General features: G+C 68.0%; 38 protein-coding genes and 20 pseudogenes. 31 read left to right on the top strand and 27 right to left on the bottom strand.

Going from position 1 to position 50,144, the window contains the following annotated elements:
* The 7 genes and pseudogenes from ACOJVU_RS02530 to ACOJVU_RS02560 all read right to left on the bottom strand — a co-directional run.
* Positions 1-197, bottom strand: a pseudogene (locus tag ACOJVU_RS02530) (hypothetical protein); the annotation flags it as partial.
* 143 nt (positions 198-340) lie between these two features.
* A complete protein-coding gene (locus ACOJVU_RS02535) occupies positions 341-1,060 on the bottom strand; it encodes a pyrimidine reductase family protein (protein WP_421528342.1) in 720 nt (239 codons plus the stop codon).
* A gap of 3 nt (positions 1,061-1,063) precedes the next feature.
* Positions 1,064-1,330, bottom strand: a complete 267-nt coding sequence (locus ACOJVU_RS02540) for a hypothetical protein (RefSeq protein WP_421528343.1) — start codon at positions 1,328-1,330, stop codon at positions 1,064-1,066.
* Between the two features lie 157 nt (positions 1,331-1,487).
* A complete protein-coding gene (locus ACOJVU_RS02545; protein ID WP_421528344.1) occupies positions 1,488-2,612 on the bottom strand; it encodes an FAD-dependent oxidoreductase in 1,125 nt (374 codons plus the stop codon).
* Positions 2,609-3,493 (bottom strand): DUF1295 domain-containing protein, encoded by an 885-nt coding sequence (locus ACOJVU_RS02550; RefSeq protein ID WP_421528345.1) that lies wholly within the window; start codon positions 3,491-3,493, stop codon positions 2,609-2,611. Before ACOJVU_RS02550 ends, ACOJVU_RS02545 begins: the two co-directional genes overlap by 4 nt.
* A gap of 135 nt (positions 3,494-3,628) precedes the next feature.
* Positions 3,629-4,462 carry a mycofactocin-coupled SDR family oxidoreductase gene (locus tag ACOJVU_RS02555; protein WP_421528346.1) on the bottom strand — a complete coding sequence of 278 codons (834 nt, stop codon included), beginning with the start codon at positions 4,460-4,462 and terminating at the stop codon, positions 3,629-3,631.
* Between the two features lie 2 nt (positions 4,463-4,464).
* Positions 4,465-4,998, bottom strand: a pseudogene (locus ACOJVU_RS02560) (hypothetical protein).
* A gap of 87 nt (positions 4,999-5,085) precedes the next feature.
* On the opposite strand from ACOJVU_RS02560, the gene ACOJVU_RS02565 reads away from it, so the two are divergent.
* The 4 genes and pseudogenes from ACOJVU_RS02565 to ACOJVU_RS02580 form a co-directional block, all read left to right on the top strand.
* Positions 5,086-5,529 carry a nuclear transport factor 2 family protein gene (locus ACOJVU_RS02565; RefSeq protein ID WP_421528347.1) on the top strand — a complete coding sequence of 148 codons (444 nt, stop codon included), beginning with the start codon at positions 5,086-5,088 and terminating at the stop codon, positions 5,527-5,529.
* 4 nt (positions 5,530-5,533) lie between these two features.
* Positions 5,534-6,037 (top strand): sulfotransferase, encoded by a 504-nt coding sequence (locus ACOJVU_RS02570; protein WP_421528348.1) that lies wholly within the window; start codon positions 5,534-5,536, stop codon positions 6,035-6,037.
* Positions 6,038-6,043: 6 nt separating this feature from the next.
* Positions 6,044-6,749: pseudogene (locus ACOJVU_RS02575) on the top strand (hypothetical protein); the annotation flags it as partial.
* Positions 6,749-6,931, top strand: a pseudogene (locus ACOJVU_RS02580) (PadR family transcriptional regulator); the annotation flags it as partial. The pseudogenes ACOJVU_RS02575 and ACOJVU_RS02580, both read left to right, overlap by 1 nt.
* Here the strand turns inward: ACOJVU_RS02580 and ACOJVU_RS02585 are convergent.
* A pseudogene (locus tag ACOJVU_RS02585) lies at positions 6,930-7,849 on the bottom strand (FAD-binding protein); the annotation flags it as partial. The pseudogenes ACOJVU_RS02580 and ACOJVU_RS02585 overlap by 2 nt on opposite strands.
* On the opposite strand from ACOJVU_RS02585, the pseudogene ACOJVU_RS02590 reads away from it, so the two are divergent.
* The 3 genes and pseudogenes from ACOJVU_RS02590 to ACOJVU_RS02600 all read left to right on the top strand — a co-directional run.
* Positions 7,841-8,364 (top strand): annotated as a pseudogene (locus ACOJVU_RS02590) (3-ketosteroid-9-alpha-hydroxylase); the annotation flags it as partial. The pseudogenes ACOJVU_RS02585 and ACOJVU_RS02590 overlap by 9 nt on opposite strands.
* Before the next feature lie 44 nt (positions 8,365-8,408).
* Entirely contained in the window at positions 8,409-8,648 is a 240-nt protein-coding gene (locus tag ACOJVU_RS02595; protein WP_421528375.1) for a ferredoxin, read from the top strand.
* A 48-nt stretch (positions 8,649-8,696) separates the two neighbouring features.
* Positions 8,697-8,939: a hypothetical protein gene (locus ACOJVU_RS02600; protein WP_421528349.1), complete on the top strand. Its 243-nt coding sequence runs from the start codon at positions 8,697-8,699 to the stop codon at positions 8,937-8,939.
* Between the two features lie 40 nt (positions 8,940-8,979).
* Here ACOJVU_RS02600 and ACOJVU_RS02605 read toward each other — a convergent pair whose 3' ends face one another.
* From ACOJVU_RS02605 to ACOJVU_RS02615, 3 genes are read right to left on the bottom strand one after another with little or no spacing between them, the layout of a single operon-like run.
* Positions 8,980-10,005 carry an acyl-CoA dehydrogenase family protein gene (locus ACOJVU_RS02605; RefSeq protein ID WP_421528350.1) on the bottom strand — a complete coding sequence of 342 codons (1,026 nt, stop codon included), beginning with the start codon at positions 10,003-10,005 and terminating at the stop codon, positions 8,980-8,982.
* On the bottom strand, positions 10,002-11,138 hold the full coding sequence (locus ACOJVU_RS02610; RefSeq protein ID WP_421528376.1) for an acyl-CoA dehydrogenase family protein: 1,137 nt from the start codon (positions 11,136-11,138) through the stop codon (positions 10,002-10,004). Before ACOJVU_RS02610 ends, ACOJVU_RS02605 begins: the two co-directional genes overlap by 4 nt.
* On the bottom strand, positions 11,138-11,914 hold the full coding sequence (locus ACOJVU_RS02615) for a crotonase/enoyl-CoA hydratase family protein (RefSeq protein ID WP_421528351.1): 777 nt from the start codon (positions 11,912-11,914) through the stop codon (positions 11,138-11,140). Before ACOJVU_RS02615 ends, ACOJVU_RS02610 begins: the two co-directional genes overlap by 1 nt.
* A gap of 254 nt (positions 11,915-12,168) precedes the next feature.
* Here ACOJVU_RS02615 and ACOJVU_RS02620 point away from each other — a divergent pair.
* A pseudogene (locus ACOJVU_RS02620) lies at positions 12,169-12,753 on the top strand (substrate-binding domain-containing protein); the annotation flags it as partial.
* Here ACOJVU_RS02620 and ACOJVU_RS02625 read toward each other — a convergent pair.
* From ACOJVU_RS02625 to ACOJVU_RS02660, 8 genes and pseudogenes are all read right to left on the bottom strand, one after another.
* Positions 12,743-12,859: pseudogene (locus ACOJVU_RS02625) on the bottom strand (alpha/beta hydrolase); the annotation flags it as partial. The pseudogenes ACOJVU_RS02620 and ACOJVU_RS02625 overlap by 11 nt on opposite strands.
* Positions 12,856-13,149, bottom strand: a pseudogene (locus ACOJVU_RS02630) (IclR family transcriptional regulator); the annotation flags it as partial. The pseudogenes ACOJVU_RS02630 and ACOJVU_RS02625, both read right to left, overlap by 4 nt.
* Positions 13,142-14,479, bottom strand: a pseudogene (locus ACOJVU_RS02635) (FAD-dependent oxidoreductase); the annotation flags it as partial. The pseudogenes ACOJVU_RS02630 and ACOJVU_RS02635, both read right to left, overlap by 8 nt.
* Positions 14,476-15,384 carry a biphenyl-2,3-diol 1,2-dioxygenase gene (bphC, locus tag ACOJVU_RS02640; RefSeq protein WP_421528352.1) on the bottom strand — a complete coding sequence of 303 codons (909 nt, stop codon included), beginning with the start codon at positions 15,382-15,384 and terminating at the stop codon, positions 14,476-14,478. The gene bphC and the pseudogene ACOJVU_RS02635, both read right to left, overlap by 4 nt.
* A gap of 13 nt (positions 15,385-15,397) precedes the next feature.
* Entirely contained in the window at positions 15,398-16,582 is a 1,185-nt protein-coding gene (locus ACOJVU_RS02645) for an acyl-CoA dehydrogenase family protein (RefSeq protein WP_421528353.1), read from the bottom strand.
* Positions 16,583-17,050: 468 nt separating this feature from the next.
* Positions 17,051-17,235, bottom strand: a pseudogene (locus tag ACOJVU_RS02650) (cyclohexanone monooxygenase); the annotation flags it as partial.
* 55 nt (positions 17,236-17,290) lie between these two features.
* The gene (locus tag ACOJVU_RS02655; protein ID WP_421528377.1) at positions 17,291-18,154 is read right to left on the bottom strand and encodes an alpha/beta fold hydrolase; all 864 of its coding nucleotides are present in this window, start codon (positions 18,152-18,154) and stop codon (positions 17,291-17,293) included.
* A 165-nt stretch (positions 18,155-18,319) separates the two neighbouring features.
* Positions 18,320-18,499, bottom strand: a complete 180-nt coding sequence (locus ACOJVU_RS02660; protein ID WP_421528354.1) for a hypothetical protein — start codon at positions 18,497-18,499, stop codon at positions 18,320-18,322.
* Between the two features lie 1,146 nt (positions 18,500-19,645).
* Between ACOJVU_RS02660 and ACOJVU_RS02665 the strand changes: the two genes are divergently transcribed.
* Positions 19,646-20,716: an alpha/beta hydrolase gene (locus ACOJVU_RS02665; protein WP_421528355.1), complete on the top strand. Its 1,071-nt coding sequence runs from the start codon at positions 19,646-19,648 to the stop codon at positions 20,714-20,716.
* A gap of 229 nt (positions 20,717-20,945) precedes the next feature.
* Positions 20,946-23,615 carry an FHA domain-containing protein gene (locus tag ACOJVU_RS02670; protein ID WP_421528356.1) on the top strand — a complete coding sequence of 890 codons (2,670 nt, stop codon included), beginning with the start codon at positions 20,946-20,948 and terminating at the stop codon, positions 23,613-23,615.
* Between the two features lie 55 nt (positions 23,616-23,670).
* Here the strand turns inward: ACOJVU_RS02670 and ACOJVU_RS02675 are convergent, their stop codons facing one another.
* Positions 23,671-23,835 carry a hypothetical protein gene (locus ACOJVU_RS02675; protein ID WP_421528357.1) on the bottom strand — a complete coding sequence of 55 codons (165 nt, stop codon included), beginning with the start codon at positions 23,833-23,835 and terminating at the stop codon, positions 23,671-23,673.
* Positions 23,836-24,194: 359 nt separating this feature from the next.
* Between ACOJVU_RS02675 and ACOJVU_RS02680 the strand changes: the two are divergent.
* From ACOJVU_RS02680 to ACOJVU_RS02700, 5 genes and pseudogenes are all read left to right on the top strand, one after another.
* Positions 24,195-24,916, top strand: a pseudogene (locus ACOJVU_RS02680) (acyl-CoA dehydrogenase family protein); the annotation flags it as partial.
* Positions 24,917-24,966: 50 nt separating this feature from the next.
* Positions 24,967-26,168 (top strand): annotated as a pseudogene (locus ACOJVU_RS02685) (thiolase family protein).
* A gap of 53 nt (positions 26,169-26,221) precedes the next feature.
* Complete coding sequence (locus ACOJVU_RS02690) at positions 26,222-26,635, top strand: Zn-ribbon domain-containing OB-fold protein (protein WP_421528358.1); 414 nt, start codon at positions 26,222-26,224, stop codon at positions 26,633-26,635.
* Positions 26,632-27,615, top strand: a complete 984-nt coding sequence (locus ACOJVU_RS02695; RefSeq protein WP_421528359.1) for an alpha/beta hydrolase — start codon at positions 26,632-26,634, stop codon at positions 27,613-27,615. Before ACOJVU_RS02690 ends, ACOJVU_RS02695 begins: the two co-directional genes overlap by 4 nt.
* Positions 27,616-27,690: 75 nt before the next feature.
* Positions 27,691-28,218, top strand: a pseudogene (locus ACOJVU_RS02700) (AMP-binding enzyme); the annotation flags it as partial.
* Here the strand turns inward: ACOJVU_RS02700 and ACOJVU_RS02705 are convergent.
* Complete coding sequence (locus ACOJVU_RS02705) at positions 28,199-29,074, bottom strand: DMT family transporter (protein ID WP_421528360.1); 876 nt, start codon at positions 29,072-29,074, stop codon at positions 28,199-28,201. The pseudogene ACOJVU_RS02700 and the gene ACOJVU_RS02705 overlap by 20 nt on opposite strands.
* A 166-nt stretch (positions 29,075-29,240) precedes the next feature.
* Here ACOJVU_RS02705 and ACOJVU_RS02710 point away from each other — a divergent pair, with 166 nt between their 5' ends.
* The 9 genes and pseudogenes from ACOJVU_RS02710 to ACOJVU_RS02750 all read left to right on the top strand — a co-directional run.
* Positions 29,241-30,851, top strand: a complete 1,611-nt coding sequence (locus tag ACOJVU_RS02710; protein WP_421528361.1) for an AMP-binding protein — start codon at positions 29,241-29,243, stop codon at positions 30,849-30,851.
* Complete coding sequence (locus ACOJVU_RS02715) at positions 30,835-31,611, top strand: class II aldolase/adducin family protein (protein ID WP_421528362.1); 777 nt, start codon at positions 30,835-30,837, stop codon at positions 31,609-31,611. The genes ACOJVU_RS02710 and ACOJVU_RS02715 overlap by 17 nt, the downstream gene beginning before the upstream one ends.
* A 104-nt stretch (positions 31,612-31,715) precedes the next feature.
* A complete protein-coding gene (locus ACOJVU_RS02720; RefSeq protein ID WP_421528363.1) occupies positions 31,716-32,984 on the top strand; it encodes an amidohydrolase family protein in 1,269 nt (422 codons plus the stop codon).
* 117 nt (positions 32,985-33,101) lie between these two features.
* A complete protein-coding gene (locus ACOJVU_RS02725; RefSeq protein WP_421528364.1) occupies positions 33,102-34,700 on the top strand; it encodes an arylsulfatase in 1,599 nt (532 codons plus the stop codon).
* Between the two features lie 50 nt (positions 34,701-34,750).
* Positions 34,751-35,986: an FAD-dependent oxidoreductase gene (locus ACOJVU_RS02730; protein ID WP_421528365.1), complete on the top strand. Its 1,236-nt coding sequence runs from the start codon at positions 34,751-34,753 to the stop codon at positions 35,984-35,986.
* On the top strand, positions 35,979-36,977 hold the full coding sequence (locus ACOJVU_RS02735) for a Gfo/Idh/MocA family protein (RefSeq protein WP_421528366.1): 999 nt from the start codon (positions 35,979-35,981) through the stop codon (positions 36,975-36,977). The genes ACOJVU_RS02730 and ACOJVU_RS02735 overlap by 8 nt, the downstream gene beginning before the upstream one ends.
* A 355-nt stretch (positions 36,978-37,332) precedes the next feature.
* Complete coding sequence (locus tag ACOJVU_RS02740; protein WP_421528367.1) at positions 37,333-38,040, top strand: TetR/AcrR family transcriptional regulator; 708 nt, start codon at positions 37,333-37,335, stop codon at positions 38,038-38,040.
* Between the two features lie 206 nt (positions 38,041-38,246).
* A pseudogene (locus ACOJVU_RS02745) lies at positions 38,247-38,441 on the top strand (cytochrome P450); the annotation flags it as partial.
* Positions 38,441-38,572 (top strand): annotated as a pseudogene (locus ACOJVU_RS02750) (enoyl-CoA hydratase/isomerase family protein); the annotation flags it as partial. The pseudogenes ACOJVU_RS02745 and ACOJVU_RS02750, both read left to right, overlap by 1 nt.
* 116 nt (positions 38,573-38,688) lie before the next feature.
* On the opposite strand, the gene ACOJVU_RS02755 reads toward ACOJVU_RS02750, so the two are convergent.
* The 4 genes and pseudogenes from ACOJVU_RS02755 to ACOJVU_RS02770 all read right to left on the bottom strand — a co-directional run.
* The gene (locus tag ACOJVU_RS02755; protein ID WP_421528368.1) at positions 38,689-40,125 is read right to left on the bottom strand and encodes a PE family protein; all 1,437 of its coding nucleotides are present in this window, start codon (positions 40,123-40,125) and stop codon (positions 38,689-38,691) included.
* Positions 40,126-40,609: 484 nt separating this feature from the next.
* On the bottom strand, positions 40,610-41,230 hold the full coding sequence (locus ACOJVU_RS02760; RefSeq protein WP_421528369.1) for a hypothetical protein: 621 nt from the start codon (positions 41,228-41,230) through the stop codon (positions 40,610-40,612).
* A gap of 116 nt (positions 41,231-41,346) precedes the next feature.
* Positions 41,347-42,153, bottom strand: coding sequence for a SigB/SigF/SigG family RNA polymerase sigma factor (locus tag ACOJVU_RS02765; RefSeq protein ID WP_421528378.1), 807 nt, complete (start codon positions 42,151-42,153; stop codon positions 41,347-41,349).
* Between the two features lie 695 nt (positions 42,154-42,848).
* A pseudogene (locus tag ACOJVU_RS02770) lies at positions 42,849-43,496 on the bottom strand (TetR/AcrR family transcriptional regulator); the annotation flags it as partial.
* Positions 43,497-43,633: 137 nt separating this feature from the next.
* Between ACOJVU_RS02770 and ACOJVU_RS02775 the strand changes: the two are divergent.
* Positions 43,634-44,392 (top strand): annotated as a pseudogene (locus ACOJVU_RS02775) (amidohydrolase family protein); the annotation flags it as partial.
* Positions 44,393-44,422: 30 nt separating this feature from the next.
* On the opposite strand, the pseudogene ACOJVU_RS02780 reads toward ACOJVU_RS02775, so the two are convergent.
* A pseudogene (locus ACOJVU_RS02780) lies at positions 44,423-44,983 on the bottom strand (TetR/AcrR family transcriptional regulator).
* On the opposite strand from ACOJVU_RS02780, the gene ACOJVU_RS02785 reads away from it, so the two are divergent.
* From ACOJVU_RS02785 to ACOJVU_RS02810, 6 genes and pseudogenes are all read left to right on the top strand, one after another.
* Positions 44,982-45,527, top strand: coding sequence for a class I SAM-dependent methyltransferase (locus tag ACOJVU_RS02785; RefSeq protein ID WP_421528370.1), 546 nt, complete (start codon positions 44,982-44,984; stop codon positions 45,525-45,527). The pseudogene ACOJVU_RS02780 and the gene ACOJVU_RS02785 overlap by 2 nt on opposite strands.
* A 155-nt stretch (positions 45,528-45,682) precedes the next feature.
* The gene (locus ACOJVU_RS02790) at positions 45,683-45,952 is read left to right on the top strand and encodes a metal-sensitive transcriptional regulator (protein WP_421528371.1); all 270 of its coding nucleotides are present in this window, start codon (positions 45,683-45,685) and stop codon (positions 45,950-45,952) included.
* A 42-nt stretch (positions 45,953-45,994) separates the two neighbouring features.
* Positions 45,995-46,417: a DUF302 domain-containing protein gene (locus tag ACOJVU_RS02795; RefSeq protein ID WP_421528372.1), complete on the top strand. Its 423-nt coding sequence runs from the start codon at positions 45,995-45,997 to the stop codon at positions 46,415-46,417.
* A gap of 79 nt (positions 46,418-46,496) precedes the next feature.
* Complete coding sequence (locus ACOJVU_RS02800; protein WP_421528373.1) at positions 46,497-46,856, top strand: carboxymuconolactone decarboxylase family protein; 360 nt, start codon at positions 46,497-46,499, stop codon at positions 46,854-46,856.
* A gap of 155 nt (positions 46,857-47,011) precedes the next feature.
* Positions 47,012-48,376, top strand: a complete 1,365-nt coding sequence (locus ACOJVU_RS02805; protein ID WP_421528374.1) for a wax ester/triacylglycerol synthase domain-containing protein — start codon at positions 47,012-47,014, stop codon at positions 48,374-48,376.
* 808 nt (positions 48,377-49,184) lie between these two features.
* Positions 49,185-49,470 (top strand): annotated as a pseudogene (locus tag ACOJVU_RS02810) (cytochrome P450); the annotation flags it as partial.
* 70 nt (positions 49,471-49,540) lie between these two features.
* On the opposite strand, the gene ACOJVU_RS02815 reads toward ACOJVU_RS02810, so the two are convergent.
* Positions 49,541-49,993, bottom strand: a complete 453-nt coding sequence (locus ACOJVU_RS02815; protein ID WP_421528379.1) for a DUF6941 family protein — start codon at positions 49,991-49,993, stop codon at positions 49,541-49,543.
* Positions 49,994-50,144 lie beyond the last annotated feature (151 nt).

Here is a 50,144-nt window from a genome sequence, read left to right on the forward strand (position 1 = left end):
TCGCGCCTGACGCGCACGAGATAGGTTTTCCTGTCGTCCGCGGGATCGTCGCTGGAATCGGCGACGGCGACGGGATGCCGGAACGCGTAGGCGATCCCATGCACGGCATCGTGGTTCAGGGCCCACCGGAGCTCGTCGGGCCGCAGCCGGTTCACCGCCAGGTTTCGGTAGTCGCTGTCGTCGTGTGCACTGCTCACCTGGCCGATGGCCCTCCTCTACGAACTCGGAGAATGTGAACGGCGATGGACTCAAGACGATGCCGCGCAGGTGAGGCGATGCACGTTCCGCCCGGACCTTCCCATCATAGGAAGCGGCCTCGCCCGCTGCATGCCGAGCGAGCTCAGCGCCGGTACTTCAGGTAGAGGTAGTCCTTGCACACCAAAGCGTGTTCGAGCCGCATCGTGACGGGCGCGCGCAGCCGTGACGGCGGCCGCCGGCCCACCGGCTGGCTCGCGGCGAGGTTGGGGGCCAGGGTCACACAGATCTCGGCGAGCACGTCCGCCTCCACCAGTTCGTCGAGCAGCGTGGGTCCGCCCTCGCACAGGATGCGAGGCATTCCGCGTTCGCGCAGCAGCTCCAGGGCCCGCGGCACGTCCACCGAGTCCTCGCCGGCCACCAACACCCGCCGGCGCCGGTCGTCGCGGAACCGGGCCGCCGTGGGTGCGCAGGTGAGCAGGATCGGCGGACGGTCGGGCTCGTCGAACAGCCGGGACGGCAGGTCGCCGCTGCGGCTGATCACGGCGATCGGTGGCGGCTCGGGCCGGCCTTCGGAGAGCCGGCGGGCGCGCTGCGCCTCGGTGAGCCGCACCGGGCCGTAGTTCTCGGCACGCGCGGTGCCGGCACCGACCAGCACCACGTCGGCGAAGCTGCGCAGGGCCTTCAGCAACTGCTGATCGGTCCGACACGACAGCGGGCCGGCGCGACCGCCGAAGGCGGCGGCGCCGTCGGCGCTGAAGATCATGTTGGCGCGCAAGCCGTCTGGGGGATCGGCGTAGAAAGCGGCCAGTTCGGTGATGCCGCCGACGGAGCCCACCCGCGGGCCCATGAGGGGAGAGCCCATCGTTCAGGCCTCGTGGCCCGGCTGCAGATCCCGGACGTCACCCCAGCACACCCAGCTTTCCAGGTCGTGTGGCGCGCAGCCGTCCACCCGGAACGTGTGGTTGCGCGTGGACAGGTTCACCAGAAAGCGCGGCGGGTGGATGCTGGTCTGCCCGGCGAAGCCCACCAGGCAGTCGGCCGTCACACCGTCGGCTGCCGTGGTGACGACGAACATCGGATAGGTCAGCCGCGCCACCAGCTTCTCGAACGCATCGACCCCAGGATCGCTCACCCGGTGCTTCGCCCTCTCCGATCCGACCGGACTCGCATTGACGCGATCGTAGCCGTGCCGCACCGGTGGCTGCCGAGCAGACGCAAAGGCGCCGCGACACGCCGCGGACAGGGGAGACCTGTGCGTCTGCTCGCCGGGAGGTGGTGCGCTGCGTCGCCTAGCGGAGCGGGTCGTTCGCGCGGACCCCGCGGTACATGCCCCATCGGACCAATCCCGGCATCACCACCCGTTCCACCGACCACGGGGGTAATCGGAAGGCTTGTCCACTCGGCAGGAACACCTCCAGCCCGTCGGGCTGGATTCCCAGCAGCGAGCCCCACCGCCGGCTCGGCGCGCGGTAGCCGCGCAGTCGCCGGCCTGCGAATTCGGCGCGGACGTTATGGGCCACCAGCGCGTCGCCCCGGTTGCGGGCCGAGCTACGCAGCGGGTCGGTGGCCGCCACGTCGCCGACGGCGAACACACCCCGCTGACCGGCCGCACGAAGTTCCGGCGTCACGCGCACGAACCCGTGCTCGTCGAGCAGTTCGGGCGGCAGCCAGCCGGTGTTGGGCCGCACCCGCCCGATCGCCCACAGCACCGCGGCGGCGCAAGCCGGAGGTTGCCCGGTGCTCCACCGGACCGGCTCGGCGGTGATCTCGTCGCCGGCGAAGCCGTCGGGAACCTCGGCGCGGTGTCCGGGATGCAGGCCGACGCCGAGTTCGGTCAGCCGGCCCAGGATGCGTCGCCAGGTCCGAGGGTGATAGGCGGGTAGGGCCCGCTCGCCGGGAAAGTAGAGGTCGATGCGCTTGCCGGGCCACGTGGTCGCCATGTTGGCGGCGCTGCTGACCGCGGCGACGCCGCCGCCGACGACGATGACCGACCCCGCGGCCGCCAGCCGAGCGTGCGCGCCACGCAGGTCCGCCCCGATCTCGGCGGCCGACTGCAGCGTGGCCCGGCGCCAGAACCCGTTGGTCACCCCGGTGGCGATGACCAGCGCGTCGTACTCGACGGCGATCGGCGTGCCATCGACGCGTCGGCCCATGACCGTGCGGGTCGCCAGGTCCACTCCGGTCAGCGCGGCCTGAAGCGTGCGCACCGATTGCAGGCGACGGAACCGGTCGAACGGGATCCAGTAGTCGCGGGCCCAGTCCGCGGGGCGGGAGAGCCGGACACCGAGTTCCTGACCGCTGACCAGGCCGGGTTTGACCGAGATCCCGGTGACGTCGGCGTGGCGGGAAAGGCGGATCGCGGCCAGCACACCGACGTCGCCCAGACCGGCGATCACGACGCGCCGGCGGTTCATGTCGCTGCGCGGTGCGGCGGCATCGGCATGAACCGCGACACCCGGTCGATGACGCGCTGGTAATCCGGCCGGCGTTGCAGGCTGCGCTGTTCCATCATCGGGATGCTCGCGCCCAGGAACATCGCCAGCATCGCCAGCGCACCGGCGAACAGCCACCACGCGTCGGTCGGCGCGGTCGCCACCCCGAACAACGCCAGGGCGACCCAGAAGCCGAACTCGCCGAAGTAGTTCGGATGCCGCGACCACCCCCACAGCCCGCTGTCCATCACATCGCCGGGCCGGCGGCTGCGCACGAACCGGTGCAGCTGCGCATCGGCGACGGACTCGAAGGCCACCGACGCCACACCGACCGCGAACGCGACCGCCGTGAGCCATCCGAGGTCACCGCTTCGACGCGTCACGCAGACGTAGACCGGCAGCATGCCCGCGAAGACCTGCAGGGTCGGGATGAGGTGTATGGCGACCAGATCGACGACGAATTCCCCTCTTCCGGCCCGCTGCCGGAACATCTGGTAGCGCCAGTCCTCATGGTGCAGTCCCGGGAATCCGTAGACCCAGTTGGCGGTCAGGCGCACGGCCCACACCAGGACGAGCGCCGCGACGAGCCAGCACCGCAGGTGATCCGTTCCCGCCCGGCTCCACCAGTAGAACGTCAGCAGCGGCGGGACGACGCTCCAGTAGGCGTCGTAGCAGCTCGAGTTGCGGCACCCGCGGCTGAAGGCGAACACCACCGCCGTGGCCAGGACGTCGGCCACGAGCGTGTCCGACCACAGCCGGCCCGTCGTCGGACCCCAGGCCAGCCAGGCGGCGGCGACCGCGAGCGCAACGACGTAGGCGAGACCGACGACGGCCAGCGACCGCGACTTCGTCGTCGCACTCATCGAAGCGACCAAACAGGCTCGCCGACAGCACAATTCATGCGCGCCCTCCTCGGCGCGACGCCGGGATGCCCGTACCGGCGGCCGCGGTCGGCAAACTGTAACACGTTCTAGTGAGCCGTCCGGCGGCGTCGGCCGCTACATGACGACGTGGCCGGCGTCGACGGGTATCGACACGCCCGTGACGTAGCGCGCCCGGGGGCCGACCAGCCACAGCACCGCGTCGGTGACGTCCTGCGGTTCGACCAGCGACGCGTCGGGCAGCAGGGTCTGGGACAGCGCGGGGTTGGGATTCTCCGTCATCTGTTTGACGACGAAATCGTTGAGGATCATCGGGGTCGCGACGCCGCCCGGATGTACCGAGTTGACCCGGATCTTGTGGGGTGCATAAGCATTGGCCGCTGAGCGCATGAGCCCGACGACACCGTGCTTGGACGCGGCGTAGGCGAACATGGCGGCGCTGCCGTCCCCGCCCCGGCCGGTCAGGCCCTGCGACGAGCTGACCAGGACGACCGACCCGCCGCGGCCCTTGCGGACGATCGACGGCACCGCGGCCACCAGCGTGTTCCACACGCCCTTGAGGTTGGTGTCGACGATCGCGTCGAAGACCGGTTCGGCGGGCGTCCGGGCGTCGCCGATCGCCACCACGCCGGCGTTGGCGATGACGATGCCGATCTCGCCGAGCTCGTCGACGCCGGCGCGCACCCCGGCCTCCAGCTGTTCGAGGTCGCGGACGTCGGCGACGACGGGCACCGCCCTGCCGCCGGCCGCCCGGACCAGCCGCACCGTCTCGTCGAGGTCGGCTTTGGTGGCCAGCGGGTAGGGGATCGCGTCGATGTCGGCGCACAGGTCGACGGCGATGATGTCGGCGCCCTGCCCGGCCAGCGCCACGGCGTGGCTGCGTCCCTGGCCGCGCCCCGCCCCGGTGACGACGGCGACGGTGTTCGCGAGTTCCCGCTCGGATTCACCCACGGCTAGACCTCCATCGTTGTGCCGGTTGCCTTTTCGGCGAAGGCCACCAGGCGGGCGGCCGTGTCGTAGTCGCACGCCAGCTCCGAGCGGCCGATCAGGACGGGGCCGCCGCGCAGGCCGAACCGGCCGCTGACCCCGACGTAGCTGCCCGGCGGCACCGGCTCGCTGATGCAGTACAGGGTGGGCGCCGCCCCTTGGTCGATGTCGTTGCCCAGCCGGTCGGCCAGCGCCTTGACGCTGCGGTGCGCCAGCGTCATCAGCGGGGAGTCCGACAGGTGCGACAGGTTCGAGGCCACCCAGCCCGGGTGGGTGAGCTGGGTGACGACCGGCGATGCGGCGGCGCGCAGCCGGCGGTCCAGCTCGAGCCCCCACAGCATGACCGCGAGCTTCGGTGTTGCGTACGGCCAGGATCACCTGGGCGCCGCCCTGGCCAGGGCGCGCGTCGTGCCCAGGCCCACGCCGTTGGTCGCGCCGGTCACGATCACCCGTTTGCCGGTCAAGTCGCCGAGCCGGCCCGGCGTCCATGGTGCTGCCACGCGATCAGAGTAATGGTTGGTTCTATGAAAGTAAGGCCGGCTCTGCCACGATGGTCTGCGACGGTCGCCAGGCAGGAGTGAGCCCGAGTGAATGACAGCGGCATTGAGATCACCAACCTGATCTACCGCTACGCCGAGCTGATCGACGCCGGCGACCTCGACGCCGTCGCGGGCCTCTTCGCCCACGGCCGCATCTGCGGGGTCGAGAACGGCCCGCCCGAGACGGTGTTCACCGGATCGGCTGCGGTGCGGAAGATGTACGAGATGGCGACCCGCATCTACTCCGACGGCACCCCGAAGACCCACCACAACACCACCAACGTGCAACTGCACATCGACGAAGCCGGGGGCACCGCCCGCAGCACGTCGTACTACTGCGTCACCCAGGCCACCCCCGAGCTGCCGCTGCAGGTGATCGTGACCGGGCATTACAAGGACACCTTTCACCGGGTCGACGGGGCATGGTGGTTCGACACCCGCACGATGTTCGTCGACCAGGTCGGCGACGTCAGCCGGCACCTGAAGTTCTGAGCGCGTGCCTCACCCGGACGCCTTCGATGCCGCCGGCGTGCTGGCCGACGCGCAGCGCAAAGAGGCCCTGACCGACTGGGGGCCGGGGGATTTCGCACGCCCGCCGGGCGTGCTGCTGGCCGACTACGCCCATGCCGTTTCGCGAGCCGACCTCAACTCCGTCGGGGCCCACATCCTGCGGTCGGGCATCGTGCGCATGCACCGCGACCCGCGCGCCACGATCGCGTCGGGAGCCGGCCTGAACGCGACCCTGCACGCGATGCACGCCGATTCGGTTGACCTGCACCGGGTGGGTGCGCAATGGTTGCAGCGCATGGGCTGGACCAACGACCGTGCGATGGCGGTCCGCGACGGATGGACCGATGACGCCGCGCGCGTCACCGACATCGCGTTCGACGACGCCGTGGCCGACCCGATAGGCCAGGTCGCCCGCGTCTACAACGCCATCGGGCTGCCGCTGACCGCCGAGGCGGAGACCGCAACAAGCGGTTTCGCTATCGGCGAGTAGAGATGCATGCCTGACGACCCCGTCGCGACAGCGTCCCAGCACGAGCAGGAGCTGGCGGCGCTGGAGCTGATCGAGCACCCAGAGGTCAAGGCGGCCTACCGCACCGTGGGACAGACCGGGCTGGGCCGGGCCAAGGCGTCCGACGCAATGCGGGAGCGGTTCGACGACGCCTTCGCCGAGGTGATGTTCTCGGCGGCGATCTGGTCCTCCACCCAGGACACGCTGCGGCCCAAGGTCAGCTGCATCACCCGGCTGGCCCACCCCGTGGACGGCCGCCGCATCCCCGGATCACGCTGGGGCATCGACAATCCCGACAGCGCGTACCGAGTGATCCCGATATCCGGCGAGGAGCGCTACGAGATCCACGGCCGGGTCGGCCAGCACCGCATGACCGAGAACTACTTCACGCTCTGGGACGCCCACATGGGCACCGTCGCCGTGCTCAACGGGCGGACCATGCAGGTGGACTCCGACGGCAGCTTCACCATCACCGTCGACGCGCGGCTCGCCGGTGACCCCGGCCCGCACGCTCGACGAGCAGGCCGAGGCGACCGCGGCGATGATGGCGTACTTCGCCGACTTCACCGGGAAACTCAGCCACGGCGTGTACAAGATGCCGCCCAACCATTTCGACCTCGCGTGGTCGGCCGACAAGGTCGGCGCGATGCGCAACCAGGTCTACGTGATGGACCGCTTCGACCTCGGCCCCGAGAGCTGAAGAAGCTCGAGAGCTTGGGTTTGGTCACCTCACGCGTCGACCGCGACGAGGGCACCCGCAGCCGCCGGCTCGACAAGATCCCGCCGACCGGGATGGCCGCCGTGACGGACTGGACCAACAACGCCCCGGTGGACCCTCCGGTGCTCAAGCACGCCGTGCTGCTGCGGGTGACCTTCACCCGGCCGCGTCGCGGGCTGCGATGTAGCCGTACACCAGTCCCTGCGCGATCGTGGCACTCGCGCCCGGGTACGTCGTTCCGAACGCGTTGGCGGCGGTATTCCCGATTGCGTAGAGATCCGCAATGACGCCGCCGTCCTCGCGCAGCACCCGCGCCCGATCGTCGGCCTTGAGCCCGCCGCAGGTGCCCAGGTCGCTGAGCACCATCTTCACAGCGTAGAAGGGGTCTTTGACCAAGGGGCGCAGGTTCGGGTTCGGCGTCACAGTCGGGTCACCGTAGTCCCGGTCATAGGCGCTGCGCCCCGACTGAAGTCGAGATCTTCACCAGCAGAAGCATTGTCGTTGAAGCGGGTCATCGTTGCGGTGAACTGGGCCACCGGGACGTTGATTTGTGGGCCCAGCTCGGCAAGGCTTTCGGCCCGTACCGCGATGCCAGCGTCGTACCACGCCTGCGGGATCCGCATCCGCGGAAACAACTCGGCGCCAAAGACGTAGCTGTTGCGGTATTAATGGTCGAAGATGATCCACATCGTTTCGACCGGGGTCCCCGCACGTTCCAGTTCGAGCAGTCGCTGGCCGAAGGACATGTAGTCCGTCGACTCATTGACGAAGCGGTGCCCGTCCTGGTCGACGATCAGGCAGCCGGGTAGTGACCGTTCGGCAAGCATGACCACCGGCGTTTTGCCGGGTAGCGGCGCAATGGCGGGGAACCACCATGCCTGATCCATCAAATCGATGTCCGCGCCGAGTTCTTGAGCCGCGCGGATCCCGTCGCCGGTGTTGCTCTCGGCTCCCAGGCTCAGGTTGGCGCCCAGCGATTCGGACTGAAATTTCCATCGCATATCCATGCTGTGGTCGAAGCCGCCGGTGGCCAGCACCACCCCGCGCCGGGTGGTGCTGGTGAGTTCGCGGCGGGCCGAACGGATCTCGGCGGCACCGAGGGTGCGCAGATGCTCGGCACCACCTCGGTGGCCTCGTGCTGGGTCCGTCCTTCATGATCGACGATCTGACCTATCACTACGCGGACGCCGATCACCACACGGTACTCATCAACTGCCACTATCCGATTGATACGAATTCCTTTGTGCTGCAATACGGGATCATCGTCAAGAAGTCGGCCATGCTGCCCGACGACCTCGCGATGCAGACCGCCGTCGGCCTCGGCGACTTCGTCAAGCTGGGCTTCGAACAGGACGTGCAGATCTGGCGGAACAAGGCGCGCATCGACAATCCGCTGCTGGTCGAGGAGGACGGGCCGGTCTACCAGCTGCGTCGCTGGTACCAGCAGTTCTACGTCGACGTCGCCGACGTAGAACCGGACATGGTGGACCGCTCCGAGTTCGAGTTGGATACCACCCGGCCCTACGAGGCGTGGATGAAAGAGGTCGAGGCGAATATGGCCGCCCAGCCGGCCACCACCGGCTCGGTGTGACGAGGTTGGCTGCCTCCGACAGGATCGACGATCGGCTCGACGACATGCTGATGGCGCCCGTGGCATGTCGTACTTGCGGTGCACGGGTGCTGGTCCGCAAAAGCAGCTGGAACCAGACCAGCGTGCAGTGGGATGCCGCTGCGGTGGCAAGGTGTGCCGAGCGCCGCGAAGCCGATCGCATCGCCGGCAGCCGCCAGGAGCTGTTTCTGGCATGTTCGGCCTTGGGGCATTCGATCGAGCGCGCCGTAACGGCGGGAGAGCTCACGATTGTCCAGGCCGAATAGTGGCCGCGTGGTCTGACGACATGACGATGGGCATTGTGTCCTTCAGGCGTGCGCGTCCTTCAGGCGTGCGCGGCGCCGTCGATCTCTGAGACCAGCTTCAAAGTTCTGACACCAGAGGTGGTTGTCGTCGTGGCGCACCTGGTGATCAAAGGTCAAGGACTCGTCGGCGGGGACACGATGGACCGCGACGACTTCTCGATTCGAGTACGTCAGCGTCACACCGACGGCTCGTGGCTCATCGTTTCCGAGATGTTCCAGGATGCCGATACCGAGGTCACCGACCAACACTGACCGCATCGTTGGACGCATGCTCGAGCCTTGCGGCGCCGCATCAGTCGCTGATCAGACTCCACAGTCCGCCGGCGCCGGCGTACAGTGCGGCGTCGGTCACCCGGTCGTCCCAGTACCGTATCGAGCCGAACTCCGAGCGCCACGCGAGAGCGGCTCTGGTGAACTCGTGCAACCGGTGCTCACGGGTGGTGCCGATGGCCCCGTGTACCTGGTGGGCGTTGCGCACCACCACGGAGGTCGCGTGGCCGGCACACGAGCGTGCGACGGCGACCAGGAAACCGAGATCTGGTCCCGACCATTGACCGGCCATCCCGGCGGTCAGCGCTGCCTCGGTCGTAGCCCGGGCGAGCGCCGCCTCGGTGGCGATGCCGGACACCAGGTGTTGCACGGCCTGGAATTTCGCCAGTGGGCCGCCGAACTGGACACGTGAGGTCGCATGCTCGACGCACAGCTGCAGAATCCGGTCCAAGGCGGCGCACACCTGGATCGCCCGCACCAGCCCCGACTTCAGCCGTAGCCCGGTGATGAGGGTAACGGGAATCGGCATCCCTTCCAGGCGGGCCAGATCGGCGGCCACCGTGTCTCGTGGTTCGCCGATCAGGTTGGCACCCGGGGTGATGGTGAGCATCTCGCGTGCGACGTCGGCGACGCGGTATCGGCCGTCGGCTCGCCACGCGACCACCACCCGGTCGGCCGCCGCGGCCCACGGCACCTCTGTCGCGACGCCCTGTCTGTCGAGCACGCACACGGTCCGAACCGCGTCGTCTGCGGGCACTCCGATAGCGTCCAGTAGCCAGCATGCCAATAAATCATGCTCGGCCAACGGGATTCGAACTCCGTGGCTGACCGCGGCGGCCAGCAATGCGGCGGCTTCGTGCCATCCGGCCCCGCTGCCGCCGTGCTGCTCGTCGCCGGTCAGCCGGACCAGGCCGAGCTCGTCGAGGTGCCGCCACAAGTCCGGATCCCGCTGGACCGTCGTGGTGGGCGGATGCTGTTCACGGTGACCGGCGAAAACCGCATCCATCATGTCGATGAGTGCGCCGTCAACTGCGGGCCGGGGGTTCATCGCATGCCCAATCCGCGCGCGATCACGCCATGCAGCACCTCGTTGGTGCCGCCGCGCAGCGTAAAGCCGGGCCGCTGATCGACGGCCGCGCGTACCAGGCCGGAGAATACCGAATCCGGGGAGTCCTGCAGGTCCGCGTAGTCCGCGATGTCGCCCTCGGTGGTGGTGCCCAGCACTTTGACCACCGCGGCGGGTAGGTCCGCGGGCTCGTCTCGTTCCAGCGCGCCGGCCACCGCGGTGGACATCTGGTGCAGGCCGGCGATGCGTGCCACGAGTCGCCCCAGATTCGGATCGCGCGCGATGGTGTTTGAGGCCATGCGATCGGCGCAGGCCGCCAACAGCGAGAAGGTGGACAAGAAGCGCTCGGGCCCGCTGCGTTCGAAAGCGAGCTCGGAGGTCACCTGGTGCCAGCCGTTGCCGATCTCACCGAACACCATGGCGTCGGGGACGAACGCCGCATCCAGGATCACCTCGTTGAAGTGGTGTGCTCCGGTCATCGACACGATCGGGCGGATCTCGACGCCGGGCCCGCGCAGGTTCACGATGAACTGGCTCAGCCCGGCGTGGCGATGAGCCGGGTCCATCGCCGCGGTGCGCGCCAAGACGATGAACGCGTGCGCCAGGTGAGCGCCCGACGTCCAGACTTTGGTGCCCGTCAGCGACCAGCCGCCGTCGACGGGCTCGGCCCTGGTGCGCACGCTGGCCAGATCCGAGCCCGAGTCGGGTTCGCTCATGCCGATGGCGAAGAAGCACTCGCCGCGAACGATCCGCGGAAGGAACTCCGACTTCTGGTGCTCGGTGCCGTATTTGAGCAGTGACGGCACGATCTGGCGATCGGCGATCCAGTGCGCGGCGACGGGCGCACCGGCGGCCAGCAATTCCTCGGTCACGACGAAGCGTTCCAGGAACGAGCGCCCGTGCCCGCCGTATTCGGACGGCACCGTCATTCCCAGCCAACCGCGCGCGGCCAGAGTGGCGGTGAATTTCTCATCCCACCCGGTCAGCCAGGCATCGACCGAGGGGGTGAACGCCCCGGCGGCCAGTTGGTCGGCGAGGAACTCGCGCACCTCGGTACGCAGGCGCTCGGTTGCGGCGTCGACGCCGCCGGGCGGCACCAGGCGGGGGAGCGCCATCAGCGCGTCTTCCATGTGGCGATGCGCTGCTCGTGCTCGGCGGAGCGGTGGGCCAACGGCTGCATGGCCGCGGCCATCCCCAGAGTCGACTCCAGGGTTCCGCTGCGCGACTCCTGCAACAAGCGCTTGGCCATCCGCAACGCGTGTGGGGGGTTCTTGCTGATGCGCTCGGCGAGCGCGCGCGCCTGGGGGAGCAGATCGTCATGGGCCACCACGCGGCTGACCATGCCCCAATCCAGCGCGGTTGCCGCGTCGACGCGGTCGCCGGTGAACGTCATCTCGGCGGCGCGCGCATAGCCCACGGCCCGCGGCAGGAACCAGGTGCCACCGTCACCGGGGATGAGGCCGAGCTGGACGAAGCTCTCGGCGAACGACGCTCGCTCGGAAGCGATTCGGATGTCGCACATCATCGCCAAATCGCAGCCGGCGCCGACTGCCGCGCCATTGACCGCGGCGATCAGGGGCACTTCCAGCCGGGAAAGGGCCCGCGGGATCCGCTGGACTCCGTCGCTGTAGGCGTGGCGTTGCTCTAGGGCGTCCAGACCGAAGATTCCGTCACGATCGGCCATCTCCTTGACGTTGCCGCCCGCCGAGAAGATCTTGCCCTCCCCGGTGAGGATCACGGCGCGGATCGCCGTGTCGACGTTGGCGGCGTCGACCGCAGCCTCGAATTCGGCGATGAACTCCGTGCCGGTGATCGCGTTGCCGACGTGCGGCAGGCTGATCGTCCATACCTGCGTCGGGCCCTCGTTGCAGACATTCAGCGAACTTCTCATGCGGGTAACTGTAGGGACTCGGCATGCGGGTGCTCCTGGACGCCGGCGCGGCCGAGCTCGCGCACACGCGATGGCGCGCCCGATTCCGGTCGGCGGGTCGGAGCGGCGCCACCGACGAATTTGTGAGCGAAACGCCGCCTAGCGTGCAGGAATTTCGCCTTTGTGCCGCAGGCAATATGTGTCGATGCTGGCGCCGACGAAGTACCCGGAATGATATTCGGGCATACCGCTGCTCTCCAGGCTCAGCCACCAGATTGCCTGCCGAGCCGATTCATGTCGTTTTCCGCAGCGACCAGTCCGGCACTACGGACAACTTCCAGAAATATCTCGATACCGCCGGCGGCGACGCGTGGGGTAAGGGCGCCGGAAAGACTTTCAACGGCGGCGTCGGCGAGGGCGCCATGGGCAACGACGGCACCGCCGCGGCCGTCAAGCGCACGGAGGGTGCCATCACCTACAACGAGTTGTCGTTCGCGCAGGCGCAGCACCTGAACATGGCCAAGATCATCACGTCGGCCGGTCCGGATCCCGTCGCGATCAGCGCCGACTCGGTGGCGAAGACGATTACCTCGGCAGGGTTCATCAATAAGGGCAATGACCTCGTTCTCGACACGATCTCGTTCTATCGGCCGACCCGCCCCGGTTCCTATCCGATCGTGCTGGCGACCTACGAAATTGTCTGCTCCACATATCCCGACTCTCAAGTCGGTAGGGCCGTGAAGGTTTTTCTCCAGAGCGCCATCAGCACAGGCCAGGACGGGTTGGCAGAACACGGGTATGTCCCTATTCCGGATGCGTTCAAGACGAGGTTGTCGACTGCGGTCAACGCGGTTGCGTGATGGGACCGTGTCGTGTCCTCGCCTCGGCGTCTGTCAGCTCCTGCACGGGAGGGAACCCGCCGTCCAATTGTCCGAGGATCTCGGCGATCCGCGGGTCGAGGCTCACGTGTACCGGACAGTCGGTCGCGGCGCGGCGTCGTTTTGCTGCGGCCGCTGGGGGAGCAACGGGCGTAGGGGCTGCAGGGTAGGAGCGACCCGCTGCGAGCCGCCGTCGACGTTGCACCGGATACCCATCGCGGTCATGCGCACCGGAGCGGCGAGACGCTGGTCAAATCTCATGCGTCCCATCGGTCCGCACACCGAGACTGCAGCCACCGGTTTCACGGCTTCACCGGGGCCGCCGATGGGCGCGGCCACGCAGCCGAACCCGAGAAGCGCCTCTTCGCGTCGGGTTGCCGCTGACATGCAGCACCTCGGCATCGAGCGTGGTGCACAGTCCGCCCAGCGTGAACCCGCCGGTGTTCTCCCGCAGGTCGATCGCCCCGACGGGGGAGCCGATCGGCCGCAGCCACTCGGGCTTCTTGTGCAGCAGTGGGTCCTCGCCGGGCGCGGCGCCGTCGTTGTAGGCGGCCACGGTGGCCTGCAACGAGCCCGGCGCCAGGCCCATGTCGCGTTCCAGGTCGGCGACACTGTCGGCCACCCAGATCGCTTCCCGCAGCATGAATTTCGGCGACCACGAGTTCATCGCCTCGTCCTGGGCCGCGCCGTCGATGATCAGGTAGGCGGTGTTGTCCTGCTGGTACAGCGTGAGCTGTCCGATCCGGCCGGGGTAGGTGTCCTCGGCGACGTAGCGCTGGCCGCGGCCGTTGACCAGGATGCCGCGCACCAGTTGCTGGGGGTCGATGAAGATCGCGACCTCGGTGGCGTCCATGTGGGCCAGGTCCGCGCCGAGTGCCTGCGCCATCCGGATGCCCTGCCCGTCGTGTTGTTCGATGGAGGCGGCCGGGCGCCCGGCGATGCGCGGCGCGTACTGCGTCACCATCGCGTCGTTGTCGGCGAAGCTTCCCATCGCCAGCACCACCCCGCGGCGCGCCCGGACGTTGATCTCGGCGCCGTAGCGCCGCGCGCGGATCCCGGCCACCCTGCCGTCGGACTCGACGATGAGGCGCTGCACCCGCACGTCGTAGAGCGCCCGCGCGCCGGCCGCCGTGGCCGTCTCGACGAGCGGCTTCATCAGCATGTAGCCCGCGCTGGCCTCACCCTGCTTCTTGTTCGACATCTGCGGGACGTGCCCGCGCGGGGCGGGGGAGGCGATGGTGTTGAACGGGTAGAAGTTCTCGCCGCCGCTGTACATCAGCCCCTGGTCGCCCATCGGCTCCCAGCCGGGTTCGGAGAAGGACTCCGCCTTGAACGGCACACCGCAGTCGACGAGCCAGTCGAAGTGCGCGACGCTGCCCGCGCAGTAGTCGGCGATGCGCTCCGCGTCGGCCCCGGGGCCCATCGCGACGTTGAGGAAGGCCGCCATGTTGTCGACGGAATCGTCTAAGCCACAAGCCTTTTGCAGCGCCGTGCCGCCGCCGAGGTAGATGAAGCCGCCGGCCATGGCGGCCGCACCGCCCCAGGAGCCGGTGCGTTCGAGCACCAGGACGTCGGCGCCGGCGCGGGCCGCTTCGACCGCCGCGGCGGCCCCGGCGATGCCGTATCCGACGATCACGACGTCGGCCTCGTCGTCCCAGGAGGTGATCGACGCCGCCGGGACCGGGGTGACGTCGGTATCGGGTGTCATAACCGCATCGCCGCGGGCATCCCGCCGATCCACTGGTGGCCCCAGTAGCTGTCGGCGGTGATTTCCTCTGCGGTGTAGTAGTTTTCGTCGACACGCATGCCTTCGGTGCCGAATTCGATGTCCCAGTCGCCGGGGGCCCGCACGTAGAACGACACCATCTTGTCGTTGGTGTGCCGTCCGAGCGTGGAGGAGAGCTGGAAGCCCTCGGCGTTGACGCGGTCCAGCGCCTGACCCACCGCGTCGAGGGTGTCGACCTCGACCATGATGTGCACCAGGCGCGGGTCGCGCTGGTGCGCGGCCGGCACGATCGCCAGGCTGTGGTGTCGCTCGTTGATGCCGAGGAAGCGCACCCGCACCGGGCCGAACTCCTTGGGCAGCGGAACCCGGAACGCGCCTCGGGAGCGGAACCCCAGCACCTCGGTGTAGAAGTCGAACAGGCCGCCCGGGTCCGTGGTGGGCAGCACGACGTGGCCCATGCCCTGGTCGCCGGTGACGAACCTCGCCCCGAACGGGGTGATCACCGGGCTGTGGTCGAGCACGGCGCCGTGGAAGACCTCGCACGTGATGCCGGCGGGGTCCTCGAAGGTGATCACCTCCTCGACGCGGCGGGCCTCGGCCTCCTCGTCGGAGAGTTGCTTGAACGCCACCCCGGCGCCGTCGAGGGCGGCTTTGACCCGCTGCAGGCCGGGGTGGTCGCGCACCTCCCAGCCCACGGTCCGGATCCGTTCGGTCTCCCCGGGCACCACGATCAGCCGGGCCGCGCGCTCGTCCATCCGCAGATACAGCGCTGCGGGGTCGGGCCCCTTCCCCTCGGCGAAGCCCAGGACGCCGAAGGCGAACTGCCGCCACCGATCGATTTCATTGGTCGAAATGGTGACGTAGCCAAGGCTTTTCAGGTCGGACACAGCGGCAGGCCTCTCAGATCAGCGCCCGCAGCGGGCCCTGGGGCGGTTCGACGCCCAGCGAACTCAGGGCCGACGCGTGGTAGATGGTGCCCGGGACGTGGATGGCGTGCATCTGCCCGACGTGCACGTCGCGCCAGTAGCGCTGCAGCGGCTTGTCCATCCGCGAGGCGTTGCCACCCGATCGGGCGAAGATCTCGTCGACCGCCGACACCGCGCGCCACACGGCGCGCACCTGGGTGCGCCGACCCGCCGCCCGGTCGGCGAAGGACACCTCCTTGCCGGCGGCGACCATGTCATAGATCCGGTCGGCGTTGGCCAGCAGTTCCTGGCGGGCGGCATTGATGTCGGCCGCCGCCTCGCCGACGGCGTACATGACGTAGGGGTCGTCCTTGATCGCCGTTCCGGTGGCGCCGACCCGCTCCCGCTGATAATCGAGGTGCGCGGCCAGTGCGCCCTCGGCGATACCGATGGTCGCCGCGGAGATCCCCAGCGGGAACATCGTCGACCACGGCATCAGATACAGCGGCTCGGTCATCCCGGCCTCGCGCTGGGCGGTGCCGTCCATCACCTTGGTCGCGTCCATCGTCCGGTACGACGGCACGAAAGCGTCGGAGACGATGACGTCTTTGGAGCCCGTTCCCCGCAGCCCCACCACGTTCCAGGAGTCTTCGACGATCTCGTAGTCCTTGCGGGGCAGGATCATGTGCAGCATCTGCGGCGGCATCAACGGCATGCCGTTCTCGTCACCGAGCATGGCGCCCAGGATGATCCAGTCGCAGTGGTCGGTGCCCGAGCTGAACTGCCAGCGGCCGTTGAACAGGTAGCCGCCGTCGACAGGCTTGGCCACTCCCTGCGGCGCGTACGGGGAGGCCATCCAGGTGTCGACGTCGTCGGCCCAGATTTCGGCCGGCACCCTCGGGTCGGCGTACGCCAACTGGTAGGGGTGCACGCCCACCACGCCGACGATCCAGCCGGCGGCCGGGTCGAGTGCCGCGGTGGCCATCGTCGTCTCGGCGAACTCGCGGGGGTGGACCTCGAAGCCCTGGTAGCCCTTGGGCTGCAGTAACCGGATCAGGCCGGCTGCCTTCATCAGCTTCACCGAGTCATCGGTGAGCCGGCCGATCCGCTCGGATTCCACGGCCTGGTCGCGTAACTGGTCGGCCATCGCCACGACCCGGTCAAGTACCCGTTCACTCATTTTCCTCGTCCTTACGTGTGTGGGCTTACTGAATGGTTTACCGCAGTCCATGCGCCGACTCTCTGATGATCCCGATCAGCGGGCGAAATCGGGTCGAAATCGATGTGCGAATTTCTCGCCGACACAACGGCAACTGCGGCCCGAACACGTCGAGTTCGACGCCGTCGCGTCGAGAAGCCGAACGACATCGCTGCCGGCTTCGGCGAACGCCTCGCGCACGACATTGCTGACATCGACGGGTTCGACCCAGGGCGCCGGTGGCAAGTGGCGGGCTCTGAGCACCTCGGCGTCGTCTGCGGTCGGATTGTCCAGATCAGGACGCACGCGGTCTCGGGAAGGTCGGCGGCCGCCGCGGGTGCATCCAGCGCGATGACGCGGCGCCCTCCTCGGCGAACCGCTCACAGTGGCAGCGACCGGCGCCTCGCGCGGCCCCGGTCACCATGACCCCGCGACCACGCAGACCCGGGATCACGATGCCTTGATCAGCGAGATGCCTGTGTAACCGGCCCCGGCGACCTGGGCGCAGATTTCCAGATACACCCGAACCCGCCGATGAAAAGCATGAACACCCGCGGCTTGCCGGGGACGTTGGCGCCCAGATACCAGGAGTCGGCCCTGGTGAACAGGGTGGCCTCGGCCCGGCGGGCGCACTCGACGTCTGCTCACTGAGTGAGATTCCGCGCCCAGCCGGCCGGGCCGGGTCCGGCGCTACCGCGACAGGAACGCCAGCACGGTGCTCTCGAAGGCCTCCTTGGCCTCGATCATCGCCCAGTGCCCGGACTTAGGGAAGATGTGGAGTTCGGCGTTGGGGATGGTGCGCATCGGGATGAGGGCCATGTCGGGAGGGCTCACCCTGTCGTCGCGGCCCCACGTCAGCAGCGTCGGGGCGGCCAGCTTGTGCATGGTCGCCCACGGCATCGGCCGGTCGGAGGCCTCCATCGCCGCGGTCATGGCGGCGAACGCCTCCTTGCCGTACATGCGGCGGGCGGCGGCCAGCGTCTCCGGGTCGGTGGCCAGCTGCCAGCGTTCCTCGATCAGCTCGTCGGTGATCAGCGCCTGGTCGTAGACCATCGATTTGAGCCAGTCCACCAGCCGTTGCCGCGTGGGGTCCTCGGTGAACTCCTGCAGCAGCCGGATGCCCTCGCTGGGACTGGCACTGAAGATGTTCGTGCCGATCCCGCCGATCGTCACCAGCCGGCCGATGCGGTCCGGGTTGCGGATCGCGAAGTTGATGCCGACCCCGCCGCCCATCGAGTTGCCGATGACGTGGACCCTCTCGACGCCGAGCGCGTCCAGGAACGGCACGACGGCGCCGTGCGCGGTCACCATCGGATGGCCCCCGACGTCCGGGCTGACGCCGAAGCCGGGGAACTCGAGGATCAGGCAGCGGTAGTGTTCGGCGAAGCCGGGCAGCAGTCCCCGGAAGTTGCGCCAGCCGGTGACCCCGGGGCCGGAGCCGTGCAGAAACAGCAGCACCGGGCGGGAGCCGGGGCCGCAGTCGTAGTACCGCAGGGCGCCCTTGGGGGTTTCGACTTCGCGCAGGTCGTCTTCGACGGCGATCGGTTCAGAAATGTTGGACACGCCTGTCACCCTGCCATGGCTGCGCGCCGAATGGACAGCGCTGTTCCGCGTGCCAGTCATCCGGCGGCGAGCGCCCAGCGCTGAGCCGATCGCCATCCGGGCCATGGACCAGTTGGGAGCCGCCCGCAGATCGACGAGGTCCGCGCTACACGCCCGTCATCGGACGAGGTAGGGCCGGAAGTGGCTCGTGGTCGCCGGGGTGACACCGTTCAGGTCGAAAATCGCGATCATCGCGCGCAGCAGGTCGGAGGACCATTCATGGAATGGATGCTCGTCCACCCGGGCGAGGAGCTCGCAGCGAAGATAGTCGAGGTCCAGTTGTCGGTCGTTGGTCATGAGCGGGTGGGCGGTGGTTGGCGCATCGACCCAAGCTCCTTCCCGAAGGTTGGGCGGTCACGCAGGCGCCCTCTGGTTTTCGTCTTCGCGCGGTGTCTCATCTCAACCGACGGTAAGCCCGGAGCGCAGCGCGTGTACAGCCCAGCGGCCCGACTCGAACCCAATTCCCGGCGGAAAACCAGCAGGTTGTCAGCTTCGCGGCGCCGTGAGCGCCGCAGTGGAGACGCCGCGCTGCATCGCGGTTTCCGGCAGACGTCTGCGACCTGGATCGATTCCAACGTTTGCCCGGCGTCAGCCAGCACTACCCACAGCGAACCGGTGTGCGAATCATGCATGCCGAACCTGCGTTTCCGCTGCGATCAGCTGTTCGACCCGCAGGGCGGAGTCAGCGTCGCCATGCCGAGACCCACCCTGATCCGGCGGCGTGCTCGCGGGTCTCATTGATTCCCGCGAACCGATTCTGGTGAACCGGTGGATGTCGACCATCAGCACCTCCAGGTGCGTGGTGCGCTCCGGCAACGGTTTTGCCGGCTGCCCGTTGTCCGCCGTGAGAAACTCCCGACGATTCGGCAGCCCGGTCATTGTGTCTCTTCGGAGAGCTTGGCGTAAGCGAGCATCGTCCGGAAGAGGCCACGAAACCCCAGGGGCACAGAGAGATTCCGGGAGTCGATGAACCAGAGAATGGCCACAGCGCTGGATGAGCGTACCTGCGCCGACCGCCGTGTCCAAGTGGAACAGATCCCGCTGACCGACCAGGACGTCGGGAGGCGCCAAATGGGCAATGTCCCCGCGGAACGTTCTGACGAAACCTGACCAGGAGTGGCGCTTTAATGAGGTTGAGCACAATCGGCTCGGCAATGAGTAACGTCACACAAGACTACGTTGGGTAATCACATCGCCGAAGCTACTATCGAATCTTTATGGGGAGTAATATAACTGAGGTGAGAAGTCTGCGAACCAGCCAGGACAGCGCGAGGTTCATTGGTTCAACCACAACCGAATTCATGTACTCCCAAAGCAGCGCTAAGGCAGCTTGCAGGCGACTTCATCCATCATTTTGAGTGTTGCCGAGGCCCCGGCCCGGGTTCACCCCGTCGTTTTGCGGGCCGCGGGGCGGGTATCTGCTCGCAACAGGAGTGATTTCACGTGGCAACGAAGCAGAAAGATCGGTTCGGCGTATTGCCGACGCAGGGGACAAAGCGGCGAATCCACCATCGCCACAGTCCGCAATCGGTTGTGGTGTCCCTGGCCAGTCGGCTGATCGTGAAGAACGCGGTTCGCGCGTGGGCGTTTCAACCGAATCTGCGTTGGCCCCTGGAATACGTGGACGGTCTGGCGGGTCTGCTGCCACACTTCCGGTCGTCCGCGACGATCGATCCCGTGCAGCTGGAGAACTGCACCGCCGAATGGGTTCGTGCGCCTGGCGCGTCGTCGACGCGGGCGATCCTTTATCTGCACGGCGGCGCGTTTTTAACCTGCGGTCTCAACACGCACCGCTCGCTGGTGACCCGCGTGTCGAAAGCGGCCGACGCCGCGGTGCTCACCGTCGGATACCGGAAGCTGCCGTCGCACCGGATCGACGATGCCATCGAGGACGGCCTCGACGGGCTTCGCTGGCTGCAGGAAAGCGGTTATCAGGGCGAGCAAATCGTCGTGGCCGGCGACTCGGCCGGGGGATACCTGGCGTTCATGACCGCGCTCTCCGCCATCCGCGCCCGTGTCGACAAGCCGGCGGGCATCGCGACGATCTCACCGCTCGCGGATGCGGACCCGGCGGAAAAATTGAGGCACCCCAATGCCCGCCGGTGCTCTATGTTCACGCGCGCCGCGTTGTCGATATTCGCCCGATATCTCGGGGAAGTGCAACTTCCCGGCACGGACGGCTCCGCAGGCCCGGTCATCTCGCCGGTAGATGCCGACCTGTCCACCTTGCCCCCGGTGACCATCCACGCAAGCTCGGACGAACTGCTGCTGCCCGACGCTGAGCTGATGGCACAACGCCTGGAAGCCGCGGGAATCCGCTGCGAACTGCATCTTTGGGACGGACAGATCCACGATTTCCCGTTGGCGGCCGATATTTTGCCCGAAGGGCGCAGCGCTATTCGCCACATCGGCGATTTCGTCAAAGAGGTCACCGCCGAACGCAACGAGCTGCCCGCCGAGCGCGCAGGCACGCCGTGGACGCGCAACGTGCCGGCGATCACCGGCGTGGGATAGCCTGTGCGCTGCGAAAAATATTGTGCCGCAGAGCAACAAGACGTGAAATCCGGCCAGGGGCGATCTCCGCTGCTCCCGCCGATAAGCAGCGCTCGTCTCCCGTGCATCGTCGGGGATTTCGTTGCCGCTGGCGTGCAGGGACGACAAGTTTTGACGTCCTGGGATCCGGTCCGATGGACGACCGTAGCGTCTGGCCCCGATCGGTCGTGCTGCCGATACAGTGAAGAGGATGAGCCGACCAGCCCCGCCCGTGCTGACCGTGTGCTATGAGGGCTCCGAGCGAACCTTCGCAGCTGGAAGCGATGTCGTGATCGGGCGCGACCTGCGTGCGGACGTCCGCGTCGGGCACCCGCTGGTCTCGCGGAACCACCTGATCGTGCGGTTCGACCAGGGCCGCTGGATCGTCGTCGACAACGGAAGTCTCAACGGCCTGTACGTCAACAACCGCCGGGTCCCGGGCGTCGACATCCAGGACGGCCTGCGGGTCAATATCGGCAATCCGGACGGTCCCGCGATGACGTTCGAGGTCGGCCGTCGCGGCGCCTCGGCGGGGCGGCCTCCGCCGACGACCTCGATGCCGATCGTCGATCCGCGCGGCGACGCCGACGGGGCCCCCACCCCGTACCACGCGCAGCCCGGCGCGCACCGGGCCGGCCGGCCGTATCAACCACCGTCGGCTTCGTTCCGGCACCTTGCGCAACCACCCAGTGGCCCGCAGCAAAGCCACCCGAGTGGGCCACTGCCGGGCCAGCCGGCGCAACCGCAACCCCGCCATCCGGGCAGCGCGCACCACGTGGGCCCGACCAGTGGGCCGCATCAGGGGCCGCAGATTTACCGGCCGCCACCGATGCCGGTGCCCGCGACAGCGTCAGGTGGGCCCAGAGCCGTCGAGACCGGCCGCATCGGCGCAGACCCCACCAACATCGCGACGTCGATGATGCGGATACTGCGCCCGGGCAGATCGGCCCCGGAGTCGGTCCCGGGAGCGATCAAGATCGGCCGGGCCAACGACAACGACATCGTCATCCCGGAGGTGCTGGCGTCCCGTCACCACGCCACTCTGGTCCCGACCGACCGCGGCACCGAGATCCACGACAACCGCAGCATCAACGGCACCTTCGTCAACGGAGCCAGGGTCGACTCGGCACTGCTGCACGACGGCGACGTGGTCACGATCGGCAACATCGATCTCGTCTTCGCCGGCGGTGCGCTGGTGCGCAACGACAGGACCGCGACCGCGACACCCACCGGCGGCCTCGACGTGCGTGGCGTGACGTGGACCATCGAGAACAACAAGACGTTGCTGGACAACATCTCGATGGGGGCGCACCCAGGAACGCTGACGGCCGTGATCGGCCCCTCGGGCGCGGGCAAGTCCACGTTCGCCAGGTTGGTCGCCGGCTACACGCACCCGACCACCGGCACGGTGACGTTCGAGGGCCACAACGTCCATGCCGAATACGCCTCGCTGCGCAGCAGGATCGGCATGGTCCCGCAGGACGATGTCGTGCACGGTCAGCTGACGGTGCACCAGGCACTGATGTATGCCGCCGAACTCCGGTTGCCGCCGGACACCACCACAGCGGACCGGGCCCAGGTGGTGGCCCGGGTGCTCGAGGAACTCGAGATGACCCAGCACCTGCAGACCCGGGTCGACAAGCTCTCGGGTGGCCAGCGCAAGCGCGCGTCAGTGGCGCTGGAACTGCTCACCGGCCCGTCGCTGCTGATCCTCGACGAGCCGACCTCGGGTCTGGACCCGGCCCTGGACCGCCAGGTCATGACGATGTTGCGGCAGTTGGCCGACGCGGGCCGCGTGGTCCTCGTGGTCACCCACTCGCTGACCTACCTCGACGTCTGCGATCAGGTGCTGCTGCTGGCCCCCGGCGGCAAGACCGCGTTCTCCGGGCCGCCCACCCAGATCGGTCCCGCGATGGGGACGACGAACTGGGCCGACATCTTCAGCGCTGTGTCCAACGACCCCGACGGGGCCCGCGCCCGCTATCTGGCGCGGACGGGTCCGCCTCCACCGCCACCGCCGGCGGAAAAACCCGCCGAGCTGGGCGATCCGTCCCACACAAGCCTGGTCCAACAGTTCTCCACCATCGCCAGGCGGCAGATGCGGTTGATCATCTCCGACCGCGGCTACTTCGCTTTCCTGGCGGTGCTGCCCTTCATCATGGGTGCGCTGTCGATGTCGGTGCCGGGCAGTGTCGGCTTCGGCGTCCCCAACCCGATGGGCGCCGCCCCCGATGAGCCCGGGCAGATCCTGGTGCTGCTCAACGTCGGGGCGGTGTTCATGGGCACCGCGCTGACGATCCGCGATCTGATCGGCGAGCGGCCGATTTTCCTGCGGGAACAAGCGGTCGGCCTGTCCACTTCTGCCTATCTGCTGGCCAAGGTCTGCGTCTACACGGTGTTCGCGGTGATCCAGTCGGCGATCGTGACGGTCATCGTGCTGATCGGCAAGGGCGGCCCGACCCAGGGGGCCGTCGCGTTGGGCCACCCCGGCTTCGAGCTGTTCGTGGACGTCGCGTTGACGTGCATCGCCTCGGCCATGCTCGGGTTGGCGCTGTCCGGCGTCGCCAAGTCCAACGAACAGATCATGCCGCTGCTGGTCGTGGCGGTGATGTCGCAGCTGGTGTTCTCGGGCGGCATGATCCCGGTCACCGACCGTATCGGGCTCGACCAGATGTCCTGGGCCACGCCGGCAAGGTGGGGTTTTGCGGCGTCAGCGTCCACCGCGGACCTGCTCAAGCTGGAGCCGGGTCCGGTGACCCCGAAGGATTCGCATTGGCGTCACAGCCCCGGCGCATGGTGGTTCGACATGGCCATGCTGCTGGTGATCAGCATGGTCTACCTGACCTTCGTGCGGTGGAAGATTCGCCTCAAGGGTGGCTGAGAACCCGCCGGCGATGGCGACGATCGCGACGTCTCACGCGGTATGTCGCCAAATGTCAGGCACCTTTGCGGGTCACCTGTTCCGCGGCCTCGCGCATCCGGTCGGACAGTTGCAGCAGATCGTGCTCGCCGACCCCGTGGGGCAGGGTGTACGCCAGCTGGCGCAACTCGACGGCGTAGGTACGCAGTTCCTGGCGAAGGCGTGTCTCAACAGTGGGCATGTGTTTCTCCCCGTGCTCTTCGGATCGAGCGGTACGCCTGATTCCGGACCAGTCGATCCCATGATCCTTGCAGGCCAGCCGTGAGTCCGCGAGGGTCGAGGCGCGGTTTTACCGGAGTTTGACAGGGCGTTAACAGTTTGACACCCGCATGCCGTTTGAGGTGCACTTCATGGCTGCCGTTCATGCAAAATGGCTGCCGTTCATGCAAAATGGCTGCCGTTCATGCAAACGGAGCCGCGGCCGTCCTATCACCCGCCGACCCGCGGACCGCGCATCGCCGCCTCCGACGCCGGCGTTGCTGAGCGCGGCTAAGCAAACTGTTAGGGTTCGCGCTAGACCGCAGCGGCAAAGGGGCCGGAATGGATTTCGAACTCGACCTCGGCCAGCGTGCCTGGCTGGCCGAGGTCCGCGAATTCCTGCGCGTCAACGTCACCCCCGCGCTACGCGCCGAACTAGCCCAGCACGATCTCGAGTTCCCCAACGGTGAGCTCGCTCGTTTCCGCCGCCAGATCGGCGAGCAGGGCTGGTTCGGACTGAGCTGGCCGCGTCGGTGGCGCCGATGATCATGCGGCACGGCACCGAGCAGAACAAGGCCGAATGGCTGCCGCCCATCGCCAGAGGCGAGATGGTCTGCGCCGTCGGCTATTCCGAACCCGACGCCGGCACCGACCTGGCCGGCCTGCGGACCCGCGCGACACGCAACGGCCGGGAGTGGGTGATCAACGGGTCGAAAATCTGGAACAGCGGTGCCCAGCGCGCCACCCACGAGTGGCTGTGCGTGCGCACCGATCCCGACGCAGTCCGACATCGCGGCATCTCCGTCATCATCGTCCCGATCGACAGCCCCGGCGTGCAGATCCGCCCCCTTTACCCATGGTCGGGTTACCAGACCAACGAGGTTCACTTCCACGACGTGCGGGTCCCGCTCACCAACCTGGTGGGCGAGGTCAACCGCGGCTGGACCTACATCACCGGAGCCCTCGACCTCGAGCGGGGCGCACTGACCAACGCCGGGGACCTGCGCCGTGCCGTGGAGGAGTTGCGGGAACTCGCGCGCAGCCCCCGCCGCGACGGCACCGTGCTGATGCCCGGGACGGCGACGGTGCGGTTGCCCCGGCGGGCAGCGCCGTCATGACAGGGCTGCGGGGCGAAGCCGCCATCGTCGGCATCGCCGAACTGCCTGCCGAACGACGGCTGACCGCACCGCCCCTGTTCACCCTCGACCAGTACGCGGCGTTGGCGAAGATGGTCGTCGAGGACGCCGGCATCGACCCCGCCGCCATCAACGGCCTGATCACCCACGGGGTGGCCGAATCGGCGATGTTCGCGCTGGCCGCGCTGTGCGAATATCTCGGCTTGCCAATAGATTTCGGTGAACGGGTCGACCTGGGCGGAGCCTCCTCGGCGGGGATGGTGTGGCGGGCCGCGGCCGCCGTGGAACTCGGGGTCTGCGATGCGGTGCTGGCCGTCGTACCCGGATCGGCGTCGCTACCCCAGTCCGACACCAGGGCGGCCGCCGCCCCGAATTGGTATGGGGCGTCGTCGAACAACTACGGCTCGCCGCAGGCCGAGTTCGAGATCCCCTACGGAAACGTGGGCCAGAACGCGCCCTACGCACAGATCGCCCAGCGGTATGCGGCCGAGTTTGGCTACGACCCGGCCGCGCTCGCCAAGATCGCGGTGGACCAACGCGCCAACGCGTGCGCGCATCCGGGCGCGGTGTTCCATGGCACCCCGATCACCGTGGACGACGTGCTCGCCAACCCGATGATCGCCGACCCGATCCACATGCTGGAGACGGTGACGCGGGTGCACGGGGGGCGGGTGTGCTGATCGCCAACGCCGACATCGCGCGCCGAAGCCGGCACCGGCCGGTGTGGATCACCGGCTTCGGCGAGCACATCGCGTTCAAGACCCCGACCTACGCCGCGGATCTGCTGTGCACGCCGATCGCCCGCGCCGCCGACACGGCGTTCACGATGGCCGGGTTGAGCCGCTCCGACGTCGACATGGCCTCGATCTACGACTGCTACACGATCACGGTGCTGATGAGTCGCGAGGACGCCGGATTCTGCGCGAAAGGCGAAGGCATGCAATGGGTCACCGAACACGACCTGACCTACCGCGGTGATTTCGCGCTGAACACCGCCGGCGGCCAGCTCTCCTACGGGCAGGCCGGTATGGCGGGCGGCATGCACCACGTCGCCGACGGGGCGCGCCAGGTCATGGGCCGGGCCGCCGACGCGCAGGTTCCCGACTGCCAGACCGCGTTCGTCACCGGCAACGGCGGCATCATGAGTGAACAGGTCGCACTGCTGCTGGAAGGGGACTGAGGATGACCACGCCGGTGACGACGCAGAGCGAAGCGATGAGGAGGAGCGGCGCAGTGAACCCGACCGAACCTCGTCCCATCCCCGAACCCACGCCGGTCTCCCGGCCGTTCTGGGACGGCCTGGCCGAGCACCGCATCCTGGTCCAGTACTCGCCGTCGGCGGGGCGCTACGTGTTCTATCCGCGGACCCTGGCCCCCGGGACGCTGGCCGACGACCTGGAATGGCGTGAAATCGACGGCGCCGGAATGCTGTACACGTTCACCGTCGCCCGCAGGCCCACCGGGCCGCCCTGGGCCGACGCGCTGCCCCAGTTGCTCGCGGTGGTCGAGTGGGACGCCGGGCCGAAGATCAGTACCGAATTGGTCGACGTCGACGCGAGCGACGTCCGGATAGGAATGCGAGTGATGCCGGTGTTCTGTGATCTGCCCGAAGCCGGGATCACCCTGCTGAAGTACCGGCCGGTATGAGCGGGCCCACGATGCGCACCCACGTCCACCGGACCCAGGTCGACGACTACCTGCGGGACATGTTGCGCGAATTGGACGCCGGGTTCCCGCGCGTCGAGACCATGACGGGTGCGGCGGCGCGGGAAGCGGTGGCCAGACGCCGCATGCCCGTCAACAACGCGGGTGACGTGCACAGCGCCGTCGACCACTCGGTGCCGGGGCCGGCCGGGGAGATCCCCGTGCGGGTCTACCACCCGCACGGCGAGCCGCGCGCCGACCGGCCCGCGATCGTGTTCTGTCACGGCGGCGGATTCGTCTTCTGCGGCATCGACTCCCACGACGGCTTCTGCCGCGCCCTGGCGCGCGGCAGCCAGGCCGTCGTCGTGTCGGTCGACTACCGGCTCGCCCCCGAACATCCCGCGCCGGCCGCCGCGCTCGACGCCTTCGCCGCCTTCTGCTGGACTGCGGATCACGCGGCGGAGCTGGGCATCGACGCGGCGCGCATCGCCGTCGCCGGTGACAGCGCCGGCGGGAACCTGGCGGCGGTCGTCGCCATCCTGTGCCGCGAGCGGGGGGGCGCCCTGCCGGCCGCCCAGGTGTTGCTCTACCCCGTCATCGACCCGTCGTTCGACACCGAGAGTTATCACCGCTACGCCCAGGGTCCCTTCAACACCCGCGCCGCGATGCAGTGGTACTGGCGTCACTACCTCGGCGGTGACGCGATCGTCGACCCGCCCTACCTCGTGGCCCCGGCGCGCGCGGCGTCGCACGCCGGTCTGCCGCCCGCGGTGGTCCTCACCGCCGGGGAGGACCCGCTGCACAGCGAGGGCTGCGACTACGCCCGCCGGCTGCACGACGCGGGCGTGCCGGTCGTGCACCGCGATTTCCCCGATATGTTCCACGGGTTCATGACGATCCCGTCGCTGGCCGCGTCGGTGCTGGCGCGCGAGCTGGTCTACGCCGACCTGCGCACGCTGCTCGACCCCACGTCCGGGAGCTGAGACGGTGCCGGAAACGGTCCAACAACTGCTACGGCAACGCCGGCACGACGACACCCCCGCCGTAGCGCACGGCGCAACACCGCGGGCGCGGGCCCGTTCACCGGTTACTACAACGATCCCGCTGCGACGGCCGGGCGACTGCGGCACGGCATGTACTGGTCAGGCGATCTGGCCTACCGCGACGCCGACGGCTGGATCTACCTGGCGGGCCGCACCACCGACTGGATGCGGGTCGACGGCGAGAACCTGGCCGCGGCGCCCATCGAGCGGATCCTGGGGCGCATTCCCGAGGTCAGCCAAGTCGCCGTCTACGCCGTGCCCGACGAGCGGGTCGGCGACCAGGTCATGGCCGCCCTGGTCCTGCGCGCCGGAAGCCGTCTGGAGCCGGACGGCTTCGCGAAGTTCCTGGTCGCCCAGCCCGATCTGTCGCCGAAGGCGTGGCCACGCTACGTGCGCATCGACGCCGCACTGCCGGTGACGGCCACCAACAAAATCCTCAAGCGTGACCTCGTCGCCGCCGGCACCGACGCGCAGGGCGGCGTGCTGTGGACGCGGCCCGCGCGCGGCATCGCCTATTCGGCGGTCAGCGCCCCGCCCGGCTGACGGCATCGCCCGCGTCGGCCCGTTGCGGAGCTTCCCCGAACCGCGCCAGCGCGAGCGTCCCCGACACCGCGATGACGAATCCCAGCACCACCAGCCAGCCGAGGCCGTCGCGCGCACGGTCGCCGAGCCACACCACGCCGACCAACGCGGGCGCGACCGTCTCACCGACCACCATCCCCGCGACCGCGGTGGTGACGGATCCGCGATGCAGTGCTGAGGTGAGCAGCAGAAATCCCACGGCGCCGCCGGCGGCCGCCGCGTAGAGGGCGGGATTGGTGTAGAACGAGATCGTAGTGGGATCGACCACGTCGATGAGTCGCACGCCGACCTCGATGACGCCGAAACCGCTTCCGGCGCACAGTCCCAGCGCCAGCGCGCGCGGTCGGTCCGGCAGCCGGCCCGCGGCCGCGCCGGCCACGAATATCGCGGCCACCAAGCCCAACAGCGCCCAGCCCAGCCCGGCGGGGGCATGCCAGACATGCCCCGGCCCGGCGCCGAGCGCGAGCACGACCAGGCTGACGCACACCAGGCCCACCGCCGTCCATTCGGCCGGCGACAACCGTGCCGACAGCACCCACGCGGCCACGACCCCCGTGACGGCGATCGACGCGGCCAACGCCGCGGCGACGACGAAGATCGGCACCATCCGCAGCGCGGCCACTTGCAGCGCAAAGCCGAGCAGGTCGAGGACCACGCCGGCGAGATAGCGCCACTGCCGGGCGGCGCGCACCAGCAGGACCGTGTCGACACCCGAACCGCTGCCCGCTTGGACTGATCGCGTCGCTGCCGCCTGCAACACGGAGGCGGTGCCGTAGCAGACCGAGCACGCGAGGGCGAGTAGGAAGCCGATCAGCACACCCTGACATTAGGCGCACCGCGGGTATCGGCCCGTGGCCGGCGGGGACGCGACCGCCATCCTGCCCGCCGGGCGTGGCGCCCGGGTGGTCCTGCGCGCACGCCGCCCCGTCCCGTCCCTGACGACTCCGTCGACTATCCGGCCGCGGTTTTCCTATCATGTGGCGATGAGCGCCGCCGGGTTGGAGATCAGGGGTTCGCCGGCGTTCGACGGGCAGGACCCGGCCCGGTTCCGCGCTGAGGGCTGGTGGTCGGACGCAACGCTGTCTGAATCGGTCCGCCGCAACGCCGAGGGATCGCCCGATCGTTCTGCCTACATCGACCATCCCGGTGACGCGCTGACGTGGGCCGAATTCGATTCGGCGGCAGACGCTCTGGCCGGTCAGCTGGCCGCCGCCGGCGTCGAGCGCGGTGACCGGGTGGCGGTGTGGCACGGGGACTCGGCCGCCATCCACGTGTTGTTCGTGGCGATCGAACGCTGCGGCGCCGTCGTGGTCGGCATCGGCGCCCGCGCCGGCACCCGCGAGCTCGCCGCGATCCTGCGTGACGCCCGGCCACACCTCGTGGTCAGCGACTGCGCGCGCAGCGCCGCGGTGGCCGGCGTCGGCGCCGAGACCGGGCTGCCGGTGCTCACCCTGGACGGCCTGCACCCCGATACCGACGCGGCGCCCGCGGCCCCGCGCAGCGATGCCCGGCTCGGCCCCGACGACGTCTTTTTGATCAACTCCACCTCCGGGACCACCGGGCTGCCCAAGTGCGTGGTGCACACCCAGAACCGCTGGCACTACTTTCACCAGAAGGCCGTCGCCAACGGGCGCCTGCGGCCCGACGACGTGTTCCTGCCGGTCATCCCCATGCCGTTCGGATTCGGGATCTGGACCAGCCACACCACCCCGATTTACCTCGGTGCCACCGCCGTCATCCTCGAGCGGTTCACCACCGCGGCGGCATGCGAGGCGATCGAGCGGCACAAGGTCACCGTGTTATGTTGTGTCAGCACACAATTGACCATGCTGATGGCGGATCCCGCCATCCGTGGCTACGACCTGAGCTCGTTGCGCGTGGTGTTCACCGGCGGCGAGGCGCTGCCGTATCGGCCCGCCGCCGAGTTCGAGGACCTGACCGGTGCGACGATCCTGCAGTTCTACGGCTCCAACGAAACCGGGCTGCTCAGCGCCACCACCCTCGACGATCCGCGGCAGCGCCGGCTGCGCACCGGTGGGCGGATCGTCCCGGAGATGGCGGTCCGGCTCTTCGACGGGGACCGCGACGTCACCGGCACCGGGCGGGGCCAGCCCGCGTGCCGGGGTCCGGCGACCAGCCTGGGCTACCTCGGCGGCACCGACCACGACAAGCTGTTCACGCGCGACGGGTGGATGCGGATGGGCGACATCTGCGAGATCGACGCGGACGGCTATCTGAGCGTCACGGGGCGCACCTCGGATTTCGTCCTGCGCGGCGGCAAGAACATCAGCGCGGCGCAGGTCGAGGACGCGGTCACCGGCCATCCCGCGATCGCGGTGGCCGCAGCGGTGGCGATGCCGGATCCGGTGTTCGGCGAGAAGGTCTGCCTCTACGCCGAGCTCACCGGTTCGGCCGGCATCGACCTGCCCGAGTTGTCCGAATACCTTGTGGCGCAAGGAGTGTCCAAGGAACTGCTGCCCGAGCGGCTCATCGTGGTCGACGAGCTGCCCCGTTCGTCGGGAGGCAAAATAGCCAAAGGCCTGCTCCGCGACGATATCCGCACCAGAATGGAGGCCGATGACGAAGAGTGCTGAGGCCATACGGGGCGGCCTGGAGGTGTGGTCGCCGTCGGTGGTGCCCCCGATCGGGGTCGAGCTGTCCGACGAGCAGGCGCTGGCTGTGGCGTTCCGACACCTGGCCTCCATCGGGTTCGCCGAGAACATGGCCGGACACATCACCTGGCAACTCGACGGGCAAACCGACATGTTGGTCAACCCGTGGGGCCTGTGGTGGGCCGAACTCACCGCCTCCGACATCTGCGCCGTGGACGGCGACGCGCGGGTGCTCCGCGGTCGCTGGGACGTCACCCCGGCCATCCACATCCACACCGAACTGCACAGGGCCCGCGAGGACGCGCGGGTGGTCATCCACAACCATCCCTACTCCGTGTGCGTGCTCGCCGCGCTGGGCAGGCTGCCCGAGTTGGTGCATCAGACCGGATCGCTGTTCCTCGACGACCTGTGCCTCGTGGACACCTACGACGGCGAGATCGACAGCCCCGCGCGCGCCGCAGACCTCGCGGCGCGCATCGGGGGCGCCAACCTGACGATCCTGGCCAACCATGGCGTCATCGCCACCGGTCGCAACCTGCCCGAGGCCGTCTACCGCGCGGCCTCGATCGAACGGGTGTGCAAGCTGGCCTATGACGTCATGCTGACCGGCCGCGAGCCCGTCTCGATGAACTGGTCGGACATGGCGGGCATGCAACGCTCGCTCGTCGAGCGGGCGGCTGACGTGTACTGGGCCGGGGCGGCGCGGTTGACCATCAAGGCCGATCCGGAGGTGCTCCGGTGACTCCCCGGTCATCCTGTGTGAATCCAGGGTGGCGACACGCCGGGCGACCGCACCGCCACTTCACACTCGAAGCCGTCATTTCGCACTCGATGGGATACTGACACGTGAAATCCATCGACGAGTTGGCCGCGGACCTCAACTTCACGACCGCCAAGACGGGGGACACCCGGTCGGTCACCTTGCTGCCCGACCCGCCGCGGGCGCCACGACGCTACACGGTGATCTCCGTCGACGATCACATCGTCGAACCCCCGGACACCTTCACCGGGCGAGTGCCGCGCAGGTTCGCCGACCGCGCGCCGAGGGTCGTCGGCACCGAGCAGGGCGGGCAGACATGGGTCTATGACGGCCGGCAGTTGCCCAACGTCGGGTTCAACGCCGTGGTCGGGCGGCCGGTGTCCGAGTACGGCTTCGAGCCGGCCCGATTCGATGAAATGCGCAGGGGTGCTTGGGATATCAACGCGCGCGTCAAGGACATGGACCTCAACGGCATCTACGCCTCGCTCAACTTTCCCTCCTTCCTGCCCGGCTTCGCCGGGCAGCGGCTGCAACAGGTGACCCCGGACCGCGAGCTGGCGATGGCCGCCGTGCGCGCCTGGAACGACTGGCATCTCGAGGTGTGGGCCGGGTTGTATCCCGACCGCATCATCCCCTGCCAGCTGCCGTGGCTGCTGGACCCCGCGGTCGGCGCGCAGATGATCTACGAGAACGCCGAGCGCGGTTTTCATGCTGTCACCTTCAGCGAGAACCCGGCGATGCTGGGTTTGCCGACCATTCACTCGGGGCATTGGGATCCGATGATGGCGGCGTGCGCCGAGACGGGCACCGTGGTCAACCTGCACATCGGGTCGTCGGGCTCCTCGCCGTCGACCACCGAGGACGCGCCCCCGGACGTGGCCGGCGTGCTGTTCTTCGCCTATGCGATCTCGGCGGGGGTCGATTGGCTGTATTCCGGGCTGCCCAGCAGGTTCCCCGACCTCAAGATCTGCCTCTCGGAGGGCGGAATCGGCTGGGTTGCCGGGCTGCTCGACCGCCTCGACCATATGCTCAGCTACCACACGATGTACGGCACCTGGCAGGCGCTCGGTGAAAGCCTCACTCCAGCAGAGGTTTTCACACGCAACTTCTGGCTGTGCGCGGTCGAAGACAAGTCGTCGTTCGTGCAGCGGGACCGCATCGGGGTGGGCAACATCATGCTGGAGGCCGACTATCCGCACTGCGACTCGACCTGGCTGCACACCCAGCAGACTGTCCACGAACAGATCGGCGATCTGCCGCAGGACGTGATTCGCAAGTTCACCTGGGAGAACGCGTCCCGGTTGTACCAGCACCCGGTGCCGGACGACGTCCAGCGCGATCCCGACGCGTTCTGACGTGCCGTCGACGGCCCGGGTCGATGTCGGTTCGCGGGATCGCCATGAACCCCGCCGACAATGCGCCGACCGCCCTCCGGTGACACCCACGGCCCGCACCTGACAGGATCTTTCAGCGTGAAGCGACCCAATTTTCTCGTAATCGTTGCAGACGACCTGGGGTTTTCCGACATCGGCGCGTTCGGCGCCGAAATCGCCACGCCCAACCTGGACAAACTGGCCTACGCCGGGATCCGGTTCACCGATTTCCACTCCGCCCCGACCTGCTCACCCACCCGCGCGATGCTGTTGACCGGTACCGACCACCACGTCGCCGGGATCGGCACGATGCTCGAGGTCGCCGCCCCGGGATTCACCGGCGCGCCCGGCTACGAGGGCTACCTGAACGACCGGGTCGTGGCGCTACCCGAGTTGCTGCGCGACGCCGGCTACCTGACGTTGATGGCGGGAAAGTGGCACCTGGGCAACACGATCGAGACATCGCCCTGGGCGCGCGGGTTTGAGCGCTCGTTTGCCCTGCTGCCGGGAGGCGCCAGCCACTACGGCGGCGCCGCCGCCGGTCAGGTGCCGATGCCGACGCTGTACACCGAAGACGACCGGTTCGTCACGGTCGGCGACGACTTCTACTCGTCGGACTTCTACGCCGACACACTGGTGCGGTATCTGCGGGAGCGGGCGCCCGGCGATGACCGGCCGTTCTTCGCCTATCTGCCGTTCCAGGCGCCGCACTGGCCGCTACAGGCGCCGGACGACTCGATCGCGTCCTACCGCGGCCGCTACGACGAGGGGCCGGACGCGCTGCGCGAGGCGCGCCTGGCGGCGCTCAAGCGGCTCGGCCTGTGTCCGGAAGACGTCGTACCGCATCCGGTCGTGGCCGACGGGGCCCCGGAGTGGGCCGACATGACCGCCGAGGAGCGGGCACGCTCGGCCCGCGGCATGGAGATCTACGCCGCGATGGTGGACCGGATGGACCACAACGTCGGCCGGGTGATCGACTACCTTTCCCAGACCGGTGAGCTCGACGACACGATTGTGATCTTCCTGTCCGACAACGGCGCAGAGGGCGCCGCTCTGGAGGCGTGGCCGCTGCGCGGTCCTCAGATCGTGGCGCAGATCGAGAAGAATTTCGACAACAGCCTCGACAACCTCGGCAGCCCCACCTCGTTCATCTGGTACGGCCCGCGCTGGGCCCAGGCGGCGACCGCGCCGTCGCGCCTGCACAAGGCGTTCACGGCCGAAGGCGGCATCCGGGTGACGGGTTTCATCACCTGGCCGGGCTTTGCGCGGCAACGGGAGATCGGCACGGCCTTCGCGACCGTCATGGACATCGCCCCCACGGTGCTGGAACTGGCCGGCGCCGAACACCCCGGCACCGCCTACCGCGGGCGGGAGGTGGCACCGATGCGCGGCCGCTCGCTGGTGCCGTACCTGTCCGGTGCCGCCGAGACCGTCCACGACGCCGACACGGGCACGGGCTGGGAGTTGTTCGGTCGGCGCGCCATCCGGCAAGGCGACTGGAAGGCGCTGTACCTGCCCGAGCCCCACGGCCCCGGCGCCTGGCAGCTCTACGACCTGTCGCGCGACCCTGGCGAGACCGACGACCAGGCCGCCGCGCATCCCGGCAAGCTCGCCGAACTCCTGGCTTTGTGGGACCGCTACGTCGAGGAGAACGGCGTGCTGCTCGAGCCCGTTTCGGTGTTCGACGCCGACTTGTAGCTCTCGGCGGGGCGCCCCAGGAGACGTGCTTCCCCCCTATGCTGAGCGCGATGGCGGAGAAAACGACGTGCGCGATCATCGGCGGCGGCCCGGCCGGGATGGTCCTCGGGCTGCTGCTGGCCCGCGCGGGTGTCGACGTCGCCGTGCTGGAGAAGCACGGCGACTTCCTGCGCGATTTCCGGGGCGACACCGTGCATCCCACGACGATCCAGTTGCTCGACGAGCTGGGTCTGGGGGAGCGGTTCGCGGCGCTGCACTACAGCGAGGTGCGCAAGGCGCAGCTCGACACCAATGGTCGCTCGGTGACCTACGTCGACTTCGAGCGTCTGCGACTACCTCATCCCTACATCGCGATGGTGCCGCAGTGGGATCTGCTGAACCTGCTCGCCGAGGCCGCCCGCGCCGAGCCCAGTTTCACGCTCCGGATGCAGTCCGAGGTCACCGGGCTGCTGTGGGAGGCGGGGCGGGTCACCGGGGTGCGCTACGCGGGGTCCGACGGGCCCGGTGAGCTGCGCGCCGAACTCACCGTCGCCTGCGACGGGCGGTGGTCAGTTGCCCGCCGGGCAGCCGGGCTGCGGGCCCGCGAATATCCGGTGAACTTCGACGTGTGGTGGTTCCGGCTGCCGCGCGAAGGCGCCGCGCAGTTCTCTCTGCTTCCGCGCACCGCACCCGGCAAAGCCCTGGTGGTGATCCCGCGCGAAGGCTATTTCCAGATCGCCTACCTCGGTCCGAAGGGGGCCGACACCCAACTACGCGCCCGCGGAATCGAGGCGTTCCGCCGCGACATCGCGGCGCTGCTGCCCGACATGCCCGAGTCGGTGGCCGCGCTGGAGTCGATGGACGAGGTCAAGCACCTCGACGTGCGGGTGAACCGGCTGCGCCGCTGGCACACCGGGGGGCTGCTGTGCATCGGCGACGCCGCGCACGCGATGTCACCGCTGGGTGGGGTCGGCATCAACCTTGCCATCCAGGACGCCGTGGCGGCTGCGACGCTGCTGGCCGGACCCCTGCGCCGGCACCGCGTCACCGACGGTGACCTGGCGGCCGTCCGGCGCCGGCGCGCCTTTCCGGCCGCGGTGACCCAGGCGGTGCAACGCGTGTTACAGCGGGCGTTGCTGGGGCCGCTCCTGCGCGGTGCGGATCCCACCCCTCCCGCGGCACTGCTGAGGCTGGTGGAACGGCTGCCCTGGCTCTCGGCGGTGCCCGCATATTTCGTTGGGGTGGGGGTCCGTCCGGAGCACGCCCCGGCGTTCGCCCGCCGTCAATCCGGCCGCACCCGTGGCTAAGCGTCGAACTCCCCTGCGCATCGGCGTCCTCGGGGCCGCGCGCATCACGCCACTGGCGCTCGTCAAGCCGGCCCGGGCCAACGCCGAGGTGGTGGTGGCCGCCGTCGCCGCCCGCGACGTGTCCCGCGCCAGGGCGTTCGCCGCCAAGCACGAGATCGACCGGGTGCACGCGGACTATGAGGCGTTGGTCGCCGACCCGGACCTCGACGCCGTGTACAACCCGTTGCCCAACGGGTTGCACGGCCGCTGGACCCGCGCCGCCCTCGCGGCGGGCAAGCACGTGCTGTGCGAGAAGCCGTTCACGGCCAACGCCGCCGAGGCCCGCGAGGTCGCCGGGATCGCCGCCGATTCCGGCCGGGTGGTGATGGAGGCGTTCCACTATCGCTACCACCCGCTCACGCTGCGGGCCGAGCAGATCATGGCCTCTGGTGAGTTGGGCGAGATCGAGCGGGTGGAGACCGCCATGTGTTTTCCCCTGCCGAAGTTCTCCGACATCCGCTACAGCTACGCGCTGGCCGGGGGGGCCTTGATGGACGCCGGCTGCTACGCGGTCCACATGGCCCGCATGCTCGGCGGTGCGGATCCGGAAGTCGTTGCGGCCCGGGCGAAACTGCGGGATCCCCGGGTCGACCGTGCGATGACGGCCGAGTTGCGCTTCGCTGCCGGGCACACCGGCCGGATCGTCTGCTCCCTGTGGTCGTCGCACCTGTTGCGGATCAGCGCGCGCGTGGTGGGCGACCGTGGGGAGATGCGGCTGCTCAATCCGGTCCTGCCCAACCTGGTGAACCGCCTTTCGGTCCGATCGGTCGGCGGCAGACGGGTGGAGCGGTTTCCGCGCCGCGCTTCCTATGCGTATCAGCTCGACGCGTTCGCCGCCGCGGCGCTGCGCGGCGAACCGGTGCTGACCACCCCCGAAGACGCGGTGCAGAACATGACGGTGATCGACGCGATCTATCGGGCCGCCGGCTTGCCGGTGCGGCAGCCGAGCTGAGCGTCAATCCTTTCGCCGGGTCGCAGGCTCGGCCAGCAGTCGGCGTGCCGCCTCGACGCAGGGGCGGTCCGATCGGCTGGGCCGGCGACGTCCAGCGATCACCGGGGCACTTCGAGTTCTGTCGCGAAGTCGGTTGGAAGCGCGGGTACTCAGTGGTGCAACAGCAGTTCTCCTACGCGGGGAAGCCTGAGCTCGAATACCGCTTCCGCCATGCAGTTCGTGATTCGCGGGCGGATCCGCGCGTCGCAGAGCTGCGTAGAGCTGCGTGTTTACGGACACTACAAAGATAGAGTAAGGTCAGTCTTCGAGTCGGCGAACGTTCGATCGAGATCCCGCGTCCCGAAGGCATCCGCGCATGGCCCGACAGACCCCCACCGCAGCGAAGAGACGCAAGCCCAATTCCGCGGAACGCCGACGCGAGCTCTGCGATGCCGCGATCCAGTTGCTGGCCGACGACGGGGCCAAGGGATTGAGCCATCTGAAGGTGGACCGCAAGGCGGGCGTTCCGGACGGCACCACCTCGTTCTACTTCCGCACCCGCGAGGCGCTGCTGCGTGCTGTCGCCGAGCGGCTGGCCGAACGAGACCTGGCCGACCTGCAGTCGGTCGCGGACAGTTCCGACGGCGACGACGAGAATCCCTCGCCGTCGCGTTTGTCGCGGGTGGTGATCCAGGCCGGCGCCGAGCCGCAGCTCTCCCGGACCCGGGCCAGGTACGAGCTGACGATGCAGGCCGCGCGCGACCCGGCGCTGGCCGCGATCTTGAAGCAGGGCACCGACGGGTTCACCCGGCTGCACCGCGAGATTCTCGTGCAACTCATGCCAAACGGTGCCGGGCTGGAATCTGCCGTGGTGGAAGACCTGAGCAACGTCACGCTGACTTTCATCAACGGGCTCATGGCGCGCATCGCCCACGGCGACCGCGTCGTCCGCAGCGCAGAACAGCTCGATGGCATCCTGTCGGCCATCGCCGTGGGCATCCTGAAGAGCCCGGACAGAGGCCGGCTGACCGAGAACGGCGCCACACCACGGGCGCGCGGTAGCCGGACCGCGGCATCCGGCTGAGCACACGGCGCTGCGCGCGGTTTCTCCGGCGGGGTCTTGCCACAGCATCCCGCGTATGTTTCTCTACGAGAATAGAGTAAGCGCGATGTTCGCGGCCCATATCGAAGCAAGTGCATTTAAGCGGATTGTACAAATTGCCCGAACCGGACACGGTGCCTGCGCGAACGGCGCCGATATCCGGAAACTGCAGTGGTAGGAGGGATTCCGTGACGGCGAGCACCGATAGCCATGTTCATTTCGATCCATACGACGTCGGGCTCATCGCCGACCCGTATCCGATGTTTGCGCGGCTGCGCGAGGATGCGCCGCTCTATTACAACGCGGACTACGACTTTTTCGCGGTCAGCCGTTTCACCGATGTCAACAAGGCGCTCGTCGACCACGCCACCTTCAGTTCCGCGCCAACGACGCGGAGGAGGTCGACCTGACCTCGGGCACCTTCGAGAAGGGCCTCAACAACGTGGTCAAGGACAATGACATGAACTTCCCGCCGGAGTGGCGCCTGAGCCGTTCGGGACGCCAGAAACCCTGAGGTCCTTGCGGGTGCGGCAATGTCGGAGCTGAGCGGCCACCGTGTCGAAGGCGACCTCCAGCCTCGCCCTGTGACCACAGAAACACAAGTGGCACAGTGGAATCCGCTTGGATCGCTTACGGCAGGACGAGCCCGGTGGCCGGGCCCAGGATGATCTGCTGACCGCCAGGTGATACGTAGGGTCCAGTGGGCCCGTAGAGGCCGTACATCGGATCGGTCGGGCTGTGCCCGGTGTAGATGTCGTTGATCCAGCCCGTGGACAGGGTGTACACGGCCGCGGTGTCGCCTCCCGGTGAGTATTTGGTGAACAGCTGCGCGATGAAGTCGATGACCGGTTTGTTGCCCAGCAGCGAGTCGACGTGCGAGCCGTTGAGCAGTTCGACCCCGACGAAGTGTCCCGGGTACAGACTGACCAGTTGATTAGTGGTGGCACCGTAGGCGTTCCACGCCTGGGGTTGCGCGGCCACCACGTAGTCCGGGATGTTCAAGGTCTTCAGGTTGGCGATCGCGCTCGCGAAGGCCGAAGAACTGTTGGCGACTCCGTCGAACATCACCACGCCTTCGAGGTGGTTGGCGCCGGCCCCGAGGTCGGCGACGTAGTCGCCGGCCGCGATCGTGGCAAGTCCGCCGCCGGCCGAGTGTCCGGTGATGAAGAAGTTTTCCGGCAGCGTCCCGTGGTAGCCGGCCTGGCTCGCGCTGAGGTTCAGCGCCGATTCGTTACCGAGGAACAGCGAGCCGACGGCCGAAAACATCTGGTTGCCGCTCAGGTCGGCGCCGCCCGGCAGCGGAAGCGACGACACGGTCGGCACGACGACGATGCTGTCGGTTCCGCGTGCCAGGGCAGTGGCCAGACTGCCGTACCAGCCGCCGGTTCCCAGGAAGCCGTTCTGCAGATAGATGACACCGTGGGCATCGACCGTTCCGTTTGCCTGCGTCGGGAAATACCAACGTGCCGGGGCGTCGTAGCCGTGGGGGCCGACGTTGAGGTCCAGGTAGGAAAAACCCTCCCTGACCCCCGTTACCGGGCCAGGGATCCCCGTCCCTTGAAAGACACCGCTGCTCTGGCTCCCCAGGGTCCCGTTGAAAAGATCGGTGAGTAGTCGACCGGCAAGGCCTGGGCCGGTGGTCCCGGTGACGGCGGGTCCGACGGCTTGCTCACCGAACAGCGGGTGCCCGGTCAGATACGTGAAGGGGGACCAGAAACCCTGGTCGAAGAATTGTTGTTCGACACCCTTCACCACCAGTGAGAAGTCCGCCAGCAGTGGCACATTCGCGGCTTCGCCGGCGGCGTAGGTGGCCCCGCTCGCGTTCAACGCACTCACGAAGTCCGCGTGGAGCAGCGCCGTCTGTGCGGTGAGCGTGTGAAACTCTGCGGCGAAGCTGCCGAACGCTTTAACGATGGCCGCCGACACCTCGTCGCCGGCCGCCGCGGCAATCCCCGTCGTCGCGGGTGCCGCCGCGGCGGAGGCGTCTTTGATCGCATCGCCGATCCCGCTCAGATCGGCCGACGCCACAGCTAGAGCCACGGGTGCCACGATCACGTTCGACGACATGTGCGGCTCCTATTCCGGACGTTGCGGCACTCTGAGGATAGCCACAAGATGGCCGCCCGGTCAGCAGCTCGCGCGGTGTTCACGGAGCTTGCGATGGCGGCCGTCGGAGCCCATTGGGCGATCGATGGAGAAGCCGTTGAAGTCGCAGTGAGGCAGGCGGGTCTCAGCGCACCAGGTCGTCACCACCCGTTCGAGATACCATTGCGGGCGCGCAACACACACCGCAGCGATACTCACCGCTGCCTTTGTCGCGTCGAATTCCGGTCCCGATTCTTCCCGGGGCCGCCGCGCGGCGAACCCGCGGGACCGTCGAAATCGACTATCGGCACGGAAGGCTTGTCGCGACCAGCGCCCATGGCGTGTGGAGCTTTTCCAGGCGTGCTCCCTCGTCAGGCCAGAAGGACTGGGTGCCGGAGTCGCCTATTCGGGAGTTCTGGATCATCGGCGAGATGGCTCCGGCGATATCGGTCACCGGGCAAGAGGTTCAGCCGCCGAGCCCCTTCTTGACGGCCGCGTCCTGCTTCTGGCCGACGTCGGTCATGAACTCCTGAGGAACCAGCGAACCGGGCGGGCCGTCGAATTGCAGCGTGACGAGGGCCTTGCCCGCGGTGAACAGCAGCACCGTCACACCCTTGAGTCCGTCCGGGGAATCTCCGGACAGCGTCGTCCCGCCGGTGCCGATGTTGGCCGGACGCGATGTCGGCTTCTTGACGATGTCGCCCTGAGCGCTCTTTGCCGCGTTGAGCGCATTCGTTGCCGCGGCGGGGTCGTCGAACACCCGAATGGTGTCCTTGATCAGGTGACTGCCGTCTTCGTCGCGAAATGTTGTTGCCACACCCGGCTGGCCGTTCGGATTCTCCGTCGGCGGACTGCCGGTGAACGTCACCGGTGCATGGATGTCGGTGGCCTTGATCAGCAACCCCGCATATTCGCCGGGCCCTACCGGCGTCGCCGAGGTCGGTTCGGGGCCACGGCTGCTCCGGGCCGAGGTGGCGGAACCGGATTTCGGGGTCGACGTCGTCGAATGGGTACCGCAGCCGCTCGTGGCCACCACCAGCACCGCCGCCACGGCCACACTCGCCGCCGCCACCGGAGAAATCCTCATCACATGCGCCCCTTCCCGGCTCCTGCCCGGGCTGCATCTGGCGAAGCAAACCGGTTCGAGTGCCGAATCGGACAGTACATCGTCGGGAAACCGGGCGGTGCGGAAAGGGCGCGGCGCTACTCCAACTGGTCGCGCAGGCACTGCAGGGTGCTGGCGAGGATGCGTGAGACCTGCATCTGCGAGACGCCGATCCGCTCGGCGATCTGGCTTTGCGTCATCGATTCGAAAAAACGCATGTGCAGGACCTCGCGTTGGCGTCGGGGAAGTGAACTCACCAGGGCGCGGACCGCTTCCCTGTTGGTGATGTGGTCGATCTGAGGATCGACGCGGCCGACAGCGTCGGCCACCACGCGGGGCTTGCCTGAACTGTCGCTGCAGATGGGCGCTTCGAGCGATTCGAGCCGATAGGCGTCACCCGCGACGAGACATTCGACGATCTCCTCATGGGGGACTTCCAGCGCTCGAGAAAGTTCACCGGCTGTCGGTGCCCGACCTAACTGCTGCGTCAAATCCGCTGTGGTTCTGCTGATTTGGACGTGCAACTCGCGCATTCTGCGTGGCACACGCATGCCCCAGCTGTAGTCACGAAAGTAGCGGCGGACCTCGCCCATCATGGTAGGGACCGCAAATCCGACGAAACTGGGGACTTTTGCGGGGTCGAATCGGTTGATGGCGTTCATCAGGCCCAGGCGGGCGACCTGGGTCAGATCGTCGATTGCTTCGCCCCGGCGCCCGAAGTGACTGGCCACGTGGTCCGCCAGCGGCAGGCAACGGGCCGTGATGCGTTCGCGTTGTTGCGTGTACTCGTGCGATTCGGCCGGCATCTGCCGCAGCGCGGCGAACATCTCGATGACGTCCTCGTAGGAGTCCGGTCGTGGGGGTTTCGAGCGAGCGGGACGGGGCGGAGTCAAAACATCGTTCATCGGCCGGGGTACTCCCTCTTCCGAATTCGGGTCGTACGAGAAATGTCTGCATGGAACGGCTATTGCTTTACGTCGTGTGCCGCCGGCAGCGCCTGTGCCCTGTGGACGCACAGGCGCTGCCCGCGGCACCCGTATCCGTGTGGATATCAGCGCGCAGCGCGCACGGTGCTGAGGGAAGGTGGCGCCTGAGGGCCATCGCCGTGTGCCACGGGAAACCCCTGCAGCCGGGCGGCTACCTGACCGCTTTGAGCTAAACGGCGACTGTTCAGAACGGACCCCCTTACGACGGTACCCGACATCGCATCGAGGCAATACGTGGGTCCAGGAATTCTCGTCAGCGGGAACGCGTCGCACGAGGAGCCCGCCGGAATCCGGTGAAGCGCCTGTCAGTTGCCTGAATCGCGCCACGGAGTGCTCGAGGCCGCCGGCATCGACCGGTTTGCCCGCGGACAGTTCGTCCCCGCCTCCGGCTCACGCGTTGTCACCTTGCCGCAACGTCTTCGGTGCCGCGCATAAGACCGGCCCGGTGAGGGATCATGGCGGGGTACTGTGCACGGGATGCTCGCCAACGGTGCATGAGCTTGCCCGGTGCTACCTGCGGACCAGCGAACTCGCGGCCCGCCGAGCAACACAGTCGCGGAAGCGCAGGGCCAAGCTCGCCCCGACGATCGCCTCAGGATGCCGCCGAGGGGCGCGCGCGCGCGTGTCTGCTCCCGCGAGCGAAGCGTCTCCATCGTTCGCACCAATTGTGGGTAGGCGACCGCAGGCCCGATCCAGCGGGTGAGGTAGCGCCGCAGTTCGGGGCCGCTGCGCGGTGGCCGTCCCGGGTCTGCGAGGAACGAATGCAATACCCGAAGGCAGAACTCGTTCAGCTCTTCCAACGCCACTTCGTCGAAACCGTGTCGCTCCCAATCGATGTCGAAGCGATGCAGCATCGAACGACCGAAGGCCAGGGCGGTATCCGACGTTATCGAGACCTTCTGCCCGTCGCGATGGCGCTGATTGAGCACGAATTCGACCTGCTTGTCACAGGACAGCTGTTCGACCGCGAAGGCCACCCCTTCTGTCACCGCCGCGATCGGGTCGGTGAACCCCTCGAGGTGGGCCGCCGCACGGTCGAGGAACCCATCAGCCGACCGCATCGCGGAAGCCACCAGCAACGCCTGCGTACCGGGGAAGTAACGGTAGACGGTCTGCCGTGTCACCCCGAGCGCCCGGGCCACGTCGGCGATGCGCATCGCCGAGCCGCGCTCGTCGATGATCGCGTCGGCGGCGTCGAGGATGCGCTCGATCGCTTCCTCGTCGGAGGCGGGCGCGTTTCCCGCCCAACCGTGGCTACGCATGCTCAGCGAACGGCGGTCTGAGGTTCGGTCATCCCCACAGGCGGATCATAGCGTTGACGGGCCCGGCCTCGGCTCCGGAACGCGCCACTGGGTAGACATCGTCGGCCGTGTGTATGATCAGCGAAACCCCGAGCGGCGTCGATGCCACCGGCCAGTGGGTGATACCCGGCGTCATTGACATCCACACCCATTACGACATCGAAACACTGTGCGAGCCAGCGCTTTCCGAGTCGCTGCGGCACGGCGTGACGACCGTGCTGCTGGGATCGTGCTCCTTGTCCACGGTCTACCTGAACAACGTCGACGCCGGCGACATCTTTGGTCGCGTGGAGGCGATTCCGCGGCGCTATGTGATCGAGCACCTGGGCCGGGCGCGCTCCTGGAGCGGCCCCGGCGAATACATCGCCGCACTCGAGCGGCTCAACCTGGGCCCCAACGTGGCCGCCTTCATCGGCCACTCCGACATGCGGGCCGCGACGATCGGCCTGGACCGGGCGACCCGTAAAGACGTGCGGCCGTCCCCGGCGGAACTGGCGCGCATGGAGTCGATGCTCAACGATGCGCTGGACGAGGGATTCGTCGGGATGTCGTCGCAGCAAATGCTGTTCGACAAACTCGACGGCGAGGTCTGCCGGTCGCGCACGCTGCCGTCCACCTATGCCACCTCGCGCGAGTTGCGCCGTCTGAACGCCATTCTCCGGCGCTGCGACAAGATCTTGCAGTCCGGGCCCGACATCAAGAATCCGCTGTCGGTGCTCTCGCAGCTGGTGACCTCGTTGGGTATCGGTCGCCGCCGGCTGAAGACCAGCCTGCTGTCGGCCGCGGACATCAAGGCCATCCCGCCCGTGATCCACGTCATGGACCGTCTCGGGCGGCTCGTCAACGCCCTGGGCGGCCGTCCCGCAGGCTGACCGTGGCTTAGCCGCTCAGCCGGCTGCGAACGCCCCCAGGATGAGCTCGACGGCCTCGTCGAGCTGTCCCGCGATCTCCCGGCAGGTGACGAAGCGGGCGGTCATCAGCGCGCCGGCGGAGGTCATCTGCAGCGTGGTTTTCGCCGCGCGGGGACAGTCGGGGCCCAACGCCGCCCCGATCCGCCGGGATACCTCCGCGCGATCTGCTCGCGCAGGGACGTGACCGCCGGGTCGTCGGCCATCAGGGCCGCGCCGCAGGCCGTGGTCGGCTCGGGGTCGTCGGCGACCGCCACGGCCATGTCCCGCAAGGTGGCACTGACACGGGTCTTGGTCGTGTCGTTGGCCTCGGTGTGCAGCGGCAGGTCGCATCGTCAGGTTCGCCGAGGACGATTCGCGCAGTTCGGCCAATCCGGCGTCGAGCACCTTGCGGATGGTCTGCCTGGGACGGCGGTCGGACCGACGCGACGCGCCGACGCTCGGAGAAGCCACGGATCTGGACACCGATCCAGTGTGGGAAGGCCACACGGTCAACTGTCGGCGTGCGATTAGTGAGGCCCTGGGTAGTGTGACGCGCATGGTCGACGGTGACCGACTGCGCTGGGACGAGCGGTACGCAAGCCTCGAGCCGCCTGCGCCGGGCGCGGTGGCGGTTCCCGATGTCTTTGCGGCTCATACCGATGCTTTCCCCGTCACCGGACGCGCACTCGATCTGGCCTGTGGGCAGGGCCTCGGCAGCGTCTGGCTGGCCCGGCGGGGGATGGATGTCCTGGGTTTGGACGTATCCCGGGTGGCCGTCGGCCACGCCCGGGATCTGGCTCGCCGCAGCGGGGTGGGCGATCACTGCCGCTTTGAGGTCGTCGACTTCGACGATGGTCTGCCGGACGGTCCGTCCGTCGAGTTGATCCTGTGCCACAGGTACCGGGACCGTCGGCTCGACCGGGCGGTCATCGGGCGTTTGAAGCCGGGCGGGTTACTGGCCGTCGCCGTCCTGAGCGAAGTCGGGCGAGGCCGGGGCCCGCACCGTGCCGCCTCTGGCGAACTGCCGCGGGCGTTCGCCGACACCGACGTGCTGGCCGCCGGCGAAGGGGAGGGCCATGCCTGGCTGCTGGCACGCGCGTGACGGCCGGGGAACAGCGGGCGACGGTTAGCCGGCGAAGGGCGACCGATCCATACCCAGTGGGGTATAGTGCGGGTGCTGGTACCGATTCGTCGAACCAGGGTGTATATACCCCCCTGGGTACTATGATGAGGTAGGCAACCACGACGGAGGAAACAGTGAGCGGCGAACAAGACGGCATGACCGCGGTGTTGAACAGGCTGCGGCGTGCACAGGGCCAGCTTGCCGGAGTGATCTCGATGATCGAGCAGGGGCGCGACTGCAAGGACGTTGTCACGCAACTGGCCGCTGTTTCGCGCGCTCTCGATCGTGCGGGATTCAAGATCGTGGCGACCGGGTTGAAGGAATGCGTCACGGGTACCACGGCCAACGGCGCGGCTCCCATGAGCGAAGCCGAACTGGAGAAGTTGTTCCTCGCCCTCGCGTGACTCGGGGGGAACACAGCCCAAGCAGAAAGGACTGAAGTCGTCATGGATATCTCAATCGCGACATCGCTGCACACCTCCTTTGACGAGGCGGTCGCGCGGACACGCTCCGCACTGGCGGAGCAGGGGTTCGGCGTCCTGACCGAAATCGACGTCAAAGCAACGCTCAAGGCCAAACTCGGCGAGGACATGGAGGACTACCTGATCCTGGGCGCCTGCAACCCGCCGTTGGCGCACCGCGCCGTCTCGGCGCACCGCCAGATCGGGTTGTTGCTGCCATGCAACGTCGTCGTGCGCACCGACCCCGACCGCGCCGGCACTGTGCTTGTCGAGGCGATGAATCCCGGCCTCATGGTGGAGTTCACCGGTGAGCCGAAACTGCGTCCCGTCGCCGAGGAAGTCGCCGGCAAGCTGCAAGCGGTGATCGACTCCCTGAAGAACAGTTCACCGGTGGCCGCGGGCGAATAGGGTCCATATATGCACGGGGCATATACATAGGGGGCGTATACCCGCGGGGGTATACGCCCCCTATGTATATGATGGAGCCATGTCAGATCAGCAGCATCACCACAAGGTCCTCGAGGACCTCCTGCCCCAGCACCGCGAGCTTCGACAGCAGATCCCCGATGTCTACAAGGGTTTCGCGGCCCTCAGCGGGGCCGCGTTCAACGAGGGTGCGCTGAGCCGCAAGTTCAAAGAACTGATCGCGTTGGCGATCGGCATCGTCGAGGGTTGCGACGGATGCATCGCCTCGCATGCCCAGGCGGCTGCACGTGCAGGCGCCACACGCGAAGAAGCGGCCGAAGCCATCGGCGTCACCTTCCTCATGCACGGTGGGCCGGCCACCATCTACGGCGCTCGGGCCTACACCGCATTCTGCGAATTCGCAGACGCCAAGACGTCGTAGACACCTTGGGGGTTGACGCCCCGCTGCCCGGGGCTCGATTCCTCAAAAGACTCAAAAGGCCAATGGCATGACCTCGAAGGACCAAAGTCATGGCGAGCCGGTGAACTGCTGACCTTTGCGTCGGCCAGTCGTAGGTTGTTGCCTGGAGCACCCCGATGACTGCCTTCATGCGAAACAGCGACGCCTTCACGTGGGCGATGGAAAGCGACCCGCGGCTGAGATCGACCGTGGTCACGATCGTGCTGCTGGACCGATCGCCGGACTGGCAGGCGGTGCGTGACCGCTTCGACCTGATGAGCCGCACGCTGCCCGTCTTCCGTCAGCGGGTCGTGGCGTCACCGTGGCCGGCTCCTCCGCGGTGGGAATACGACCCGAATTTCGACCTCGGCTACCACATGCGGCGGGTCGCGGTGCCGGCTCAGGGCACGCTCGACGACGTGCTTGAACTGGCCCGACTGGCCGAGATACAGGACTTCGACCGTGCCCGCGCGCTCTGGGAGGCAACGCTGGTCGAGGGCCTCGACGATGGCGGCGCGGCATTGATCTGCAAGTTCCACCACGCGCTCACCGACGGGATCGGCGGCGTCCAGATCGCGATGAACCTGTTCAGCCTGTCCGAAAACGCGTGTGCGTGTGAGCCCATGCCGCTAGCGCCGCGGGCGTCCGGGCTGTCGCTGCTCGGGCGCTACCGCGACACGTTGAGGTACGACACCGGCGTCCTGGGCAGCGCCGTGGCGAGCGCGGTGACGGGGGCGCCAAGACTGATGTGCGAGAGTGCCCGACGGCCGGTTGCGACCGTTCGATCGGTTGCCTCGACCGCCGCGTCCGTGTACCGGACGGTTCGGCCGATCACACGGACTGGGTCACCGCTGGTGACAGACCGTGGGCTGAACCGTCGTCTGGGGGTTCACGACGTCCCGAGGCCACTGCTGCGGGAGGTGGCACACCGGTGCGGCGGGGCGCTCAACGACGCGTTCGTCGCCGGAGTGGCTGGGGCGCTGTGGCGATACCACGACGAGCACGGTGTCACGGTGGGCGACTTGCACCTGACGATGCCGGTCAGCCTCCGGACACCGGTCGACGACATCGGAGGGAATCACATCACGCTCATGCGGTTCGACGTGCCCGTAGGGGGGACCGACCCGGCGGCACGGGTCAGGGCGATCCATCAGCGCAGCGGCGCGGTGCGTGACGAACGCTCCCTGCCCTACACGCAGGCGATCGCCGGCGCCCTCAACCTTCTGCCGCGGTGGTATCTCGGTTTTGTCCTGCGCCATGTCGATTTTCTGGCCAGCGACGTGCCCGGAGTGCCGGTCCCGGTCTTCCTCGGCGGCGCGGCCGTGCGCGCCCAATACGCGTTCGGACCGACCATCGGGTCATCGGTCAACGTCACGTTGTTCACCTATGTCGACACCTGCGCACTGGGCATCAACGTCGACACGGCCGCGATACCCGATTACGACGTCTTCCGCGACGCGATCGTGGACAGCTTCGACGAATTACTCTCGCTTGCAGAGTAATGTGGTGCCGATTCGAAACGGTCGATCCCGAAACGGTCATTGCTGCGCACCGATCGAGACGGATATCTGGCGTAATTGACCGTAATGAGCAAATCATGGCTGTATGCGTCAAAGGGAATCGCCGTTGCGAATTCCACGTGTGTACGACCACGCGCACCGCTGTGTTAATAGCGGCTCCGGTTGGGCGACAACGGGAGGTATCCATAGACATGATGGCCACTTGGGTTCCCTCCCCGGCAGCGCACGGCCCACATTCCGAGCGCATCCTCGACACAGTGCGAGGCATTCTCATCGGACTTCGCCGGTGCCGGTCCGACATGGCGTTCGACGAACTACACAGTGCCGCAGAGCGTCAGCGGGTACCGGCGTTCGCACTGGTCTGGGCGCTGGTCCACTTCGCCGGTGGCGGTGAACAGGCCTCCAGATTCATGGCTACGCACCCTCAGTGTGGGCGCGGTGTTTCGGCTGGCACGGCTGCGACAACCGCCTCTACAAGCTGTGGCAATCACGCGCACCTTTCCGCGGACTGGAAAGATGGGGCCCATCCAGTTCGTCGCGTTGGAGACGATGGGGCGTCCGCCCGATGGCTGGCGATGACGCCGCGTACGACAGGTTTCGCGACGAATAGGGCGCGGCTCAGCACTGACGCGCGAACGCGCACGCGACGAAACGTCGCACCACATCATGTTCGGCGCGGTCGTCTTCGAGCGGCCAATAGATCAGCGACAGCACGACGCGGGCCGCCCATTGCCCTGCGTGCGGGCCGCCGCCGGTGCGTCGCGTCCGGCGAGGTCGGTGGCGAATCTGCCGGCACGTGCGAAACCACGCCTCGCTCGCCGGCGTCGACCTGCCCGCCGACTCCCATCTGCTGCCGCTGTGCGGGGCGGCCAACCGGGACCCGGCGCGCTCCGGCACGCCCGGCGAATTGCGCCTGGATCGCAGACACATCAAGGGTCACATCAGCTTTGGCAGAGGAGACCATTTTTGCGCCGGCGCGTCTGGAAGTACACATCGTGTTGCGCCTGCTGCGCGAGCGCAGCTCGGCAATCGAGGCGGCCGAGGTGCGCCGGTGGTTGCCGAGAATCCTGGAGCGCCTCGAATCAACGGTCACGCGAGCCGCCTCGGCAGCACGACCGGGGATCGGTGCGCCGCGCGCGGCGAGCCCTACTGCGATGGCGGCTGCGGCGGCTGCGCGTGGCCGACCACGACGAACGCCTCGACCGCGGTGGCCTGGTCAAAACCGGCGATTTCCACGCGCCACTCGTAGATCCCCGGTTCCAGAGGAATCCCCGCGGGGATGTTCAGGGTGAGCGGCATTCGAACGGAGGTGCCGTGGATGGCCCCGGGCGGGCGCCCGGCCTCCGCTACCGCCTCGAAGCTGATCTGCTGTGGCCCGTGTGGTCCCGGCACGGCCACCGGCTCGCCGTCGGTGGTCAGGAGTTGGCACGTCAGCTTGTACTGTTTGTTGGTCTCGTTCCAGTCGATATCCAAGAACAGCACCAAAGCGATTGCGGGCGTGGGGGTTTGGCACTGCCGCCAGCCCAGTCCGAGAGCGTTGACCTTGCCGGATTGGGCGTCGGCCTGCGCGGCGTCCGCCAGGAAGAGGCTGACCTTCATGCGATCGCCGGAACCGCGATCGTTCTTGCGGTTGACACCATGAGACACCGCCCTGCCATTGCTGCCGTCCCCACGAGTTCCTTGCTCTGCTGTTATCGGCTGGATGATACGCCGTGGGCCGAACCCCGGTGCCGCCACGCATGGTCGGGGC

This window comes from Mycobacterium sp. THU-M104, assembly GCF_049197365.1.
In the GTDB taxonomy this organism is placed as follows: domain Bacteria; phylum Actinomycetota; class Actinomycetes; order Mycobacteriales; family Mycobacteriaceae; genus Mycobacterium.

Bases quoted from the DNA above. Each gene is read 5' to 3' on its own strand.
- ACOJVU_RS02535 (WP_421528342.1), bottom strand. From the start codon at position 1,060: ATGGGCTCTCCCCTCATGGGCCCGCGGGTGGGCTCCGTCGGCGGCATC.
- ACOJVU_RS02545 (WP_421528344.1), bottom strand. From the start codon at position 2,612: ATGAACCGCCGGCGCGTCGTGATCGCCGGTCTGGGCGACGTCGGTGTG.
- ACOJVU_RS02550 (WP_421528345.1), bottom strand. From the start codon at position 3,493: ATGAGTGCGACGACGAAGTCGCGGTCGCTGGCCGTCGTCGGTCTCGCC.
- ACOJVU_RS02595 (WP_421528375.1), top strand. From the start codon at position 8,409: ATGCTGATGGCGCCCGTGGCATGTCGTACTTGCGGTGCACGGGTGCTG.
- ACOJVU_RS02605 (WP_421528350.1), bottom strand. From the start codon at position 10,005: ATGAACCCCCGGCCCGCAGTTGACGGCGCACTCATCGACATGATGGAT.
- ACOJVU_RS02610 (WP_421528376.1), bottom strand. From the start codon at position 11,138: ATGGCGCTCCCCCGCCTGGTGCCGCCCGGCGGCGTCGACGCCGCAACC.
- ACOJVU_RS02615 (WP_421528351.1), bottom strand. From the start codon at position 11,914: ATGAGAAGTTCGCTGAATGTCTGCAACGAGGGCCCGACGCAGGTATGG.
- ACOJVU_RS02645 (WP_421528353.1), bottom strand. From the start codon at position 16,582: ATGAGTGAACGGGTACTTGACCGGGTCGTGGCGATGGCCGACCAGTTA.
- ACOJVU_RS02660 (WP_421528354.1), bottom strand. From the start codon at position 18,499: ATGACCAACGACCGACAACTGGACCTCGACTATCTTCGCTGCGAGCTC.
- ACOJVU_RS02670 (WP_421528356.1), top strand. From the start codon at position 20,946: ATGAGCCGACCAGCCCCGCCCGTGCTGACCGTGTGCTATGAGGGCTCC.
- ACOJVU_RS02675 (WP_421528357.1), bottom strand. From the start codon at position 23,835: ATGCCCACTGTTGAGACACGCCTTCGCCAGGAACTGCGTACCTACGCC.
- ACOJVU_RS02695 (WP_421528359.1), top strand. From the start codon at position 26,632: ATGAGCGGGCCCACGATGCGCACCCACGTCCACCGGACCCAGGTCGAC.
- ACOJVU_RS02710 (WP_421528361.1), top strand. From the start codon at position 29,241: ATGAGCGCCGCCGGGTTGGAGATCAGGGGTTCGCCGGCGTTCGACGGG.
- ACOJVU_RS02715 (WP_421528362.1), top strand. From the start codon at position 30,835: ATGACGAAGAGTGCTGAGGCCATACGGGGCGGCCTGGAGGTGTGGTCG.
- ACOJVU_RS02730 (WP_421528365.1), top strand. From the start codon at position 34,751: ATGGCGGAGAAAACGACGTGCGCGATCATCGGCGGCGGCCCGGCCGGG.
- ACOJVU_RS02740 (WP_421528367.1), top strand. From the start codon at position 37,333: ATGGCCCGACAGACCCCCACCGCAGCGAAGAGACGCAAGCCCAATTCC.
- ACOJVU_RS02755 (WP_421528368.1), bottom strand. From the start codon at position 40,125: ATGTCGTCGAACGTGATCGTGGCACCCGTGGCTCTAGCTGTGGCGTCG.
- ACOJVU_RS02760 (WP_421528369.1), bottom strand. From the start codon at position 41,230: ATGAGGATTTCTCCGGTGGCGGCGGCGAGTGTGGCCGTGGCGGCGGTG.
- ACOJVU_RS02765 (WP_421528378.1), bottom strand. From the start codon at position 42,153: ATGAACGATGTTTTGACTCCGCCCCGTCCCGCTCGCTCGAAACCCCCA.
- ACOJVU_RS02785 (WP_421528370.1), top strand. From the start codon at position 44,982: ATGGTCGACGGTGACCGACTGCGCTGGGACGAGCGGTACGCAAGCCTC.
- ACOJVU_RS02795 (WP_421528372.1), top strand. From the start codon at position 45,995: ATGGATATCTCAATCGCGACATCGCTGCACACCTCCTTTGACGAGGCG.
- ACOJVU_RS02800 (WP_421528373.1), top strand. From the start codon at position 46,497: ATGTCAGATCAGCAGCATCACCACAAGGTCCTCGAGGACCTCCTGCCC.
- ACOJVU_RS02805 (WP_421528374.1), top strand. From the start codon at position 47,012: ATGACTGCCTTCATGCGAAACAGCGACGCCTTCACGTGGGCGATGGAA.
- ACOJVU_RS02815 (WP_421528379.1), bottom strand. From the start codon at position 49,993: ATGAAGGTCAGCCTCTTCCTGGCGGACGCCGCGCAGGCCGACGCCCAA.